General features: G+C 45.0%; 49 protein-coding genes and 2 pseudogenes (1 of these 51 cut by a window edge). 34 read left to right on the forward strand and 17 right to left on the reverse strand.

Annotated features, from left to right (window positions below; genetic code table 11):
• Positions 1-1179 precede the first annotated feature (1179 nt).
• The 5 genes and pseudogenes from NSQ91_RS09495 to NSQ91_RS09515 all read left to right on the forward strand — a co-directional run bounded on the left by NSQ91_RS09495 (position 1180) and on the right by NSQ91_RS09515 (position 4005).
• Positions 1180-1458, forward strand: a complete 279-nt coding sequence (locus NSQ91_RS09495) for a hypothetical protein (RefSeq protein WP_076305698.1) — start codon at positions 1180-1182, stop codon at positions 1456-1458.
• Positions 1459-1790: 332 nt separating this feature from the next.
• The gene (locus NSQ91_RS09500; protein WP_340917517.1) at positions 1791-2495 is read left to right on the forward strand and encodes a hypothetical protein; all 705 of its coding nucleotides are present in this window, start codon (positions 1791-1793) and stop codon (positions 2493-2495) included.
• Positions 2496-2543: 48 nt separating this feature from the next.
• A pseudogene (locus NSQ91_RS09505) lies at positions 2544-2919 on the forward strand (zincin-like metallopeptidase toxin domain-containing protein).
• Positions 2919-3272, forward strand: a complete 354-nt coding sequence (locus tag NSQ91_RS09510) for a hypothetical protein (RefSeq protein WP_081388431.1) — start codon at positions 2919-2921, stop codon at positions 3270-3272. The pseudogene NSQ91_RS09505 and the gene NSQ91_RS09510 overlap by 1 nt, the downstream one beginning before the upstream one ends.
• Positions 3273-3666: 394 nt before the next feature.
• Positions 3667-4005, forward strand: coding sequence for a hypothetical protein (locus NSQ91_RS09515; protein WP_076187103.1), 339 nt, complete (start codon positions 3667-3669; stop codon positions 4003-4005).
• Positions 4006-4021: 16 nt separating this feature from the next.
• On the opposite strand, the gene NSQ91_RS09520 is transcribed toward NSQ91_RS09515, so the two are convergent.
• Positions 4022-4711: a Crp/Fnr family transcriptional regulator gene (locus NSQ91_RS09520; RefSeq protein ID WP_076305662.1), complete on the reverse strand. Its 690-nt coding sequence runs from the start codon at positions 4709-4711 to the stop codon at positions 4022-4024.
• 80 nt (positions 4712-4791) lie between these two features.
• Here NSQ91_RS09520 and NSQ91_RS09525 point away from each other — a divergent pair, with 80 nt between their 5' ends.
• A complete protein-coding gene (locus tag NSQ91_RS09525) occupies positions 4792-5544 on the forward strand; it encodes an HAD-IIB family hydrolase (protein WP_076305663.1) in 753 nt (250 codons plus the stop codon).
• A gap of 311 nt (positions 5545-5855) precedes the next feature.
• Here the strand turns inward: NSQ91_RS09525 and NSQ91_RS09530 are convergent, their stop codons facing one another.
• The 3 genes from NSQ91_RS09530 to NSQ91_RS09540 all read right to left on the reverse strand — a co-directional run bounded on the left by NSQ91_RS09530 (position 5856) and on the right by NSQ91_RS09540 (position 8817).
• Complete coding sequence (locus tag NSQ91_RS09530) at positions 5856-7055, reverse strand: MFS transporter (RefSeq protein WP_076104606.1); 1200 nt, start codon at positions 7053-7055, stop codon at positions 5856-5858.
• A 66-nt stretch (positions 7056-7121) separates the two neighbouring features.
• A complete protein-coding gene (locus tag NSQ91_RS09535; protein WP_076187110.1) occupies positions 7122-7739 on the reverse strand; it encodes a sugar O-acetyltransferase in 618 nt (205 codons plus the stop codon).
• A 37-nt stretch (positions 7740-7776) separates the two neighbouring features.
• Positions 7777-8817, reverse strand: a complete 1041-nt coding sequence (locus NSQ91_RS09540) for an ROK family protein (protein WP_256716686.1) — start codon at positions 8815-8817, stop codon at positions 7777-7779.
• A 495-nt stretch (positions 8818-9312) separates the two neighbouring features.
• Here NSQ91_RS09540 and NSQ91_RS09545 point away from each other — a divergent pair, with 495 nt between their 5' ends.
• The 7 genes from NSQ91_RS09545 (at position 9313) to NSQ91_RS09575 (ending at position 15707) form a co-directional block, all read left to right on the forward strand.
• On the forward strand, positions 9313-9843 hold the full coding sequence (locus tag NSQ91_RS09545; RefSeq protein ID WP_076187114.1) for an RNA polymerase sigma factor: 531 nt from the start codon (positions 9313-9315) through the stop codon (positions 9841-9843).
• The gene (locus tag NSQ91_RS09550) at positions 9840-10664 is read left to right on the forward strand and encodes a hypothetical protein (protein WP_076187116.1); all 825 of its coding nucleotides are present in this window, start codon (positions 9840-9842) and stop codon (positions 10662-10664) included. Before NSQ91_RS09545 ends, NSQ91_RS09550 begins: the two co-directional genes overlap by 4 nt.
• Positions 10654-11517, forward strand: coding sequence for an ABC transporter ATP-binding protein (locus NSQ91_RS09555; RefSeq protein WP_076187118.1), 864 nt, complete (start codon positions 10654-10656; stop codon positions 11515-11517). Before NSQ91_RS09550 ends, NSQ91_RS09555 begins: the two co-directional genes overlap by 11 nt.
• 5 nt (positions 11518-11522) lie before the next feature.
• Positions 11523-12659 carry an ABC transporter permease subunit gene (locus NSQ91_RS09560; RefSeq protein WP_076305664.1) on the forward strand — a complete coding sequence of 379 codons (1137 nt, stop codon included), beginning with the start codon at positions 11523-11525 and terminating at the stop codon, positions 12657-12659.
• Between the two features lie 200 nt (positions 12660-12859).
• Complete coding sequence (locus NSQ91_RS09565) at positions 12860-14074, forward strand: S-layer homology domain-containing protein (RefSeq protein ID WP_179088267.1); 1215 nt, start codon at positions 12860-12862, stop codon at positions 14072-14074.
• A 143-nt stretch (positions 14075-14217) separates the two neighbouring features.
• Positions 14218-14709 carry an RNA polymerase sigma factor gene (locus NSQ91_RS09570; RefSeq protein ID WP_076305666.1) on the forward strand — a complete coding sequence of 164 codons (492 nt, stop codon included), beginning with the start codon at positions 14218-14220 and terminating at the stop codon, positions 14707-14709.
• Entirely contained in the window at positions 14706-15707 is a 1002-nt protein-coding gene (locus tag NSQ91_RS09575; RefSeq protein WP_340917530.1) for an anti sigma factor C-terminal domain-containing protein, read from the forward strand. The genes NSQ91_RS09570 and NSQ91_RS09575 overlap by 4 nt, the downstream gene beginning before the upstream one ends.
• A gap of 674 nt (positions 15708-16381) precedes the next feature.
• On the opposite strand, the gene NSQ91_RS09580 is transcribed toward NSQ91_RS09575, so the two are convergent.
• Positions 16382-16726 carry a winged helix-turn-helix transcriptional regulator gene (locus NSQ91_RS09580; RefSeq protein WP_036684053.1) on the reverse strand — a complete coding sequence of 115 codons (345 nt, stop codon included), beginning with the start codon at positions 16724-16726 and terminating at the stop codon, positions 16382-16384.
• 174 nt (positions 16727-16900) lie between these two features.
• Between NSQ91_RS09580 and NSQ91_RS09585 the strand changes: the two genes are divergently transcribed.
• The 5 genes from NSQ91_RS09585 (at position 16901) to NSQ91_RS09605 (ending at position 21720) form a co-directional block, all read left to right on the forward strand.
• Positions 16901-17833, forward strand: coding sequence for an aldo/keto reductase family protein (locus NSQ91_RS09585; protein WP_038569620.1), 933 nt, complete (start codon positions 16901-16903; stop codon positions 17831-17833).
• Between the two features lie 31 nt (positions 17834-17864).
• The gene (locus tag NSQ91_RS09590; protein WP_076278563.1) at positions 17865-18713 is read left to right on the forward strand and encodes an NAD-dependent epimerase/dehydratase family protein; all 849 of its coding nucleotides are present in this window, start codon (positions 17865-17867) and stop codon (positions 18711-18713) included.
• A gap of 35 nt (positions 18714-18748) precedes the next feature.
• Positions 18749-19771, forward strand: a complete 1023-nt coding sequence (locus NSQ91_RS09595) for an SDR family oxidoreductase (RefSeq protein ID WP_076191108.1) — start codon at positions 18749-18751, stop codon at positions 19769-19771.
• A 152-nt stretch (positions 19772-19923) separates the two neighbouring features.
• Complete coding sequence (locus tag NSQ91_RS09600) at positions 19924-20583, forward strand: class I SAM-dependent methyltransferase (protein WP_076187130.1); 660 nt, start codon at positions 19924-19926, stop codon at positions 20581-20583.
• Between the two features lie 132 nt (positions 20584-20715).
• Entirely contained in the window at positions 20716-21720 is a 1005-nt protein-coding gene (locus tag NSQ91_RS09605; RefSeq protein ID WP_143763962.1) for a CapA family protein, read from the forward strand.
• A 968-nt stretch (positions 21721-22688) separates the two neighbouring features.
• Here NSQ91_RS09605 and NSQ91_RS09610 read toward each other — a convergent pair.
• On the reverse strand, positions 22689-23522 hold the full coding sequence (locus tag NSQ91_RS09610; RefSeq protein ID WP_036684045.1) for a carbohydrate ABC transporter permease: 834 nt from the start codon (positions 23520-23522) through the stop codon (positions 22689-22691).
• Positions 23522-24412: a carbohydrate ABC transporter permease gene (locus tag NSQ91_RS09615; protein WP_036684044.1), complete on the reverse strand. Its 891-nt coding sequence runs from the start codon at positions 24410-24412 to the stop codon at positions 23522-23524. The genes NSQ91_RS09610 and NSQ91_RS09615 overlap by 1 nt, the downstream gene beginning before the upstream one ends.
• Positions 24413-24609: 197 nt before the next feature.
• Here NSQ91_RS09615 and NSQ91_RS09620 point away from each other — a divergent pair, with 197 nt between their 5' ends.
• The 6 genes from NSQ91_RS09620 to NSQ91_RS09645 all read left to right on the forward strand — a co-directional run bounded on the left by NSQ91_RS09620 (position 24610) and on the right by NSQ91_RS09645 (position 33349).
• On the forward strand, positions 24610-26472 hold the full coding sequence (locus NSQ91_RS09620) for a sensor histidine kinase (protein ID WP_076304430.1): 1863 nt from the start codon (positions 24610-24612) through the stop codon (positions 26470-26472).
• On the forward strand, positions 26465-28111 hold the full coding sequence (locus NSQ91_RS09625) for a response regulator (RefSeq protein ID WP_076304365.1): 1647 nt from the start codon (positions 26465-26467) through the stop codon (positions 28109-28111). Before NSQ91_RS09620 ends, NSQ91_RS09625 begins: the two co-directional genes overlap by 8 nt.
• Positions 28112-28233: 122 nt before the next feature.
• Positions 28234-29544: an ABC transporter substrate-binding protein gene (locus tag NSQ91_RS09630; RefSeq protein WP_076304366.1), complete on the forward strand. Its 1311-nt coding sequence runs from the start codon at positions 28234-28236 to the stop codon at positions 29542-29544.
• Between the two features lie 130 nt (positions 29545-29674).
• Positions 29675-31756, forward strand: a complete 2082-nt coding sequence (locus tag NSQ91_RS09635) for a glycoside hydrolase family 36 protein (protein WP_076304431.1) — start codon at positions 29675-29677, stop codon at positions 31754-31756.
• A 190-nt stretch (positions 31757-31946) separates the two neighbouring features.
• On the forward strand, positions 31947-32585 hold the full coding sequence (locus NSQ91_RS09640) for a DUF6033 family protein (protein WP_076221158.1): 639 nt from the start codon (positions 31947-31949) through the stop codon (positions 32583-32585).
• 506 nt (positions 32586-33091) lie between these two features.
• Positions 33092-33349, forward strand: a complete 258-nt coding sequence (locus tag NSQ91_RS09645) for an AbrB/MazE/SpoVT family DNA-binding domain-containing protein (protein WP_036684015.1) — start codon at positions 33092-33094, stop codon at positions 33347-33349.
• A gap of 104 nt (positions 33350-33453) precedes the next feature.
• On the opposite strand, the gene NSQ91_RS09650 is transcribed toward NSQ91_RS09645, so the two are convergent.
• A complete protein-coding gene (locus tag NSQ91_RS09650) occupies positions 33454-33963 on the reverse strand; it encodes a PadR family transcriptional regulator (RefSeq protein WP_036684013.1) in 510 nt (169 codons plus the stop codon).
• A gap of 96 nt (positions 33964-34059) precedes the next feature.
• Positions 34060-35223, reverse strand: coding sequence for a YhgE/Pip domain-containing protein (locus NSQ91_RS09655; RefSeq protein WP_076304367.1), 1164 nt, complete (start codon positions 35221-35223; stop codon positions 34060-34062).
• Positions 35224-35416: 193 nt separating this feature from the next.
• Between NSQ91_RS09655 and NSQ91_RS09660 the strand changes: the two genes are divergently transcribed.
• Together NSQ91_RS09660 and NSQ91_RS09665 are read left to right on the forward strand one after the other, a co-directional pair.
• Positions 35417-36142 carry an HAD family hydrolase gene (locus NSQ91_RS09660; protein ID WP_076184256.1) on the forward strand — a complete coding sequence of 242 codons (726 nt, stop codon included), beginning with the start codon at positions 35417-35419 and terminating at the stop codon, positions 36140-36142.
• A 198-nt stretch (positions 36143-36340) separates the two neighbouring features.
• Positions 36341-36655 carry a hypothetical protein gene (locus NSQ91_RS09665; RefSeq protein WP_076304368.1) on the forward strand — a complete coding sequence of 105 codons (315 nt, stop codon included), beginning with the start codon at positions 36341-36343 and terminating at the stop codon, positions 36653-36655.
• Positions 36656-36873: 218 nt separating this feature from the next.
• Here the strand turns inward: NSQ91_RS09665 and NSQ91_RS09670 are convergent.
• The 5 genes and pseudogenes from NSQ91_RS09670 to NSQ91_RS09690 all read right to left on the reverse strand — a co-directional run.
• A pseudogene (locus NSQ91_RS09670) lies at positions 36874-37314 on the reverse strand (glutathione peroxidase); the annotation flags it as partial.
• A 374-nt stretch (positions 37315-37688) separates the two neighbouring features.
• On the reverse strand, positions 37689-39221 hold the full coding sequence (locus NSQ91_RS09675; RefSeq protein WP_340917543.1) for a DUF3502 domain-containing protein: 1533 nt from the start codon (positions 39219-39221) through the stop codon (positions 37689-37691).
• Positions 39222-39362: 141 nt separating this feature from the next.
• The gene (locus NSQ91_RS09680; RefSeq protein WP_038569639.1) at positions 39363-40247 is read right to left on the reverse strand and encodes a carbohydrate ABC transporter permease; all 885 of its coding nucleotides are present in this window, start codon (positions 40245-40247) and stop codon (positions 39363-39365) included.
• 12 nt (positions 40248-40259) lie between these two features.
• A complete protein-coding gene (locus NSQ91_RS09685) occupies positions 40260-41240 on the reverse strand; it encodes an ABC transporter permease (protein ID WP_081383729.1) in 981 nt (326 codons plus the stop codon).
• A gap of 320 nt (positions 41241-41560) precedes the next feature.
• A complete protein-coding gene (locus NSQ91_RS09690; protein ID WP_076304370.1) occupies positions 41561-43804 on the reverse strand; it encodes an AraC family transcriptional regulator in 2244 nt (747 codons plus the stop codon).
• A gap of 202 nt (positions 43805-44006) precedes the next feature.
• Here NSQ91_RS09690 and NSQ91_RS09695 point away from each other — a divergent pair, with 202 nt between their 5' ends.
• Positions 44007-45572 (forward strand): glycoside hydrolase family 43 protein, encoded by a 1566-nt coding sequence (locus NSQ91_RS09695; RefSeq protein ID WP_076304371.1) that lies wholly within the window; start codon positions 44007-44009, stop codon positions 45570-45572.
• A 19-nt stretch (positions 45573-45591) separates the two neighbouring features.
• A complete protein-coding gene (locus NSQ91_RS09700; RefSeq protein WP_076304372.1) occupies positions 45592-47046 on the forward strand; it encodes a glycoside hydrolase family 28 protein in 1455 nt (484 codons plus the stop codon).
• A gap of 7 nt (positions 47047-47053) precedes the next feature.
• On the opposite strand, the gene NSQ91_RS09705 is transcribed toward NSQ91_RS09700, so the two are convergent.
• Positions 47054-47935 (reverse strand): helix-turn-helix transcriptional regulator, encoded by an 882-nt coding sequence (locus tag NSQ91_RS09705; protein WP_076304373.1) that lies wholly within the window; start codon positions 47933-47935, stop codon positions 47054-47056.
• Between the two features lie 73 nt (positions 47936-48008).
• On the opposite strand from NSQ91_RS09705, the gene NSQ91_RS09710 reads away from it, so the two are divergent.
• Genes NSQ91_RS09710 through NSQ91_RS09720 form a run of 3 tightly spaced genes read left to right on the forward strand, consistent with a single transcriptional unit; the run spans position 48009 to position 51113 of the window.
• Positions 48009-48899 (forward strand): pectinesterase family protein, encoded by an 891-nt coding sequence (locus NSQ91_RS09710; RefSeq protein WP_076304374.1) that lies wholly within the window; start codon positions 48009-48011, stop codon positions 48897-48899.
• On the forward strand, positions 48874-49938 hold the full coding sequence (locus NSQ91_RS09715) for an alpha/beta hydrolase family protein (protein ID WP_256716517.1): 1065 nt from the start codon (positions 48874-48876) through the stop codon (positions 49936-49938). Before NSQ91_RS09710 ends, NSQ91_RS09715 begins: the two co-directional genes overlap by 26 nt.
• Positions 49939-49985: 47 nt before the next feature.
• Positions 49986-51113: a glycoside hydrolase family 88/105 protein gene (locus NSQ91_RS09720; RefSeq protein ID WP_076304375.1), complete on the forward strand. Its 1128-nt coding sequence runs from the start codon at positions 49986-49988 to the stop codon at positions 51111-51113.
• 67 nt (positions 51114-51180) lie between these two features.
• On the opposite strand, the gene NSQ91_RS09725 is transcribed toward NSQ91_RS09720, so the two are convergent.
• Both NSQ91_RS09725 and NSQ91_RS09730 read right to left on the reverse strand, forming a co-directional pair.
• Entirely contained in the window at positions 51181-51501 is a 321-nt protein-coding gene (locus NSQ91_RS09725; protein WP_036683993.1) for a cupin domain-containing protein, read from the reverse strand.
• Positions 51502-51527: 26 nt separating this feature from the next.
• Positions 51528-54068, reverse strand: coding sequence for a heparinase II/III domain-containing protein (locus tag NSQ91_RS09730; protein ID WP_076304376.1), 2541 nt, complete (start codon positions 54066-54068; stop codon positions 51528-51530).
• Positions 54069-54304: 236 nt separating this feature from the next.
• On the opposite strand from NSQ91_RS09730, the gene NSQ91_RS09735 reads away from it, so the two are divergent.
• The 3 genes in view from NSQ91_RS09735 to NSQ91_RS09745 are tightly spaced (at most 45 nt apart) and all read left to right on the forward strand, a layout consistent with a single transcriptional unit that may run on beyond the window.
• A complete protein-coding gene (locus tag NSQ91_RS09735) occupies positions 54305-55201 on the forward strand; it encodes a carbohydrate ABC transporter permease (RefSeq protein ID WP_038569654.1) in 897 nt (298 codons plus the stop codon).
• A gap of 18 nt (positions 55202-55219) precedes the next feature.
• Positions 55220-56110 carry a carbohydrate ABC transporter permease gene (locus tag NSQ91_RS09740; protein WP_081383142.1) on the forward strand — a complete coding sequence of 297 codons (891 nt, stop codon included), beginning with the start codon at positions 55220-55222 and terminating at the stop codon, positions 56108-56110.
• A gap of 45 nt (positions 56111-56155) precedes the next feature.
• Positions 56156-57671, forward strand: the 5' portion of a protein-coding gene (locus NSQ91_RS09745; RefSeq protein ID WP_076304377.1) for a cache domain-containing sensor histidine kinase. The gene runs 254 nt beyond the window's last position; only the first 1516 of its 1770 coding nucleotides appear in the window; it begins with the start codon at positions 56156-56158; the stop codon falls past the right edge of the window.

Raw genomic sequence — 57671 nt, forward strand, 5'->3', positions numbered from 1 at the left:
AATCCATTATTTAATCAATAACACATTTAACCCATGTAATACCCGTATAAAGATTTCACCACTTTATTTGTACGCACATCAGATGCTTTAAAAGTATAACCTAAATAACGCTATTGCGTTACATTGAACAGGTCGATTATGGTCAGATACCACCATGATTGACCTGTTTTTTGTTATCTTCGTTTTCTCTCGGTTTTCCAAATCAATTACATCTGATTACTTTGCTAATGGGTGGTGAAACATAGATCGCAACGAGCACGATAGATAGAATGACTACTGATAGTGAGGGGGCAGTAAAAAGTAGGATGTTGACCGCAACTTTACTGATCGTCGTTACGATAGCTATCTTGTAAATACAATCTGGTGACGACCAGTCAACATATGCAGGTGAGGATATGTTTTAGGCTAGCCACCTTGCCCTCTAATATAGTCCGAAATTCGTTAAATAATTTCGGTTTGGGGGCTGAACATGGAAGGAGTACAAGTTTCAATTGACCGTATTGTAGTAGAGTTTACAGATGTATACTGGGATTTCTTTAATCCTTTTCTATTACGTCTTTGTGAGTATTTGAATGCTAAACTTCGATTAATGGAGAAGGGATTCAAGTATCATTTACATGTAAGAGATGATGAGCATTACCTGCATATCTCGTATCAATTGACCTTCGTTCCAAAGTCAAGAAAGAACACGTTAAGAATCGAGTGTCACCCTGATAGTCTGATTCATTTCTATTCTTGGCTTAAGCCATTAAAGGACTGCGCCACGGCCATCTTGTTTGTTCGATGTGATGTAGCCTTTGACATACCGTTACCCATATCAGAATTGTTTACTTTATCGCTTACAGGGAGGAATATACATCAATGGAAAGGAACTCGATACTCTAACAAGAAGCATCAAAGGCAAGTGGCTGGATACAGTCGAGTTTACGACAAGAAACGTCAACTGATACAACGGTATGGAAAGGTTATAGAGGGAGAGTTAACGAGGTTTGAAATTGTTTATGTACCAGACGAGAAGAGACCACTTGAAGCTATCGTACAATTTCCACCCCAATTCAACAGACTTTACCTGTGTGCTCATTTGACTTGTACTGAACAACTAAAACCCAAGCTACACTGTTCAAAGGAACCCGATATTATAACGGCAAGCATCAGCGACAGGAGGATGGCTATTGTCGGGTGTATGACAAGAAGCGTCAGTTGATGGAGACTGGGCGGCAGGGAATCAAGGGGGAGCAAATGAGGATGGAGATTGTATATGCTCCGAAGGGGAAGGAATCGCTTGCTTCATTGGTTCAATATCCACCTAAGTTTAACAGCAAGTATCTATGTGCTGTGCTGACGAACTTGTCCCAGTTCACCCCGAAGGTGGGTAACTTGTTCAGGAGATTCAGCAAGGTTAATCTCTGCCGCAGAATACGATCCCTTATTACCGTAAGCAAATTCAGGGACAAATGAAAACTCAGGATGTTATTGACCTGAATGAAGTAGCGTCAGAGAAATGGGAGGAAGCGATAACTCTCCCCTGTGCCATTTTATCCGCTAAGGTTAGTCATCTTCCAATACAAGAAGTTCGTTCAAGCTGATATTAAGTTACGGCATATCTGGTACAAGAAGGCGGAGCAGGGCGGCTATACCGGAAGGAGAGCCACCTTTGGCTACAAGGCAAAGAAACGTCAGAAGTACATCCAAGTGGATGAAAGACAAGCCTTAACCGTCCGCAGAGTATTTTAGGAACCATTAAGGCATGTGATTATGATCCGTCGATTACCAGTAGAAGCATACCACTAGTGCAGAATGAAACGTATCAGTTGCTACTACGGACGGCAATGGAAAAAGGGGAGAAGGGAGCCTGGGCAAAAGGGCAACTGGAAGGCGTTCAAACCACCATAGAACAGATGATTGCTACTGGAGTAAGTTTGGGTGTACATGTGATGACAAACCAAGGTGGAAAGGCTTGGGGAGATGTTATGAAATTGACTTCATCAGTCGCCCAACTGGATTCCTATAATCTGTTTAGAAAGAATAAAACGGAGGAACAAGCAAAACCCGAGGATTCTAAAAATGCCTTTTATAAATCGATAGACAGTTTTAAAGAGATTGGAACGGGTTTTGTAGGGACATTAAGAACTCGTGCGGATAAGGCGACAGACTCCCCCTATGACTTTTTTAACTGGTTAACATTAGGGATAACAGGAGATATTCCGGTCGGGATATATGAAGCAGCCAAAGATCGATCAGAGCATATGTTTGATTCAAAGGAGAAGTTTGCGGATTGGTTAACACTGGGAACAGTGGAGATGGCGAAAGGAGCATTTAATCCAGACGAAGCATGGTCAGCGGATCATTGGCTCAATAGTCTGGGAATGGTAACGTTGTTGTATGGTCCGGCAGAAAAATCTTTATTATCCACAGAAGGCGGATTGCTAAAGCCAAAGCTTCCAAAAGAAATAGATCTAGTGCAAGAGACTATTGATTTTAAATTATGGGAATAAATTCCTGTTAGTGGACAAAATAAATTAACCACTGATGGATTAAGAATTATGAGTATCAGAGACATAAAGAAGTTTAAAAGCGAAATGAATTTAAATAATATAAAAGTTATTATAGATAAGAAGGGAACTATTCTACCTGAAAAGGCTGTGGGAGGTTTCAATCCAAATACTGGACAGATCGTATTAAGACCTGAGGCTTCTTACTTAAGTGTAGTTCATGAATCTTATCACGCTAAGCACTTTGGAGAACTTGGAAAAGAAAATTAAATTATCGACTTTAGAAAAGGAAGAGTATGTTTATAGAGAAATTATGAAAAATAAAGGTGAATTGAGTATTGAAGAAATATATGAAGCACAAAGATATATATTCAAACTAAGGAACGGACAATGGCCTTTATCGAATTGGAAAGGATTTGATGAATAATGCAAGAAAGAATAAATACTAATCTAACAGCTAACCAAGCTTTGGAGATAGCTCGAGATTATAAGGATAAGTTTAAACTGTATGGAGTTATACATGATGATATAGAAAAGTCTGTTAGATTTTATAATGAGTTTTATAGAATTAAGGGTTGTGTGTGGCTTGTTTTGGCGGATATAACTCCTAAAGATTATGAAGGTGATGACGAAATTACTTTCGTGGTTTCTGATGAAGACAGTGCTGTTGATCATGTGCTAGATCATAATGGGATACCTCAACGTTATCATATACCAAGCGATAGAAATTATAGCAATGAAGAGTTTGAAGCTATCTTTGATGAAGATCATGATGAGTAAAAGAGTCTAAACTCGAGGGGAATCAATCATTTGCCGACTCAATCCATCATTCGAACAATGACACATATATCTCATATATTACCTATATAAAGATTTTTACTATTTCGTGTGTACGCACAATAATGCTTGAGATTTTATAACCTAATTAACACTAAAGCGTTACATAGAACAGGTCGATTATGGTCAGATACCACCATGATTGGCTTGTTTTTTTATATTCATTTTCCGGTGTCGTAGCTTGCGGGTCCATCCAATATCCCTCACAAATAAAGATTTCAAAGGAGTAAAGCACCCCTAAAAGGCTTTACTCCTTTTTAACATTTAGTCTAAGCTATGTTATTATTACCTTATATTTTCCTATAAATAACAAATTATAGAGTTTGGAGGTTTAAGAATGAAAAGTAAGCGTAACTTGATAATGCTGTTATTGTTTGCTTTGACGATTATACTTTCAGGATGTAATGATAAAAAAGCTGCGATATTATCCATGGATGAAATACGAGATCTAGCTCAGCAAGGCGAGGCGTTGTCGTGGAAGGATTTTGAAGGTCATCCCTTTGAAGACGTTGGTTCAGGTTTGTACATCCGTAAATATGAAATTAATGAAAACTACCATGTGCTGGTGGGTGGCGGAAGTGTTGATGCAGCTCCTCTGTATATAAATCTTGTCAAAAGAAACGGAGAAAAGATCGATATCCGTTATGATGACATCGATCATTTTATCCTCAATTAAATGAGGGGCTTTTAGGCTATTCAAATCTTATTCCGTTAGATAATTCATCCAGACGCTCCCAGTCGAGTACAATAATTTCTTGCTTAACTTTATATAAAATTTCCATGTCGGTGAGCCGCTGAATGACACGGTTTAAATGGCGGGGAGTAGTCCCAATTAACGAAGCTATATCTGGGATATAGGGTGTCTGAATTTCTTTTCCAAACTCACGTTGGAGTTGAATGGTCAATAAATAACTTGCAAACCTTTCCTCTACAGAGCCCAGCAAGTTCGTTCGGGATGCGGATGTGCAGGTTAGAAGCTTGTAAGAAAGATGTTTCAGCAACAAGTCTTTAAACCTGTGGTTATCCATTAGGTCAGACTCAACCTTTTGTTTGGGGATAAATAAGAGGGTGGTTTGTTGTACCGCTTCAACTTGGGATTGGATCACAACCTCCTGCACGTATTCAATATCCCCGAATAATGACAAGGGTGAGCAGAAACGTAATAACAAGGATTTTCCCGTCCCCACACTAGAAGAAACCTTGGTACGCCCCTCCACTTGAAAATAAAATCCGTCCAGCTCATCCCCCTCACGCAAAATGATTTCATTCTGCTCATAGACAAGTAACTGGATTAAAGCATGTGTTGACGTTGTGAATACTTGGTCTAGATTAAATTGTGTAATGTAATGTGATATCAGATTTGGATCGTGAATAGATTTCATCGTTTACTCCTTTTTGGACATCGGTCCTTTCCATTATATCTGAACTCGTTAATATAGAGAAAAAGGGGAGGTTATTAACTGTGAAATTTATTTTTGATTTAGATGGGACGATTTGTTTTAGCGGCAAACCTTTGAGTAAATTTATTGTACAAGCCTTGGATTCTCTAATTGAAAAAGGACATGAGGTTATTTTTGCGTCAGCCCGGCCTATTCGTGATTTATTGCCTGTGTTGCCTGCTCGTATGCATCATTTTTCTATGGTTGGCGGGAATGGCGCGTTTATTGCAAAGGGTGGGGAGGTTATTTCGACGATACATTTTGACCCACAGACTGCGGATAACATCCTGAATTTGATTGAAGAATTTGATGCAACTTATTTGATTGATAGTCATTGGGACTATGCATATTCGGGTTCTGCGAACCATCCCATCCGGAGAAATGTAGATCCAGAACAACGCGCCAAAAATGTAACTCCATCAGAGCTGGATGAGATTGTGAAGGTAGTTATTTTGAGCAGTCTGAACGGGGAACAACTTATACATAAGCTGCAAAATCTGCCGATTGTGATCTACCAGCATGGACAAGAAGATATTATGGATATAAGTCCACAAGGTGTGAACAAATGGACAGGACTAAAGAGATTAGGCATAGAACCGCAGCAATTTATTGCTTTTGGTAACGATGCTAATGATATAGAAATGTTTAGACATTCCGCACATTCGGTTTGTGTTGGCGATCATATAACCTTGGGAGAAGTTGCAACGGAAAAGGTTAGTAGCGGTGAAGAGCAGATTGTTAGAAAAATAATGGAGCTGGTGCGAGGTCTGCGATAATTGTTGGGATGGTGATCACCAGCTCAGAGGTCATTGTTGTGGACTGTATAGTCGCTATTTCAGGATTTAGCTTCATTAGGCGGAGTGTTCGGACTCAGGAGGCGTTATCTAGTCAGAAGACAGCGGTTTTTGCACAAAAACAACTCAAAAACGACTCTGGGGTCCGAATAACCTCATTTCTGTCTATTTCGAAGCCAATAAGGACATTTGAGTCCGATGGTAGGAGGTTGGTCGCTATTTGCAACAAAAAACCTGCCATAAAATCAGCAGGTTTTTTGCATGGATGAGCAGAAATAAGTGCGATAACTATTCTAGATAAGTTCTTGGCGGCGATTTAAATAACGATATAAAACACAACCGGATATCGCGCATATAGCTGCACATAAGCCGATAAAACCATACCCAGCTTGAAGTCCACGTAGCAAGCCAGTTTGTGTTTCTGCTCCGTAAAGCCGCTTTACACCTTCGATTACTGCACCTATGGCATAGTTGCCAATCACGCTACCGACTCCCATTAGTGTAACTGTAAAGGTGATGGCAGTGTCACTGCCATGCGGATACCTTTTTGCGATAAATGCCATAACGGTCGGATAAATCATAGCGATACCTATGCCTGCTGCTGCGAATAGAAACGCGAGCTGTTCCCCACCTAAAATAGCAGCAAACGTACATAAGGCAGAGAAGGCTGAAAAGATAATAAGCGATAGATTGAAACCAATCTTATCTGTAACCGGCCCCAGCAGGAGCCTTGCTAGCGAGAAGCAGAGAAAAAAGGTGGACAACATACCAGAAGCTGTAACTGTATCCCACAAGTATGCTTTTTCCAAAAAATTCACTAGCCATCCACCTACTGCAAGCTCTGACACTACACCGAAAGAAAGAATAAGCACCATCAGCCATAAAGCGGGATCGCGGACCAGTGTTTTTAATGGGATCCGGTCCTCTTGCGGAAGATCGTCACCCGGAAATGTACTGCGCAAGGCAGATAGAATAGGCAGTAAAGATAAGCTTAGCATAATCAGATACATTCCGCGCCAGTCGAGTGGATGGCCAAATATACTTACCGACATGAGTCCTGTTGCCAGCAGTGGAGCTAAGGTTGAACTAAATCCGTAGAAAAAATGGGATAAGTTCATCATCGTCCCGGTATTTTTTACGAAGATGCGTGCTCCCAAAATGGCAAGACCAATCTCCAGCATTCCGTTTCCGATGTACATCAGGAAATAAGAAGCTGAGAAGAAGGGATAGCTGTGGGAGATATAGATTAACACTCCTGAGAATATCATGGATGCAAAAGCAATGATACTGACAGCCTTGATCCCCCACTTCCGAACCAATACAGCTGTAAAGGAGCAGGCGATCAAATAACCTAATGCATTTAGGGATAAAAGGGTGCCGAGCTGTTTCTCGTCCAGATTAAAGTCGAATTGGATTCGCGGAATGGCAGGTCCTTTAATATTTTCCGATATGCCAAACACTATAAATCCTAAAAAGATGGTTGCCAATTGCATGGCGTAAATCTTGTTAAATCCCCCGAAGCGCTTTTTCAAATTGAGATCCTCCCAGAACGGGTTACTTTATTGCTCAATGTCTCTGTAATACTCTTCTTTAAGTTTTTCCCAGTGTTGCTTATCGTCGTCGGTGATTGCTCTTAATACCTTGCATGGGTTCCCCACCGCAATTACATTGTCAGGGATATCCTTAGTCACGACTGAACCTGCACCGATGATTACATTGTTGCCGATTTTTACCCCAGGATTAATTACTGCGTTTCCACCAACCCACACGTTGTTTCCGATGGTAATCGGTGTACCGAATTCAAGCATACTAATACGCACGTCCGCATCTATGGGGTGACCAGCAGTATATACGCCTACCCTAGGTCCAAAGAGAACATTGTTACCAATCGTTACTTTAGCTACATCAAGGATAATGCAGTCAAAATTAGCGTAGAAGTTATTGCCAACGGTAATATTACTGCCGTAATCACAACGGAAAGGAGGTTCAACATATAATGACTCTCCTGTAGACTCAAATAATTGCTTGAGTAGTTCTACTCTATATTCACCTTGTTCTTCCGTCGTATTGTTAAATAAACGAGTGAGCATTCTGGATCTTTTGTTATCCTTTGCTAATTCTTCACCGCCTGCCATATATAGCTTTCCTGCAATCATGTTTTCTTTGTTTGTTGCCATTCGTAGTTCCTCCTGAAGTGTATGTTAGTTTTATGTTTTACCGGCGCTTCTCAACCAGCTGCAACGAGTAGGTTAAGCTTTCCAGTGTGATCGCAATTAATCCGTTCATGTAATGATCATCAGGTTGATCCAGCACAATTAAGTGAGGCATATGCTCCTCTGGAATCACTTCCAGACAACGTTGATAAATCGGCCGCACATTCTCTTGTTTGACTTGCTCTCCTGTGAGAGCTATGGTCTCTGGATTAATAATTGCAATCAGGGACGATATAGTGTGAGCCGCCAAAGGGATGAAGGTATCCGTGTGGTCCAAGCTACTCAATTGCTGTTCACGCGAGATTCCAAACGGTAAAAAAGAGACTTCACCAGCAAATCTGGTATTACCTTTGTGGATATGCCCGTCGATCATCATCCCGGCGCCTGGAAAAGCTCCTTTGATAAAGGTCACCACGACAATGGTTTTATCCTCTTCATAGTCCTGCTGTTTATAGAACCCGTAAACGGTCAGATTCATATCATTTTCAATCGTGACTTCAAGCTCGTATTTTTCTCTGAGTAGTGATTCTAAGGGAGCATTAATTAACTCTTTAATGTCACAGATATTAATGACACCTTGGTGAGCAAGGCCGGGAATCCCAATCCCTACTGCCTTGATGTTGTTATATTGTTGGATAAGCGTATCCAGCAGATGGTCGATGGCTGCAGCATCTACGTACTCTAATTCCATCCATCCATGATCCACACGATCACCAACTGAATTGGTCACCGCATAGGTTATGGATTTCTGGCCATCCTCAATTTTGGCATAGATACATGCAATATAGGAGAAATCAGCGTTATAGATAAATCGTCTGGCCGGTCGGCCTCCATTTGAAGCCTCCAGTTCAGTCTCAATGACTTCACCAGTCTCCAGAAGTTCATTCAGGATATTTCCGCAGGTAGCAATACTTAATCCGGTGGCACTTGCAATCGTGGATTTGGTTCCTTCCTTCATCGATTTCAAGGCCTGCTTGATAAGCTCCTGATTTATCTTTTTAACACGAATAGAATTGTTTGCGATTTGGTTTATTTTATTCACCTCTAGACTTTTGAAAATGGTTATTAAAAGTATTATCAATACTATAACTTGGCTCTATATAATTGTCTAGCAATCGACAGTTTTTTATTATGGATTTTTTTGAACGGACATGTGGCTTTTAATCAACCTGCGGTGTCTAATTAAATGTAAGGTCAAGAGGAGGTCCACCATTTACGAAGATTTTCACAAAAAGACCACTTGTAATGAGTGTGCACCATGGAAATTAATAGAATCAATGTTATATAATTCACTAAGATACAAGCTAAAAATGTTCACTCACAATTTGAACCGGGGACATAATCTAGGGAAAATTTATATTCGGCCAGCCAGAACCTTCTGGTTGGTCTTTTTAATGTGATGCGTCTACTTCGTAGGCGATTTCGTTATATTTAGTAGATTGGTAGATTGGTAGATTGGTAGATTGGTAGATTGGAGGGGAATTAAATCGGGGAGGACAAATGGGTCACAGAAGCGCAGCAGGGCAATGAGGCAGCGGTGGAATTATTAATTCGGCATACCTATAGTGATATTTATCGATTCATCAGATGGAAAATACATAATGACGAATTGGCCTGGGATCTTGCACAGACGGTGTATGAAAAAGCATGGGCCAAGCTTGACAGCTATCAAAATAAACAGGGGAGTTTTCGAGCTTGGTTGATGGCGATCGCGCAAAATGTCTGCATTGACTATTTTCGCAGCAAAGGTGCTCGGCAAGCAGAGTTGAATCAAAGCTTATCTGATGAAATCACAGTCGAAGGAGATTTTCTTGAAGGAATATTAATTCGTGAAGAGGTTAAGCAGGTATACGCCGCGATTTACTCACTGCCAGAGGAACAGAGGGATGCGCTCTTGTTAAGGTATAAATATGAATTTACGTTTACAGAAATAGCTGCCGTAACTGATGAACCTGAATCTACTGTGAAGTCAAGGGTAAGCCGATCGCTGATTAAATTACGTGATTTACTAAGCTATTCCAAGCAAGAGGACATATCCCAACCCCTAAAGAAAGGAGCAGGAAAATGAGGGTTAAACGTAACCATCAAGATTACCTCAATCTGAATTTACAGGATGAGATGACAGCAGAGTCTGTAGAGGAGATCGTGAATTATATCAGGTGCATTCCTGAACCGCCACGCCTTGACGGTTTTGCAGAAGAAGCCATGAGCAGGTGGAGAAAATCCAAGCGGGCTTTACCTGCGCCAGTACCACCCGTTCCTCTATTTGCACGGCAACAGCTGAGGATTCTTTTTTCACAGGGATGGTGGAAAGAGGTTGTGCTTGGTGTGATCTTGTTTGTAGTAGGATATTTGGTGCTGAGTGTTATGGAGATTGTTAGCCCTATGTTCATTCTGTCCATCGTGGGTTGTATTCCTTTACTGGTGGTCGTCTCTCATACGGCTCGGAATACGCTCTGTGGAATGGGAGAACTCGCACGTAGTTTTAGAATTCCGTTGCATCGGTATGTGCAAGCTCGGTTCCTTATGGCAGGGGTGATCTCACTACTGATTAACGTTAGTGTAACTGCTATGGTAACCCCGGTAGGGGGAACGGAGTTTATGCTGCGTATGACCCTGCTATGGTGCATCCCGATCCTAAACAATGCGGCGGTAGCGTTAGTATTATCCACGCTGATACGTAATTTTAGACAATTAACGACCGTACTCTTCATGTTGCCTCTCTTTTGGATGATTTTATTTTCCGGAGAATTTGCAGTGAGATGGACGATGTCGGTCGAGTTATTTTGGTTAATGGGACTGGGCGTTCTGTCGGCAGTGGTATTTAGCCTAGCCATGAGGTTTCAATCCAGAATATTGAGCAGGGGAGGGTTTCTGATTGGAGCTTAAACTATGTAATATTGTACATGATTTCGGCAAAAAGCGAATTTTAAATACGATCAACCTTTCTATGTCACCTGGTGTGTATGGTCTTCTAGGACCTAACGGAACAGGAAAAACGACATTGATGCGTATTGTTGCAGATATTCTGTATCCGACTCGTGGAAATGTACTTTTAGATGGACAAAACAAGGATGATATGGGGGATCAGTACCGGGCTCAGATAGGTTATTTACCGCAGGAACTGGGGATGTACAATCATTTTTCAGCTCGCGATTTCTTGTATTATGTTGCTGCCCTAAAGGGGTTGACCAAGAAGGAGGCGAGTGATCGTATAGAGGTTCTTGCTCAAATGGTTAATCTATCCGGAGAAATGGATAAAAAATGTGGTAAGTATTCCGGCGGAATGAAACGTAGACTCGGTATCGCTCAAGCATTGCTTAATAATCCGGGCATCCTCATTCTGGATGAGCCCACAGCAGGACTTGACCCCTCGGAACGCGTAAGATTTCGAAATTTAATTTCTGAAATATCAAATGAGCGCATCGTTATTTTGTCTACTCATATCGTTTCTGATGTTGATCATATAGCTAAACAGGTGCTACTGATGGGGCGAGGAGAGTTACTTCGTCAAGGAACAATTAAGGAGTTGACCAATGAATTGCAAGGAGAGGTTTGGGAGGCACATGTCCCCGGGCGGTTGCTGGCTCAAATCGAAGAGAATGGAACTGTAGTGAATGTGCAGCAGACAGATACTGGACTAGTGGTTCGGGTAGTCAGCAAGACTTTGCCAGTTGAGAATGCACTGATGGTGAATCCTTCATTAGAAGATGTATATATGCATTATTTTCGGAGGGGATGACACACATGAAACGTCTGGTGATGTTTGAATTACGTAAAATTATGATTCCCAGAGTCTGGATTTCTATAGCTGGAAGTATTGCATTAGCCATTTTTTGTTTTGTTAGTTTCTACCCATCCGGTACGGATAGTCTATTGGTTGTAAACAAGGAAAAGCCTGAAGCTATCGCCGCTCATCTAGGACCGATTCAACCAGATTTAGCTTTGAAATACGCACCTAGACTCAAAGAAGAATATGCTGAAGACAGCGCTTGGCCCAAAGAGGAGAAGATGAAACGAATTCTGGAGCAACACTATGCTGGTACAGCTTATATGGTAGATCAATTCAACAGAAATTTAACAGAGCTGAGAGAGCAGAAGGTTTTAATGGAGAGGCAAGAACCAGGATCTTATGCGCTAAGAGATGTTACTAAAAAGCTCTCCATGCTGGAGGAGGGAAAACCACGGGGGTTTTATGTAACTGAGGACTGGGACTTATTACATATATTTTTTTCGAGCTCGCCTGGCGTCGGGGATCTTTTGATCGGTCTTATTCTAGTATTTGCACTGGCCTCCCTGTTCTCCGGCGAGGAAAACTATAGAATGGATGCACTTATTCTATCTAGTAAATACGGAAGGTTGAAGATTGTTGCGGCAAAACTATTAGCTGGATTTATAGTTACGTTTAGCTGGGTTACTCTTTTTTACGGGATTTGCACATTGCTGGCCTGTTTACCGTTCGGCTTCGTGGGCTGGAATGCCCCGCTGAATAGTTACTTTTATTTTGATGAGACTCCATATGCCTTAACCCAGCTGCAGGGATTTGCCGTGAAATATGCTGTAACCTTGCTGGCTGCATGTGGTCTTTTGTTATTGACAGCGCTGATATCCGCTTTGTGTCGGAGTAGCTTAAGCAGTCTTGGACTGGCAGCATTCTTAGTTATTCTTCCCCTTTTCTCTTTGCCTGGAATGTTGGGCAAAATAATCTCTTTTTTGCCGTCAGGTGTAATGGTTAGCAGATCCTTAATCGAAAAATATGTATCCTATAACATTTTTGGCATCCCTATATTACATCTACCCTTGTCAATCCTTTCGGTGATAATTATAGGTATAATTGCTATAATGCTTATCCCCAAAGCTTTCGAACGTCGATTAAAGGTCTAAGTAGTAGGTAGGTTAAGATCGTTCCCGCTATGAAGGGGAGCGATCTTTTTTGGCTTTTCTTGTGAAAAAGGAGAGCAGTATATTTACGAATCAGACTTTTTACCCGATAGTTAAGATAAAGGGTTAATCACGATAAACCTGACAAAGAGAGCAGGAACCCCTTACCGATAAGAACGAAAGGGATTATTAAATTGAAGATAATGAAGCTATTGGTACTAGGTCTTATCTCAGGGACAATTGTAACATGCGGCAACGTGAGTTATAGAGTTCATGCTGACACGACAACGTACGAGAATACAGGGACATATGAAGAAGTGGACGAGGACGGTGAGGAGGATCCGGCATCTTCACTGTTTACTGACATTCAAGGTCACTGGTCAGAGCCTTGGGTGCGCTGGGCGTTTGGCAACCAATTGATGGTTGGTTATGATGATGGGAGTTTTCGACCGGATCAGCCGATTACGGAAGCGGAATTTTTGAAATTATTTTATCTTTCTTTCGGCTATCCAAAGGCTACTAGCATAGGCGAAGAATGGACAGCAGCACCGTATAGAATGGCTAAGTGGTGGAATCATCCAGTTACTGGACTACAATATCCAGTGGCAAAATCGACTCCAATCACCAGAATGGCCGCCGCAAGGTTAGTTGCATCTGGTCTAGGGATGAATTACAACGAAACGGATTCCGTGGTTTATTTGCTGGGTAACTCTCTACTTCCACTTCCCGGAGAGCCAACTTTAGTAGGTTTCAGAGGAAATCTCCCGCTTACAAGAGCAGAGGCTATACAATGGATGAGAATGCTCAAGCTTAAGGGAATATATACTGTGAATTCTCGTCCAGAAGGACGATCGGATCGGAGTCTATTACCGTCATTACCGGAACAGGGTACAGGCTTGAAGGATTTTATAGCGGTTCCGGTAACTGATCGTGATTTCGGAATAGCGGATAGTGGACGTAATCTTTTTATTGATTTTGGGAGTTCAAGAATGTTAATAGAGGAACATTACGGGGATTCAACAGGTCAAGATGTATTCAATAATGAAATGTATAAAGAAGTATCTGTACATTATGATACCGAAGGTCGGCTGAACGCTTGGAAAATAGACAAAGATAATGAGCGCATTGATCCAATCCACATAGGTACATTGAACAATATTCGACCTGGGGTAAGTACATTGGAAGATGTGCTAAAGGCATACGGTACATACGTTGCAGTGGATAACGAATACGGGATTATAGTGAGTTACTGGTTTGAGAACAAGGGTGGAGTGTATGAGCCCCGATTGTCACCTTTTGAAATGGATAATATGGAGGGTGGGTTCTATATAGGCTTCATTATTGACAAACAATCTCTGAAAGTTCAAACCATACTCATATCTACAGCTCAGCAGGCAATGAATCCTACGGATATATAGGAATTGTACTGGAACCTTATTCATTCTTTAAAATGTGACGGCATGTCTTTCTGAGGCAGCCGTCTTTTGTTTTATAATTTTTTTCACCTCATAAGCTAACATTCCGAGAACTTTATCGTTATACATACGAAGGGAGGTGCAGGATGAAGCCCGGGCAGCTACATCAGATACTTCAACCTAAAATGTTAGAAATTCAAAAATACTTGATTCGTCTCGGGGCACCTGCAGCCGACGCTGAAGATATCGTACAGGATACGGTGTATAAGGCTCTTTTGTATATTAATTCCATTGATGAGAACAAATTCAGTGCATGGTTATATAAAGTAGCGATCAATCGCTACTATGATCTGTGCCGCCGCCGCAAGCGGATAGTCATTCCTATTGACTATGTAGATGTGCCGGATATGGAATTGCCAGAGGATCATGTGCTGTTAAAAGAGAAACGGGAAGACATCGAAAGAGTGTTGGATGAGCTTCTACCGCTCCATAAACAACTCATTATTATGAAGTATGAGCTGGAGCTGTCCTATCAGGAGATAGCTGAGCTTCTGGGAATTACGACAGATACAGTGAAATCGGCATTGTTTCGTGCCCGCAAGCAATTTCAAAAAAAGTATAGAGGTGAAGTGGAATGACAGCTCCATGGGAACAAAAGGATGATCAGAACCTTTCAAAAGTAATTAAGAAGGCAAAACGAAAAACAATGATTCGAAACACAATCATTTCTCTAGTGGTGACGGTTCTAGTATTATTCGGCGGGATGCTGGGTAACGCCCATCTGACAAGCTGGTTGGCGATGCGTGGTTTGGATGAAGAGAGGATCATGATGAAGATTAGCAGTCCTAACCTTCAGGAGTTGAGAACTGAGCTTGATTTAGGGTTTCTATCGGGTAAAGTTGAACTGAGCACTTACAAAGTTGTTGAGGGTGTGCCCATCGTATGGGATACTAAAAAACTGTATTTCGATATGGGCAGCCGGTTTTCTCTGCTTAATAGGGGATACTCTAGTATAAATGTTCCTGACCCGGTAATGACACAGCAAAATTATGAATACTACCGAGGATATAACAGTCAAAATGGTCAGCGGGAAATGATGTTTTATGTGCCTGGAGTGAATTATAACGAAAAAGTGCTGAATGACCTGCCTTCACTCGAACAAATGGAACCTGGCAAGCTCGTAGAAATGGCTGTTTCTTTTGATAAAAGCTACACTCAGGTAGAGGTAGAGAAGATGCTGCCGGCGGGTTTGACACAGACTTGGTATTGGGTAGATACGTATGACAATAAAAAGAACCTTGAGTTTATTAGGAATGACAGCAGCCCGAATAAATATGCCTTACCGGAATCTGCTAGACAAGTATATGGCTACGGTGGGGAATGGGAAGGGTTATTTAAGCCGAAACCAGAGGATTTTTTACAATCCTTAACCTATGGGCTTCAGATGAAGGGCAAGCATTACGGAGAGTTTGAGCGAATCTCGAATTACTTGAAAAAGGATAAAGCGGCGCCGGACGCCAGTGATGTACAGCTATTGGGAGTTGTCGTTACTGGAACTGCGAAAGAGCTCCAAAGCCTCAAAGGAAAACCCTATGTAAATACGGCAGTTCTCGGCGCGATTATGGATAAATATTAGATCAATATAGTAAAAATGCTGGAGGGGTTATTCTATATGTGGATTTTCTACGAAAAGAGACGATCTCTCCTTCATTTTCAAAAATGCAAGGGTCAAAAGAGCAGCGATTCATCCTCCTATTGGATCTTCGCTGCTCTGCGTTTTTGATTATCCGCGATCTGCTTCAGTAGTAGATTGAAGGCAAGGCAAAGCCTGCTGACCTCAAGTGGTAATTTGTCTATGACGTGATCGCAGAAATCGCTGATATCTCCGGTTGTTTTTAGTTAACCAAATCCGTATTCCGACTCTATAATTAGGGAATTTCTCCCTATAATTCTTAGATATTTGGTCATCTAACTTATAATTAGGGAAAACCTCCCTGTGATTTACCTGATTTGGTGAAAAATAAAGGAATTACCTCGATTTTTAGGGAGAAATTCCCTCATAATGCTCTTTTTTAGCGAATTTCGGCTATTTTTCGGGAGTTTTTCCCCAATTACACTAAAGCGTACATCATACATCGCACACCGCACACCGCACACCGCACATCGCACGCCGCACGCCGCACATATCCCATGGGTTAAAGTAACAATCCATCCATTGTATAGCCTATTTATAAAAAAGAAGCTGCCCTATAAGTAGAATTCTCTACTTTTTGGACAGCTTCTTTTTTCATCAGTCACAATCTGCTCAAGCTAAGTCCATTTCGCGGACCACAGCTTCATTTCCTTCAAAATTTGATGTAAATCCTCACCTTTGGGAGTAAGCGAATATTCTACCGTAACAGGAACAGTCGGAAATACGTGACGTTCAAGCACACCATGCTCCTCCAGATGGCGCAACGTAGTGGTTAGTGCGCGGGGAGAAACATTAGTGATTTTTCGTTGCAGTGCCCCAAAACGCTGCGTGCCGTCGAATAGCTCTCTGAGGACAAGAAAGGCCCATTTTCCACCTAATACTTCAAGTGTTTTTTCAACATTACATTCAATAGTAACAGGGGTTTTGGGGATATAATTATTAGTAGATTTAGCTGTCTTCAAGGTATCTCCTCCTGTTTGTGAAGCTACTATACTCTAGTATAGTAACTACACTAGAGATCATATAATAAACTAATTTTCACTTCTTTCTATTATATACAAACTATTCTAGAATGAATATGAGTGCTAAGCAACCTGCCAAAATCAAACACGGAACTATGGAGAGGAGCAGTTATTATGAAATATCGCAGATTAGGTGGAACCGGTTTAAAAGTCAGTGAGATTAGTTTGGGAAGCTGGCTGACATACGGAGGCTATGTGGAAAGAGATAATGCTGTTAATGCCATTGAAACCGCTTACGACTTAGGCGTAAATTTTTTTGATACTGCAAATGTTTATGAAAAAGGTGCTGCCGAGAAAGTACTAGGTGAGACTTTACGTAACTACTCTCGTGAGTCCTATGTATTAGCTACTAAAGTATACGGGGAAATGGGCTCGGGACCTAACGACCGTGGACTATCCCGCAAACATATCACGGAACAGTGTCATGCTAGCTTGAAACGTCTCGGAGTAGAATACGTGGATATTATGTATTGCCACCGTTTTGATCCGGAAACTCCAATTGAAGAGACCTTACGTGCGCTAGATGATCTGGTTCGGCAAGGCAAGGTATATTATGTCGGTGTTAGTGAGTGGACGGCGGCGCAAATGACCGATGCGTTAGCTGTAGCAGACCGCTATTTGCTAGATCATATTGTTGTTAATCAGCCGATTTATAATATGTTTAACCGTTATATTGAGAAAGAGATTATTCCGCTTGGCGAGCGCCGTGGGATTGGACAGGTAGTATTTTCTCCACTGGCTCAAGGGCTGTTAACTGGAAAGTATAACACGGACATCCCTGAGGATAGCCGTGCTGCTAAGCTGGATCGATTAAAAGATTCGATTACAGAAGAAAAGATTGAAAAAGTCCGCCAATTGAGTGGGATCGCCACGGAGCTGAATATTTCTGTTGGGAATTTGGCTTTGGCTTGGATTTTGCGTCAACCTAATGTAGCTAGTGCGCTGGTGGGTGCCAGCCGTCCGCAGCAGGTCGAAGAGAATGTTAAGGCTTCAGGTATTGAGCTTTCGGAAGAGATTTTGAAGCAGATTGAGGAGATTCTGGAGTAGTTGTTAGCTTCATAAAAAAGGAGACACACTCATGGCGAAAGTAGTTGTTACAGGCGGCAGTGGGATGTTGGGCAGATGGGTGGTCCGGCATTTTGTAGAGCAAGGGTATGAGGTTGTGAATGTAGATACGCAAAAATCCGCAGATTCTTTGTGCCAAACGATGATTGCTGATTTGAATAATTTGGGTGAAGTATATGGTGTGCTCGCAGGCGCTGATGCAGTTGTACATTTGGCTGCGATCCCAGCTGCAAATATAAAGACAAGTGAGGTTACCTTTCAAAATAATGTAGTATCTACCTATAACATTTTGGAGGCTGCAGCGGGTCTCGGGATTCGGAAAGCAGTGATTGCTTCCAGTGAATCCTCTTACGGAATCTGTTTTGCGGTTAATCCTTTGGGGCCGAAGTATGTGCCTATGGATGAGGAGCATCCACAGTTACCTGAAGACAGCTACGGTCTGTCTAAGGTTGTGAATGAGCAAACCGCTGAGATGTTCTATCGCAGAAAGGGTATACAGGTCGTTTCCCTACGAATCGGAAATGTTATTGATCCATCGGCGTATGAACGTTTCCCTTCCTTCATTCATGATCCAGCGCAGCGCGATCGGATTCTATGGAGTTATATAGATACACGGGATGTAGCAACAGCTTGCCAATTGGCAATCGAAACGGATGGATTGGGAGCGGTTGCTCTTAATATATGTGCAGATGAGACCAGCATGGCTGTTCCTAGCAGAGAGCTAATGGCCGCACGTTATCCAGAGGTGACGGATTTCCGCCAGCCGCTGGAGGGTCACGAGTCGCTACTCAGTAATGAGAAGGCCAAAAAGCTGCTAAATTGGCAGCCGAAGCACGTATGGCGAGATTTTGTTAACCAGTAAATAACGAGCCGGATTCACTATAAGGAGCGTGCAAAATGAAGGTCTTATTTATCGGAGGTACGGGATTAATTAGTCAGGCTGTATCCCCGTTGGCTGTAGATCAAGGAATCGAGCTGTATTTGTTCAACAGAGGACAGCGGGATGAATTCGTTCCAGAAGGTGCAAAAGTAATTAAAGGAGACATTCGTAATCCGGCAGAAGCCGCATTAGTATTACGAGATTACGAATTTGATGTAGTGGTAGACTGGATTGCTTTTACACCGGAACATGTGCAGGCAGACATTGACCTGTTCACAGGTAAAACGAAGCAGTACATTTTTATCAGCTCAGCCTCTGCTTATCAGAAACCGCAGCGTAATTATGTAATCACAGAAGAGACACCGCTGGAGAATCCTTATTGGGAGTATTCGAGGAATAAAATTGCGTGTGAGCAGCTGTTGATGGAAGCTTACAAGGCGAACGGATTCCCGGTTACGATTGTTCGTCCTTCCCATACCTATGGAAATACAGCCATCCCTGCGGCACTCACAAGTGGCCAGCATCCTTGGTCACTGATCGATCGTATCCGCCGCGGCTTACCTTTAGTCATACATGGAGATGGAACCTCTTTGTGGACACTGACACATAATTCGGATTTTGCCAAAGGTTTCGTTGGATTGCTTGGACATCCGGAAGCGATAGGCGAGGCCATTCATATAACTTCCGACGAGGTATTAAATTGGAACCAGATCTATGCGGCCATCGGACAAGCGGCAGGTGTGGAACCTAAAGTGGTGCATATCTCCACAGACTTTATCACAGCCTTTTCCCCTCCAGGGACAGCGGATGGCTTGATCGGTGATCAAGCGGTAAGCAGTGTTTTTGATAATAGCAAAATCAAACGTTTCGTACCTGACTTCCAGGCTACTGTGCCTTTCTCCGAAGGGATCAAGCAGTCGGTTGCTTGGTTCGAGGCTCATCCTGAGCAATGTACGGTCGATGCGGAATGGTCTGCGTTACTTGATAAGTTGATCGAGAGACATGGAATTGAGGCCAAACCTCTTTCATTCTACGCATAAGGTTTATACAGTTATATTTAAAGACGGTCTGTTCCTAAGGGAGCAGCCGTTTTTTTGGGTTTGTCTCGTTCAATGTAAGGTTATGGAATGAATCAGCAAATCATGAATATACTCTCACTACCTAAAATTCCGTTGAAAAAGGAGTCCTGGCCATGCCAACCCATCCCTTTGTCTCGCGTTTTTTCGTAAATTCAGATGCACGTCGTGAGAAGTTAATTTATGATCTGCCGGAATCATGGTGGAGCCGTCCCTTTGAATATGAGTGGTGTATTAACTTTATTTCTCCGCATGGTGTTGTGCTGGATGCAGCCTGTGGGATTCCTCATCCCTTGAAGTTTTATTTGGCAGGGGTTTGTGCAGAGGTCTATGCCTGCGATATGGACAGTAGGGTTATTTACCCAAAAGCTATCCAAGAATGTATTGAGAGTGAGATTGGGGAAAAAGCGGCGAAGCAGGTTATCGCTAGAAGAACAAACAACCTGCATTTCGCTCAAGCTAATCTGACGGATCTGCCTTATGAGGATGAAAGCTTTGACACTGTTTTTTGCATATCGGTATTGGAGCATTTGAGCTTTGAGGATACGGTCGGTACTTTACGGGAATTTCACCGGACGTTGAACGAAGAAGGATTATTGGTATTGACATTTGATTATCCAACGGTAAATCTGAGTCTTATGAATGACCTGCTGCTACAAACTGGATTTCAGTATTGGGGGGAGACAGATTTTGAATTGCCTGCGGATGCTGTGCATACGGATGCATGGGGTGGATTAAATTGTTTTAGAGCCGTTCTGAAAAAAGCAAAGGAATAACAGGTCTTTCTACTCTTAATTTAGTAACCTCTTTCCAGTATGCTAGGATCATAGCTAACAAAAGATGAGAGGAGGCTGTATTTTTTGAGATTAGGATCGAAGGTTTTGCGTAGAATAGCACTCATTACACTTATGTTATCACTAATAGTTCCTGTGACATCTGCTTCCAGTGCAGCTTCACTATCTTCAGATCCTATAAAGCTTGCTTTTGCGGGTGATATCCTTTTGGACGGTTTTGTTGGCGATCAGATTGCTAAATATGGGGTGAACTTTCCGTTTGTAAAGGTCGCACCTACTCTGCAAAAGGCTGACATCGCCTTCGCCAATCTGGAGACGCCTGTGTCTATCCGAGGGAAAGCGGCAGAGAAAACCTTTGCCTTCAGATCCAAACCAGCAACGTTGGGCGGCTTAACCTATGCAGGGATTGATGGAGTGTCCTTGGCGAATAATCATATTTTGGATTATGGAAAAGACGCTATGCTCGACACGCTGATCCATTTGGATCGAAACAAGATTGGCCATACAGGCGCTGGCAAAGATGAAGACGAAGCGTTCAAGCCTTATACTAAGACGGTAAAAGGGAAAAAGATCGCCATCCTTGGTGTTAGCCGTGTGCTTTCAAATCCTTCATGGTATGCCGGCAAAAACAAACCGGGAGCCGCTTCAGCTTACACCTTGCAGCCTATGCTTAGCGCCATTCAGAAGATGTCCAAGGAGAATGATTTCACGATCGTATATATTCACTGGAATGAAGAGTTTAAGGATTTCCCTGAAAAGTACGCTCGCACACTAGCTAAACAGATGATTGATAGCGGGGCGGATTTAATCCTTGGCGCACACAGTCACTGCCTTATGGGCATCGAATACTATAAGCACAAGCCCATTTATTATTCACTTGGGAATTTTGTGTTTAATCGCTCCACACGTGGTGGGGAAAAAACACTTAATTCTATGCTATTGAACGTTGAGATTAAGGACTCCAAGATGACCAGCAAGATTACCCCTGTCAAAATCATTGGCGGACAGCCCAATTTTATGGATGATTCCTACAATAGGAAAACGATTAAGCTCCTGAACACCCTATCTTTTAATGCCAACATAGATGCTAACGGCAGGGTCACGGAAAAGCAGCTTTAATAAATACAAACTCTGATTAGCTATTCACGGATCGCGCTCGATCTCGTTAGAATGCGAAATGTGTGGAGTACTTATGGAGTATGTATGATGTGGCATGAAGTACGTATGGAGTATGTATGGGGTGGGATGAAGTACGTATGATGTACGTATGATGTGGCGTATGGAGTACCAATGGAGTACGTATGATGTGGCGTATGGAATACCAATGGAGTGCCTATAAAGTATCACCGTTGTGTTTGTGAAATAACTGTATTCTATACACCTATTTTATATGTAAAACGGACCATACTGCTTTTAAGTGTATTCTATACAACTAAAAACTAGAGAATCGACCTAGAGGGCAATAAATCAACAGAATAGTTGCACGAAATACAGCTATATCCATCGGCCGAGCGAGTTGCAGAATTATAGTTGTACAAAATACAGTTAAACTACTAGTTAGTATTGGAACGTCTGCATCAAAAGCTGACCGCAGCAGTATGCAAAGTATTGGAATGTCTGCATCAAAAGCAGACTGCAGCAGTATGTAGAGTATTGGAGCGTCTGCATCAAAAGCTGACTGCAGCAGTATGTAGAGAGTACCAATGGAGTACCAATGGAGTCCGTATGGAGTGCCTATAAAGTATCACCGTTGTGTTTGTGAAATAACTGTATTCTATACACCTATATTATATGTAAAACGGACCATTCTGCTTTTAAGTGTATTCTATACAACTAAAAACTAGAGAATCGACCTAGAGGGCAATATATCAACAGAATAGTTGCACGAAATACAGTTATATCCATCAGCCGAGCGAGTTGCAGAATTATAGTTGTACAAAATACAGTTAAACTACTAGTTAGTATTGGAACGTCTGCATCAAAAGCTGACCGCAGCAGTATGCAAAGTATTGGAATGTCTGCAAAAAGGGGGAGATCCATATGGATCACCCCCTTTTTATGCAGAAGCTAAGTTTGGAATTAGATAATCAGCCCTTCACCGCCCCCGCAACAACACCCTTAACGATGTACTTTTGCAAGAAGATGAATACCACGATCGATGGCAGCACCGCCATGACCATAGCTGTCATCGCATATTGCCAATCTGAGGTATATTGGCCCACGAAGGTGTAGGCAGCCAGTGTCAACGTTTTGGTATCTGGGGAGCCGTTGACCATGAGCAGCGGGAGCAGGAAGTCATTCCAGATCCACATTACGTCGATAATGACAATGGTTGTTGTGACTGATTTCAGGAGTGGGAAGATGACACTGAAGAACAGGCGGAAGCCGGATGCTCCATCAATCGTGGCACTCTCATCAATTTCAACCGGAATACCCTTGACGAATCCATGGTAGATAAACACGGCGAGTGGAGCACCGAAACCCCAATATAACAACCCAAGTCCCCAAGTACTCTCAGAGAGATTTAAGGTTTTAGCCGTTTGCAGAACGGTCAGCATGATCGATTGGAACGGAATCAGCATCGGCATAATGCAGAGGAAATAAATAACCCCGCTCAGTCTGGATTTCGTCCGTGCCAGCTTGTAGGCTGCTATGGATGAAATGAACACAATACCCAGAAGACCTACACCGGTAATGACAAAGTTGTTCAGGAACAGCTTCGGATAGTTGATAAACTTCCACACGTAGGAATAGTTGCCGAAGACCAGATGTTTCGGCAGGGCGATGACATCCGTCATGACTTCGCTAAAGCTTTTTAACGAGTTGATAATCGTCAGAAATAGCGGATATAGAAACAGAAGAGAGAGGATGACCATAACAACCTCTAGAATAATTCGGCCTGCTTTGCGGTTTGTATTCATTATGCCTCAACCTCTCTTCGTTTGAAGAATGCTAACTGGAGAATGGTTACCACCAAGACGGCTAGGAACAGGATAAGCGCTTTCGCTGTACCGTATCCATACAGATTGTTCTGGAAGGTATCCCGGTAGATATCGTAAGCGATACTGTAGGTAGTTCCGCCAGGTCCACCCCCGGTTAATGACAAGATGACATCGAACACCTTGATCGAATTGGTCAGTGCCATGAACACAGAAATCGTAATGGATGGAGCGAGCAGTGGCAGTGTAATACTGAAGAATTTTCTCATGGGACCAGCGCCATCAACTGTGGCTGCTTCTTTGAGATCCTCAGGTACAGATTGCAGACCGGCAATATAAATGACCAGATAAAAACCAATCGACTGCCAGATGGAGACGGCCAGTATGGAGACGAAAGCAAGTCCCGGCGTCCCTAGCCAGCTTAGACCAAATATGGACCAGCCTGTACTTTCTCCGAGTGAGTTGAAACCTTGCATAAAGATAAATTTCCAGATAAAACCGACAATGACAAGACTGAGGATATAGGGAATAAAGAAAGCGGCTCTCAGCCAAGGGGTGCTCTTCAGCTTCATGTCCAGAACCAGTGCGAGCAGAATGGCCAGCACGTTAACGAGAACAATGTACAGAATCGCATACTTTATGGTGAACCAGGCTGAATTGGCGAAGTTGGTGTCGCCCATAAAGATTTGTTTGAAATTATCTAGTCCGACAAACTTAGGGTGTTTCGAAATTCCGTTCCATTTGGTCATCGAATAGCGGATAGTCATGGCAAACGGAATGTAGAATGCTACAGCGATACAGATGAGGACTGGGAGAGTGAATAATCCGAATTCTGTTTTCTCGCGCCATCTTTTGCCGAGTGATTTTAACATGGATGCACCTCTTCTTGATTTGTTGGGTGGTAATATCGACTAGGCTTGCCACACATAACCATTCCGGTTAGTCTATATTGTGTATTATAGAGCAGTACCCTATACTCAAAAATGGATTTAAGAGTACAGTTAGGGGTAAAAAGGTGAACTGAAATATTTATAATTAAGCCTGTAAATCGTGGAGGAGGTTGCCGGTCATTATTAAAAAGTGGATCATAAAGCGGTTTGAACCCGTGCTGGAGCTTGTCTCACGCAGGTTGGCGAACAAGCTTATTTTGCTGTTTACAATCATCATTATTTTGGTGGTGACCTCACTGACGTTCATTTCATACGGCATGCTGCGAAAAGAATCGGTGGATAACAGCATCGCCAGTACGAGCAACAATCTGTTGCTTGTCGGCCGGAATCTGGAGAGTTATTTGGACGGCATCGAGCAATTATCCCTGCCGCAAATATCGTATGACGAGATCGCCTATGCGATTTTGCATGAATCGGAGGATTATGCCTCGAAGATGTATGTGGAGGACTACTTGAAGAACCTGTACTTCTCCCGCAATGATCTGGAAGCTATCTACCTGTATGTGATCAAGGAGCACAAGTATTATTATGTCACCAAAGAGAACTACAATATTACCGTGCGGGTCGCCGAGCATCCGTCGATTGAGAATCTTTCCTGGTATAAAAAAGCGCTGGCCAGCCCGTTTAACCGTTCTTACCAGTCTTTTGTAAAAAACCAATCCTCGATGATCGATAGCTCTGACTACCCTATAAATAAGGATAAAAGCTTCATGGGCTACCATCGATTGCTGCGCTCCATAGTCTCCAGGGAGCCGCAGGCGGTGCTCTCCCTTTATTTCAACTCCTCGGTTACGGACGAGATTATGAAGGATATTCCCTTCAGTAAAGGGCAGCACCTAATGTACGTCAGTCCCGATAATGAACCTTTTGTGGTGGATGACCCCGGGTTTTATCAACAGAGCGAACAAGAGGGACTGCTTAAGGAGCTGACACTAGCCTCAGGAGGACGCGTGACGTGGTCGGATAAAGAAGAGAAGTATCTAGTGATTTATGACATCAGCAAAAAAGAAGGCTGGAAGCTGATTAAGCCGATTCCCTACAAAGAAATTTATGAAGCAGCCACGACAACACGCAAATTGAACTATTTCATAGGACTGTTATTTTTAATCGTTTCGGTCATCTTGGTCAGCTTTATTTCGAACAAAATAACGAGCCCGCTAAAGAATCTGTCGCTGCAGATGAAGCGGTTCAGTACAGGCAGCTTTGACGCTGAAGCACAGGTTGAAGGAAAGGATGAAATTGCCTATCTGTCTCGCCACTTCAATAAGATGGTGGAAAAGACGAATGAGCTGATCAATGAACGGTACAAAATGAAAATTGTCGAGAAAAATGCTGTACTCAAAGCACTGGAAGCTGAGATCAATCCACATTTCTTATATAATGCCCTGCAAGCCATTTCCACCAAGGCGCTGAAAAACAACAATGATGATATTGTCGATATGGTCGATAATCTTGCTATGACGCTGAGATACTGCATTAGTGGCAAAGATGTGGTCCATGCCAGAGAGGAATTAAAGCATATTGAACGTTATTTAGCGCTGCAGAAGGCCCGTTTCGGAAACAGAATGCAGGTGGCCTACCAGTGGGAAGACCCTTTGCTGGAGCTGGAGATTCCGAAGCTGTCCATTCAGACCTTGGTAGAAAACTGCATCAAGCATGCGCTGGAAAAAGTATCCACAACGATCACAATTACCATTGAAGCGCATGTGACGCCTAGCCATACTGTTATTTCAGTGACGGATGATGGACCGGGGTTTAGCGGGGAGCGGCTGGAGCAAGTGAGAAATTCTCTTCAAATCCAGTGGGAGGATCAGGGCGGAGAAGACGCTGCAGAAAGTGACACGGAAAGCATTGGACTGAAAAATTTGAACACGCGGCTGAAGCTTTTGTATGGTGAGGCTGCGGGTTTGGCCATTACCAGTGATGCTGGCGGAACAAAGATGGACATGCGGTTACCGCGGGGAGGGATTAACCATGTATAAAGTACTGATTATAGATGATGAGGAACCGTTGCGTGAGGCGATCAACATCCTGGGAGACTGGAAAGGACTAGGTGTCGATCAGGTACTGGAGGCTACGGATGGAAGTATGGGCCTAGCCATGCTGCGTGAGCAAAAGATCGATCTCGTATTGGTCGACATGAAGATGCCGGAGCTGAACGGAAGTGAGCTGCTGCAGATCGTGGAGAAGGAGTTCCCGGAACTGCTGACGATTGTAATCAGCGGCTACAATGATTTTGAATATACCCGCCAGGCTATCCGTTCTAAGGTAGTTGATTATTTATTAAAGCCGGTCAACCGGGGGGATTTGAATGCGGCCTTACGTAAAGCTATCGATGTGCTGGAGGCTAAACGCAAGAAAGAAAGCGAGTTCATCAACAGGAACATTACGCTCAACATGTCTCTGCCGAAGCTAAAGGAGAAAATCTATCTGTCGATCATTGAGCGCAGCTTCAAAAATCAGTCCAACGAGGCTTTTCTGCCGTTGATCGGCGCCGATACGACCGGAAACTATTTTGCTGCGGGTGTACTGCGGGTGCTCAATTTGGAACAAGTGCGTCGTAATCGCTTCCATGAGGACCGGGATTTGCTGCATTTTGCCGTCACAAATGTGATTAATGAGAATAGCGATGAGCATTTTCAGGCTTTCAGCTTCGCCAGCCATAAGGGAGAACGCGAGTTTATCGCCATCTTCACGATGAAAGGCGGCTATGAGGAGGACGCAACTTTCCGCTCTTTACATCATATGAAGAAGTTAGTCTCGACGCTGAAAGAGCTATTCGGAATTGTTGTTGCCGGAGGAATCGGACAGCCCTATGGTGACATCATGGCGCTTGCTCAATCCTATGAGACTGCCAAAGCCTCTCTCGACGGGATTGACCTCCTGACGCTGAAGGGAGCGATTGTCACAAATAGCAGCAACGATACTTCCCAGGCGAAAGATAATCCTTCCTTGACGGGACGTATGCCCTTGATTCGCAACGCACTGGAGAGCGGGAACATCAATCATGCCAAAAGTATTTTAAGCGAATTCACGAAGAAATGGGAGGCTTCCGGACGTTTTAATCTGGGCGAGGCTGACCGACAGATAGAGGAGTTTATTATTTTGCTGAACGATATTGCCACGGAGCTGGATGCGATCCCCGAACGTATTCGCGGCGGTAAAGATAAAGGATTGCGCGGGCTAGGCATCGGAAGCGATTTTGCTTCCTTTGGCGAATTTGAGCGGGTGCTGAGCGGAATTCTAGATTGCTATGGCAATGAAATCAGCAAAAGCCTTGCTGGCAATCGCCCCAGCGTACTGGAAAATATTAAAGCATACATTGATAATCACTATTTTGAGAATATTAAAATATCGATGTTCACGGATAAATATTTCCTGAGCAGAGAATACTTGATGAAACTTTTTAAAGGGCAATATGGTTATGGCATACATGAGTATGTACAAAAGGTAAGAATGGACAAGGCAAAGGAGCTGCTATCCACCCCCGACTTGAAAATCCAAGACATTTCCGAGATGTTGGGGTACAAGGACAAAAATTATTTCAGCAAGGCGTTCCGGAATTATTATGACTGTTCACCTTCTGAATATCGGGTTCTGCTATTGAACGGGGAGGAGTGAAGCGGTTACATGAACACACTTTTTTACCCTAATAAGTTCACTTATGTACATTCTTATCCTTTTTCTTTTTCTTTAGAATTGTCTCAAGACCACTAGATGCATGAGGAAAAGGGGGCAACATCATGTTAAAAAGATTTATGGCTTTATCTGCGAGTCTGCTGCTCGTCGGCGGATTACTGGCGGGCTGCGGCGGAAACAACAATGCCGCTAACAATAGCGGAACAGGGAATACTCCTGCCACAGATTCTGGCAAGCCGGTCACGATTAATATGTTCACCGCATCACCCGAGTACACTGATGCTTTTAACGCTTATATTGCCGAGTACAAGAAAGTTAAACCGAATGTGACGATTAATCTGGAGATTATGCAGGCTGACTACAATACGGTGCTCAAATCGAAGATTGCTGCGGGAAGTACACCTGACGTATTCCAGACCACAGCGGGCGGAGATATTGATACCTTTGCGGAGTATAGTGCTGACCTAACTAATGAGCCACTGGCTGCGGCGATGACCGATGCAGTGCGTTCTAACATGAGTTCTTCGGACGGTAAAGTGCTCGGTCTTCCGGTAAAAGGAAATCTATTCGTCCTGATGTACAACAAGAAACTGTTGGCTGATGCTGGGATTACAGAAGTTCCTAAGACAACAGCCCAAATGGACGATGCGATTACTAAGCTTGAAGCTAAAGGCATTACTCCTTTTGCCAACGCTTATAAAGAGTGGTGGGTATGGAAACACATCTTCCAACACTTCGTAGATGTGGCAGCCCAAGATGCGGGTACGGATGCTAAGACACTAGTAAACGATTTTATTGCCGGAAAAACCACGATCAAGGATCACCCGGTGCTGTACAATAACTTCTTCAGCTTCGTTGATACCACTGTTAAACATGGCACAGACAAACCGCTTGAACGGGACAGCAATGCTGAAGTCAGCGACTTTGCATCCGGCAAAACAGCGTTCATGACGGGTAAAGGCGCATGGGATGAAGAAGCCATTAAGAAAATTACACCGGACTTCGACCTGGGTATTATGGGTTACCCAGTCAGCGACAAGGCTGAACAGTCCCAGATCATTACTGGTGCGGATCAAGCCCTGCGTATCAATAAGGATTCTGCTGTAGCTGCTGAGACTATTGAATTCTTCAACTGGCTGTATACTTCTGAATACGGTAAGAACTGGTTCTCTACAGTAGCTAAGGTTATTCCTCCAATTAAGGATGCTCCTATGCCTGACCTGCAAATGCCAAAAGAAATGGAAGAAATCCTCAAAACAGAGAAATCCGGCGACCTGTCCGTGAACTACTCTCTGGATACCTTCCACCAAAAATTTGGTGAACTCATGCAGGCTTACATCGGCGGCAGCAAAACTAAGGATCAAGCCATCGATGAAATTCAAAAAGCTTGGATTCAATTCGGATCGGCAGAATAATTAGGTTCAGATCAGGGGCGGGCTCCAAGGTAAGATTCACTTACTGGAGAACCGTCCTTTTTTTACATGTTATATAATCATAAGAAGATACTGAGACAAAGTCAGGAGGTACATTATTGTGAATAGCCAAATGATTGAAATCATTGAAAATGGACTATATCTTACGATTGAAGTTACGGAAGATCAGGATGTACGGCTGTTGCATTTTGGAGCGGCACCTTTGGAAGCAGCCATAGCAGATAAGAACAAGCAAGGCTTCCGGCTGCTGGAGCTGCAATTATCGGGCGAAGACCGCGCCGAATATCACGGGCGCACACACCGAGCATCCTATCCGGGTCTTCGGATGGTATATGCGGGGCACAGCGATACAGTGAATGCGCTCGGACGTAAACTGGAGTTTAGCTTGGCTGATCCGATTTCGGAAATCCAGGCAGTGCAGCATTTCCAGTTCTACAAGGGTGTGCAAATCGTTCGAAGCTGGACAGTGCTAAAGAATGCTGGAGAAGCTGAGGTGGCAGTGGAATACATCTCCTCCTTTGCTCTTACAGGTGTAGACAAAGAGGGGGGCGGGGAGCGCAATGATAAGATTGAAGTATCCCTTGCTCACAGCGGATGGCAGAGTGAACTTCAGTGGCGGACCTACCGCCTGCCTGAGCTCGGAATGTATCATTTGGCAGACCGTGGCTCCAAACGAATTGCCTCAAGCAATACAGGCTCTTGGTCAGCAGCGGAACTTCTGCCGATGGCGGTTTTGCATAATAAGGAGAGCGGGACAAGCCTGTTCTGGCAGATTGAGCATAACGGCTCCTGGCATTGGGAGCTGACGGATCAATACGATCAGCTTACCCTGCTGGTCAGCGGACCTACAGAACATGACAACCATTGGTGGCTGAAGCTAGCTCCCGGTGAAGAGTTTACCTCGGTGCCGGTAGCCGTGGGTGCTGTGCAGGGGGGATTCCAGGGCGCGGCTGAACAGCTTACGTCATATCGCCGGATGATCCGCAGACCTAATGAGGATAATGAGCTGTTGCGGATTATTTTTAATGACTATATGAATTGCCTATGGGGAAGCCCAACGACTGAGAAGCTACTGCCTTTAATTGATGCTGCCGCAGAAGTAGGTTGTGAATATTTCTGTATTGATGCTGGCTGGTATGCACCCGGAGAGTGGTGGGATGGTGTAGGCCAGTGGGAGCCTTCCAGCGAACGGTTTCCGGAAGGAATTAAATATGTGCTCGACTATATCCGCAGCAAAGGGATGATTCCCGGACTATGGCTTGAGCTGGAGGTTATGGGCATCAACAGCCCGAAGCTTGCGGAGACTGATGACAGCTGGTTTTTCATGCGGCATGGTAAAAGGGTTAAGGACCGTAGCCGCTATCAGCTAGATTACCGCAACCCGAAAGTCATTGATCATGCAAACGGTGTTATTGCGCGTCTGGTTGAGCAGTACGGTGTAGGATACATTAAAATGGATTACAACATCAATGCAGGCATTGGGACAGAAACGAATGCGGACAGCTTCGGAGATGGGCTGCTACAGCATAACCGCGCTTATCTGGCTTGGTTGGACAGTATCTTTGTTCGTTATCCGAAGCTTGTTATCGAGAACTGTTCCAGCGGGGGAATGCGCATGGATTATGCGATGCTCAGCCGACACAGCATCCAGTCTACTAGCGACCAGGAGGATTATGTACAGTATGCGGCCATTGCCGCAGGTTCTCCGGCAGCACTGACACCGGAGCAGTCCGCAGTTTGGTCTTATCCGCTGCGCGAGGGGGACGATGAGGAAGTCATCTTCAATATGGTTAATGCGTTGTTGCTTCGTGTACACCAGAGCGGTCATTTGGCGGAGCTTGAACCCCACCGCAGAAGTCTAGTTAAAGAAGCGCTGGATTATTACAAAACCATTCGCAGTGATATCCCACACGCCACACCTTTCTGGCCACTCGGCCTGCCGGACAGTGAGGGCGAATGGGTCAGCCTTGGCCTGCGGCGCGGCGAACGACGGTATGTCGCGGTATGGCGGATTGCCGGAGAAGCTGCGAATGTCCAATTGCCGATGGTAGAGCTGAAGGGACTTGATCCGGCGATCACCTGTGCCTATCCTCAGCAGCATAGCTCAACCTGGAATTGGGATAAATCGGCAGGGGTTTTGACGGTGGCGCTCCCACCAGGAAAAACAGCGAGATTGTTTGAGATTACTTCGTAAAGCTTGCAGCAGGCCTGCTCCCCTAGTATCTAATACTTGGGAGCAGGCTTCTTTGTATTTCAATTGGAGAAAACACTGTAAATACAAATTCAGGAATCCGATATATTAAATGGATGCTTTAACCGCCTAGATCGAACTAATACAATTTGCCGCATTCTACAGGAAAAAAGAATAAGGGAGTTGGTTTAAGTTGTTGAATGTAGCTTCACTCAGTAGCCTGAATCGTGTGGAAACAACAAAAGTAAGCCCAAAAAATCAGAATTCAGAGATTTCTTTTCAAGATGTCTTATCGACAACCCATGCAGAAGCGGTTTTGACACATTTGGAAGAAAAATTCGACATTAAGATCAACGTGCAAGCTATACCCAAGAGCAAAGAAGCGGTAAAGGGTGTTTACTCCAATTGTGCAGGCAAAGGAAATGTAACCATTGCTCCAAATATACTGAATCAGTCGGCAACAGATCCACAACTGCAAAACAAAGTAGAAGCGATCATACAGGATCATTTTACTTCCAGTGCGAATGATAAACCCGGTGATGTCAGTGGTGTCGTTATACATCCGGATGGAACAGCTACATTTTGGGTGATTGGTGATTACTTGACACCTGCCGAGCGGGAAAAGATTCAAAAAGAAGTAGAGGCAGACAAAAAGAAACGTGCAGACCAATTGGACTCGTTAAATAAAGTAAGCAGTAATGATCCCATATCACAATTTGGGTTACCCACAGAAATATCCAGTGGCAGCGAAGAAGATAGCATGAATTTAAATAATATCCGTCAAGCTAGTCTAGATTCAATGCTGCGAAAAAAGAACCTGTTAATTAAATGATTAAGAACTTTTTATCATAATTACCGCCTGGGTCAATGCGTTTGTGACCTCTTAGGCGGTTTTGTTTTTTTTCACCAAAAGTCCACATTTAAGTTTGACTTACTAAACATCTGGGTAAATGACGGAGTAGCGTTCTTGCTAGTTTTCGACAATTTCCTACTTACTGTGATTGCGGATAAGCGGAGTGACAAGATTTACAAATAGATTAACGAAGGTATTTTAGGGTAGAATTGTCATCAAGTAGGGTTACATTCTGGGTGAATTTCGACATTCCAGAGAATCCCCTATTTTTTTGTGTTCTGACACGGCTTCAAATCTTGGGGCTCAACAGATATCATACATTGTCGAAATTTTGTCGAATAATATCATATAATGTAGAAAAATAATTGACAGGAAATGAATAGAACTTTAGAATTAGGTAGTAGCGTAATCATTACTATCATATAGAAGCGTACATAGCTTTTAGCAAGAATGATTATAAATGTGACTTCAAGGGAGGATGTACGATGATGAAAGCAACAGGCATAGTAAGAAAAGTGGATGAATTGGGACGTATCGTAATTCCTATTGAACTGCGTAGAACAATGGGAATCGACATAAAAGACCCGCTCGAGATTTTTGTAGACGCTGAAAAGATTATCCTTAGAAAATATGAGCCAACTTGTATCTTCTCCGGAAGCTCAGAAAACCTGATCAATTTCAAAGGTAAAATGGTAAGCAAAGATGTTCTTGATGAACTTATTGCAAGCTTTGATAGAGCATAATCCATATACCACATATGATTTCAAAAAAAAGAACCGGTATTACAAGCACAAGATGTGCATGTAATACTGGTTCTTTTTTTATGGTGTACTTTCGAAAGCGGGTTTTATTTAGACTCTAGCACACTTTGGATTTTTTTGATAAAAGCATCATATTGTACGAGGCCTAGCTCCATGCACAACTTCTGGTAGGAAGATAACTTGTAATCTAGCTGGTTCAACTTCTGTTCCAGATCGTCGTACATTGCCTGCTTTTCTATCAATGCTTGCCGAAGCAGATTATCTATGTTCTCTTTGTCCGTCTTTTCCCCAAAATACAGGTGCATAAAAAAGTCAGAACGCAGAACATCTTTTTCGGCTGGTGATTGTAGATAAGCGTGGAACTGATCCAAGCCGGCAGAGGTAATGGTGAATACATTTTTGTCGGGTTTGCCTTCCTGTCGCACAGATTCTTTAGTGATCAGATTCAGCTTTTCCATCTTGCTTAGGGTAGGATAGATCGTGCCATAGCTGGCATCGAAGAAAAATGAGAAGTATTCCTCGAAATGTCGTTTTATCTCGTAACCAGAATGAGGTTTTTCGCTTAAAATCCCCAGAATAACATCTTGTATGTTCATAAATCATTGCCGCTCCTTTCTTTCACTTCCTACCATATCACAACTGCATATCGCTCTCAATTTGAAATGGCATAGCCGGAGTGGCAAACTGTATAATTACGCATTTACTGGCACGGGCTCTTGTTCTCGTGAGATCCGAGTTTCTTTACGGAGGAAAGTGACAAGTACGCTTAATACAGCAATTGTTGCCCCAATACAGAGTAAATAGAACATATCCTTCCATACCCCGTTACCCCCAATAACCAGGTCGAGCATACCACTAACTGCATAGTAAGCGGGCGAAAAGGGACCGATCCAGTTATAAAAAGGTGAAAGCACATCGCGTGGAATAGTTGCTCCGGACGCTAACATTTGCATGGAGAGAAGCGCAATATTTAGCCAGCCGCCAGCATCCCCGAGGAGCAGCAGACTAAACTGAGCAAGGATCATACAGGAGAGAATTACCGTGAACTCGAACAGCCACATAAGCAGAAAGCCACGATTAGAGTGGATACCGAGTGAGTTAACCATGATAGTTCCCACTAGTGAGATAAGCACAGCCGTTCCACCCATTATGACAAATCGGGCTGCAAAGCGATTCCATTTACTAAATTGTCCAGACAAGTTGGAGGAAGCTTTATGGAGATTCATCGCGAGTAACATAGCACCGGTAAATGAGGCGGTAACGATCATTAAGGGTACCATAGTTTGTGCAAAATTAGTTGTAGGGTTAATGATTTCGACGTTGGCGGAAATGCGGCTGCTTGCAGCACTTTTGATGATCTCCGCTTGTGCCTGCGGCAGATTCATAGCATCCAAGGTGTGGCTTAGTGCTGAATTACTGCTTTGAGTGTTCATTGCAGCTGTGACTTTAAGTGCTACCGACTGCATCACATTGCTGACCATCTGCGGATTAGATTCATTTAAGAAGTAGTGGAGTTCAGTCTTTGCAGATGGATTACTGATCTGTCCAGTGAACCCTTGGGGAATATTGATAATCATGCGGATTTCTCTATGCTCAAGTGCTTCTTTTGCATTTTCTAGTTGGAGATCCTGTCTGGTTACGAACTGAAGTGATCCTGCAATCCCATCGACTATAGGCTGGGCATTTGTACCATCCTCATTAACAATAGCAATGGGCAGCTGATCTACCCGATCCGTTACATGATCGTACCCTGTAATCCAAATTAAGCTGAAAAAAACTTGGAACAACAGTGCAGTTATAATTCCAATGATGGTAGCAGGCTGCTTGAGGAAGCGCATGATTAATTGATTTGACATGGTTATTTCTCCTTTATATTTCAAGTTGTAATATTACAGATTGAAATATAGCATAACGAAATATAAACTGCAACAGAAAAAGCTAAGAGCATGGACATTACAAAGCGATTTCATATATCATAGGGCTTGTACTGGAAATATCGCACAGATGAATGTCTTACCTGAAGCAGAACAGAATGGGGAGGAACAACAGATGAGTAACGAAGTACATGGAACGGAACAAAACGTGGTTCATGCGAAACTGAACAAGCCAGAAGCGATTGTATTTGATATGGATGGAACATTGTTCCAGACTGAAAGTCTTTTATTGCCTGCATATCATAAAATGTTCGATATTTTGCGGGAAGAGGGACTATACGTAGGACCTACACCACCAGAAGAACGTATTCTAGGCTGCTTAGGGATGTTGCTGGCAGACATTTGGAAGAATGTTATGCCTGAAGCAGATGAAGCCGTGCACCGCCGGGCGGATGAATTGCTCCTGCAGCTGGAGATTGAAGGGCTTGAAGCCGGAGGCACGCTACTGTATCCACAGGTGGTTGAGACACTGACAGCGCTTAAAGAGCGCGGAGTGAAGCTGTTTGTGGCTAGCAACGGGCTGGAGGATTACATTCATAGCATCGTTGTGGTGCATGAGCTTAAGGCGTTGTTCGAAGGCTTGTATAGTGCGGGAGGTCAAGGCACTGCGACTAAGACCGAGCTGCTACGTATTCTTTTGGATAATCATGGTATCAGCAGTGCCTGGATGGTTGGGGATCGTTCTTCTGATGTTCAGGCAGGTAAAGGAAATGGCCAGACCGTAATCGGCTGCGCCTATGCAGGCTTCGGACGTCAGGATGAGCTGAAGGGCTCTGATGTCATTATTACCTCCTTCGATGAATTGGTTGACTTATACGACAACGCAGCGATTAGTGAATAAGAACTTACGATGGGGAGTTTGCTTAGCTTACAAGCAAGCGCTTGATCACATAAGAGACAACCTTCTTGAAGAAGGTTGTCTTTTTATTGAAGTCAAAAAGATGGTGCTTCAGTTGAAAGAAATCGGTATCGTCGTCAGGCAGCAAAGATATATACATAAATAAAGGGAGTAATCCGATAAAAAATGGAGAGGGAAAATATGGAAACCGAGAAGCGAGAAGCGAGCCAAGGGAGCATAAATATGATAATGAGTTTCTTTTTTATTGCTTTAAGTGCTGCGATTGGAGTGGGAATGTGGTTTTTAGTTATAGGTATAGTCTTTTCTATTGGTGGAGGGAGCCTATTTGTAACTCATTATGATTCCTTGTTTTTTTATAGTGCTGTTCTTTTGTTGTGCATTGTAAGTTATCTATGGTTTATAAAACATCTATTTGAAAAAAATTTGGAGCTATTGCTCCTTATCTGTGTGGGTACCACAATGCTCTTTTTTTTCCTTACAGGTTGGCTTAACTAATCATAGGGGGGGAGGACAGGCAATTCTTAATGTACTACTGGTTATTGGCTTATATCTTATCTTATTAATACAATTTATTCTGACTTTATATTATTTAATCAAAGTAAGAAATGAAATTTAAATAACATAAAGGGTTCTAAATGTTTTGCATGCCTAATATGTAAACCCTTTAAGTTAAACTATCGTTCTCTGTTGGTTAAATTACCAATCGGATTCATTTAATTTAAAAGAAGTGACTCAATAAATGGCTCTATGTCAAAAGGTTCAGTCGTTGTTTCGTATCTACCGTATACATGACCGTTTCTATCGATTAAAAACTTCGAGAAATTCCACTTCATCCCATCGCCGGCATATATGTCCGGATACTTTTCCTGCAGAAAATCCTGCATCCATTTACCGCCTGATGTCTCAGTATCGAATCCTTGAAATGGTGCTTGCTGTGTTAGATATTGAAATAAAGGATGGGCAGACGGTCCCCTAACCTCAACTTTCTCAAATAATGGAAACTTAACTCCAAAGTTGCTCTCACAATATTCATGTACTTCTGAGTTGCTTTCTGGCTCCTTCTCGTTGAATTGGTTACAAGGAAAACCAAGTATTTCAAACCCTTGCTCATGGTGGATTTCGTAAAGTTTTTGAAGATCAGGTAATTGGCGAGAGTTATTATTATAAATAACATAATAGCGCTATAGGCGTTTATTGGTCTAATATATAATAGGAATAATATTTATAGTATTAACCTATAACGAGTGTATCTCCACTATAAAATGCCGCTTAAATTTTTATTTTTGCGCTTTTAACCAATGAGCAGTTTCCCTCTTATCCTTCAGGTTACTTTGAAAATAATTCTAAGAGTATCAGCAACGAAAATTCCCCAAACGTAATCATTTTGATTGAATTATCCTGCTCGCCGTCGTATTGATTCAAGGTTGGCCATTATACCGCTTTCATCACGGTGTTCGAAGGCCAAAAGAAGCGTGCTCCTTAATGGAGACACGCTTCTTGACCGGTATGATAATTGCCGCGGCGGTGCTTACTGCTGCTTAGCGTACCATTCGGAAAATTGTTTCTGGTATTCAGCGATATATTTGTCTATTCCCGCTGCTTTTAGTCTGTCTAGCGCTTTGGGAAAGGCGGTGTCATAATCACTGAAGCCGCTGCCGATCGGAGCGAGGTATTCAGTGAATACGCCGTTCAGCTTCGTTTCTTCATTCTTGACGGGTGTATTGTCAAAGTTGAAGCCGGCACCTTTGGAAATGATGGCTCCATCGTCCCAAGCTTTATATTCTGCAATAAACTCGTCCGGTACCGTGTTGTCGAAACGCATGAAGTTTTTGTTCATCAGCAGCCAGTCAGGGATCAGCGAATCAGTGGTTATTTTGGTCAAACGCCCGTTTTCATCCAGCGTATAGTCTGTTCCTTCTATCCCGTAGGCGAACAAGTCGTACAGCTCCTGTTTTTTTTGCAGCAGATTGAAGAACATAATATAACGTTCAGGGTCTTTAGCTGCGGTGGAGACAAAAAAGGCGGTGCTGTAAGTGCCGCGGCTGATTTTTGGACGGCCGCTGCCGAGGAAATAGTTGACCAGTTTGGCATCAGGCACTGCTTGTGAGATGGTTGCCGCACCTTCGAATGGGCGTGCTGCTGTGCCGGCCCAGAACATCGCTTTTCCGGAGTTCCAGTCAGACTGCAGCTGTGGGACATTGGTGGCGGCATATTTTGGAATGATTCCTTTTTCATACCAGCCGTGCATAAGGTTCGCATAACTCTTGAACTCTTCGGTTTCAAACCAGCTAATAATTTGATCATCCTTCACAGACTCATCCAGGGCAATAAAATCATTTTGCCAATAGAGGTTTTTGTCCGTGTAATCATATTGTAGGAGTCTGCGCGCATCGGTGTTGGCGTACCCGATCAGTTCGGGATGAATGGCATGGACCTTATCATAGAACTGCTCTAGTTCTCCCAGTGAAGTGACCTGTGTCATGCCGGCTTCTTCAAGCAAATCCTGTCTAACTAGCGCACTGTAGAATTCCGCAGAATTCGGTTTGTTGCCGACGGGGATCGCATACTGCTTGCCTTCCAGCTGAAAGGCTTTGAAGGAGGCCTCGTCCACATTTTTACTCAAATCAGCGGCTGCATCGGCATACGGAGTGAGGTCGGCATAAAGCCCCTTTGCCACAGATTTTACCATGTAATTGGCATCTGTATAAGTTGCGAAGTCTTCTCCCGTAGACAGCATTAAATCAGTTTTACCGCCGCCATATTCGGTCCAAGGAAGAAACTGAAATTCAACCTCAGCATTGATTTCTTTCTTAATAGTGTCGTAGAACGATGTCTTCGCTAGTTCCTTCATCCGGTTGGACTCATCCCCGTACAGCACAATTTTCAATTTGGCAGGAGCCAAGGCGCTGCCGTCTTTACTACCGCTATCCGTAGAGGAAGAGGTACCTTCATTTCCAGTTCCAGAACTAGGGGGAGCGCTTTCATTGTTGCCCTGAGCACAGCCACTTACCAAGAACACCGCAACGAGGAGCAAACTTAACCAACCTTTTTTCTTTTTCATGATGAACCCTCCTGAAATAGAATCATAATGTTTGAGGCATCTATTGCAAAGGCCGTGCTCCCTTAAGTCCCATTGTACATCAAGAAGTAGGGGAGCATAAACCCGGTGCAACCGAACATAATATGGCATCCTTGCTGGAAATTAGCCTTTGACTGAACCTACGATAATGCCTTTGACAAAAAAGCGCTGGAGAAAAGGATATAATATGGCGATTGGCAAAACGGTCAGACAGGTCATTGCCATTTTGGCTGTCTCCAGTGGCGGTGCGATGATAGCTCCACCAACTTGAGCAGCATTGCCGGAAGCCAGGAACTGAATGTTCGCCATCATGTTGTACATCAAATATTGGATCGTATAGAGATCCTGATCGGATACCAGCATTAGTGGCAAATAGAAGTCATTCCAGAATTGCAGTGCGTAAAAGAGCGAGATGGTGACCAGTCCGACGCGGCCCAGCGGAATCATAATGCTGAAGAAGATCCGCAGATGTCCGGCACCATCGATTTGCGCAGATTCCACGATTTCATGCGGGATGCTGCGGAAATAGTTAGCCATGAGAAACATCAGAAAGACGCTTAGCACATAAGGGATGAACAGGCCGATGAGCGTATCGCCCAAATGATAATATTTGGTGCTAAGCAGATACCATGGCAGCGTTCCTCCGCTGAACAGCATTGTAAAATAGGCGAAGAAGGCGAAGAAATTTTTGAGCCGGAAGCTTTTAACGGAAATGACATAAGCGTAAGCGGTGGTCACCAATACGGCCGATACGGTACCCAGCACCGTAACGATCACCGACATGGAATACGCCCGCAGAATCTGCTGTGCCTTCGAGCCAAACAGGAATTCATAGGTTTCAAAGGTAAAGCCTCTGGGCCAGAACGAATAGCCTTCCGCGGCGATTCTGGATTCGGTAGATAAGGAGCCGGATACTGCCAGAATGAACGGCGCTAGACAGATTACGGAAAATACGGCAATACAGATGTAAAAGAAAATGAGCAGGCCTTTGTTTTCGGTAGTTTGCATCTTATCAGTCTCCTAAAATAGTTTGCTGTCTTTGTCATACCAGCCGGCTAATTTGTTGGCCACCAGCACCAGAATGAAACCAAAGACGGATTGATAGAGCGTGATGGCTGAAGCAAAGCCGAATTCTCCGGAACGGATGGCTGTGCGGTATACATACACATCGATAATGTCGGTAGTCGGCAGAAGCAACGGATTCAGGAACGTTACCCCCATAATCATACTGAGGTCGCCTTTCAGCATGCCCCCGATGCCCAGCAGCGTCATCAGAATGATCGACGGAATCAGCATTGGCACCGTAATTTTGGTGATAATCTGCCATCTGGAGGCACCATCGATTCTTGCAGCTTCATAATAGGAAGTGTCGATGCCTTGCAGCACCGCATAATAGATGATGGCGCCGTAACCAGCGCTTTTCCAGATATTCGCTAGCACGAGAATGATTACGAACAGCCAAGGGCTGGAATACCAGTCAACCTGGGAGAAGCCGAATGTCTGGAGCAACTGGTTCATAATGCCTTTGTCGTAATCCAGCAGGGAGAACAGAATGGCTCCGATAATAATCCAGGAAATAAAATACGGGAAAAACATGACGCTCTGCGTGATTTTGATAAACCATTTGCTGCGCAGCTCATTTAGAATAATGGCGATGGCCACTGAAAAAAACGTGCCGGTTAGCATATACAGCGCATTTAACATCACCGTGTTGCGTGTAGCCCTAAGAGAATCTTCCATACTAGAGAAGAAAAACTCGAAATTAGAGAAGCCGGCCCACGGGCTGCCGAAGATTCCGTCGTTGAAGTTGTAATTTTTAAAGACGAGAATCAGACCACTCATCGGCAGATAAGCAAAAAGAATTAGAATGATGATTCCCGGAAGAGCGAGCAAATAAAGCGAGCTGTCCTTCCTTAGGGATTTACGGAAGCTCTTGGCTTTGGCCGTCCTGATTCCCGGACTTGGCATTCCTTGTGTCTCCGATGTAGCTTCTTGCATCATTAACAGTCCACTCCTTTATACTAGCGTTGTCATTTCCGTCCCTTGTTTTAGGAGAACGCTTTACATGAAAATCATAAATCCACCCGGAATGTAAACGCTATCATAATAAACGGGAAAAAGTTAAAAAAAGCGGAAAAGGGCAGCTTAAAAAAACGAAAAAGACAGAACTTTTTTGTTTTTAGGGTGCTCAAAAGCCTGATTTAAAGGGGGATTTCATAGTAAGGCCGGCGCGAGGGTTATTCATTGAAAGTCAAAAAGGGGATGTCTCCGGCTATGAAAATGCTGCCGGGACATCCCCTTTGTTCCTTACTTTTAGCGGGTCAATCAGGAAGATTCTGTTTCTGCAAAATATGATTCATTCTCCATTTAGAAGGTGTAACCCCATAACGCTTTTTGAACTGGGTTGTAAAATAGGTGCTGCTGTTGTAGCCCACTTTCTCGGCAATTTCCCGGATATCCAAGCCAAGCTCAGTGACTAATAACATCTGCGCCTGCTCCAGACGCAGCAGGTTAACGAAATCGGGAAAGCTGCAGTTTACTTCGTCGGCAATAAGTCTACTGAGATAAGCGGGACTTAGCGATAGCTTGTCAGCAAGGGCATTAAGGGAGAGCCTGGAGTCATCATAATGATCTCTGATATAACAAATGGCTTCACCAGCAATGCTCTTGGTCTGTACAGCGCTCATGCTGGCAATACGCTCGTGGGCGGTATAACAGCTGTCTACAATCCAATTCCATAGCTTGTCATAGCTTTGGATCTGCCAGATATGCTGGTAATTATCTAGAAAGCCGGAATGCTGGACGTCTGCATTAAGCTCAGCCGTGCGACTGAGCTCAAAGACCAGTCTCGATAAAGCGATGGTGGCAGGCTCGACGCGGTAAATGCAGGCTACTGCCAGCAATCTCTCCACTGCCTGCGGAATATGGTTCGAGAGTTCCGTCTGCTTAACGGCTTGCAGTACCGGTTCAAGGGCACTGTCGGGCATTGGGCTGCTGTTCAGGTGGATCGTATCATCGGCAAAGATGATGTTCTGCTGCACATGAAATTTAATATATTGCAGACTGTCCGCAGCCTCATTGTATTTAGCCCTCAGTAGGTTTAAATCATCCGTCAGCCCGCTGATTCCGAAGGCGCAGCAGGCTCCGGAAAGCTGTAGCTGCGCGGCGGTTTCTTCCCATTTGCCGCGGTACAAAGCGTAATCGCCGAAGCTGCCGCTGTGAAGCTCGCTCAGAATAAGTACAGCAGTGCCCTGATGTGGGCGGAAGGATTGAATGGCTGCAAGTTCACAGAAGGCATGTTCAATCTGTTGTATGTTTTCCTCAAAGGTATGCCGGAAGTCGGAGTCTTCAGGTTGTTCGGGCTCCAGAGTGGTCAGTACGCATACACAATATGCTCCCCCAGAAGCGGCTATGCTCATCAGGGGTGTCCCGCTGTTCTCCGGTGTTCTCTGCGGGGAAAGCAGCCACCGCATCAAGGTGCTATCATCGCTTTCTTTTTTTAGCTGCTCCAGCTTAACGCCAATCTGTTCGAGCTCCTGGCTTACGGTATCGAAATCGCCACCGGTTTTCAGCGCTTCTTCATTGCCAGATAGATGAGCGATATTGCCGAAGAGCCGGCCGATTGGCCTATACATCCGCCGCGAGATCAGGTTGGCGGTTATAGATGCGGCGGCAATCAAGGCCAAGCACAGGCCAGTCATCAGATTACGGGCATTGGAGATATCACGGATGCTATCCTTGTAGGAAGTCTCCGACACAAACCACAGCTTGTCCGCTGCAGAATATACATAGGTAATCAGCTGTGGCTCTTCACCTCCCTTATAGACAAAAGAGCCTCTTTCTGAGGTGGAGGACACCACCTGCTTTAACATGCCCTCTTCCAGAGGGATGTCAGATAATGCACTGTGCATGAGCACAGATGCTTTTCCGTCAAGCACAGCGTAACGGGTGGCTTCGCCTTCTTTTTGTGTAAACAGATTATTCTGCAGCTTTCCCAAATTGACGGTCAGTGCTACCGCACCATTATATTCGCTATCCGCAAACGCCCGGTCATTATAAAACACGGTGAGCAGGGTAATGGGGGTACCGTTATTCAAGGTTGCCTCCCACAGAAACGGTGATTCAACAATGATGTTATCCCGCATTCTCGAGAATAGCTCCAGCTTGGATTCAGGGCTTAGCGGAAGGTTTTCGAACATGGCAACAGGCTCATCCACTCCCATGATGTAGGCGTTCTCCATATATTGGTTCACAACCAATGCTCCGCGGATTTGGCTTAAGGCACTGTACAACTGGTCGCTCCAGCTGGTATCGCCATTCATCATGAGCGCGTTGATGTTTGGATTCCTATAGAAGTCCATAGCGTAGTTCTGGACGATCTCTTCATAGTTTGTAAAAACGGTTTCAGTATTCACCAGTACATTTTGGTTCGCCTTGTTGACATTATCTATCGTAATATTCCGGTACCAATAAAAGATCACTACAGCCAGTACTAGAATACAGCAAACTGAAATCGCGGTTAGGCTCATAAAAAAGCGGGAGTACAATTTCTTTCTTTTTCCCAAGCTGCTCACCCCTTCAGGTAAATCCTATTACACCCATTCTAGAGGGAAAAGCCATTCGCTGACAAGGAGTGAAATATGGGCAATATAGCATGAAAGTATAAAAATGAAGAAATAGAACATAGAAAATACAAGAAAGTTAAACTTATACGAACTATAATTGGTGGTGCTTACATTTGAATTGTTTTGAGGAGGATTACTTTTAATGAGAACATTCCACAATCCAGTGCTGCCGGGATTTTATCCTGACCCTTCCGCTATCCGTGTTGGTGAAGATTATTATCTTGTGACTTCAAGCTTTGAATTTTTCCCAGGCGTTCCTATCTTCCACAGCAAGGATCTGGTCAATTGGCGCCAGCTTGGCCATGTACTGGACCGCCCGTCCCAGCTCAATCTGGATCACTCGATTCCCTCCATGGGTATTTGGGCACCGACGCTCCGCTATCATGAGGGAGTTTTTTATATGATTACCACTTTTATTGACAATGACAAGAACCAGCATAATTTTTATGTAACAACAACCGATCCGGCCGGAGACTGGTCTGACCCTGTATGGTTGGAGGATGCACCCGGTATTGACTCCTCTTTGTTCTTCGATGAAGACGGCAAGGTGTATTATACCGGCAACCGTGTTCCGCCGGAAGGGCAGGCTTATCCGAAGCATATGGATATCTGGCTGCAGGAGATTGATCTCAGCCAAGGGAAGCTAATCGGTCCGAAGCAGAGTATTTGGCAAGGCGCACTCAAGGTAGCTCATGCGCAAGAGGGACCGCATATTTATAAGATCGGCGCTTGGTATTACGTGCTGATTGCCGAGGGCGGAACCGGGCATACTCATGCGATTACGATTGCCAGAAGCAAGAGTGTGACCGGTCCTTATGAGGGCCATAAAGCCAATCCGATTCTGACGCATCGCCATCTTGGCAGAGCGTATCCTATTGTTAATGTGGGTCATGGAGAGCTAGTGGAGACTCAGCATGGTGACTGGTGGATGTTCTGCTTGGCTTCACGAACCAGCGGTGGTTATTACCGCAATCTGGGACGTGAAACCTTCCTGACACCGGTAATCTGGGAGAATGAATGGCCTGTGGTCAATCCTGGCAAAGGAGTGCTGGAATTTGAGACGGAGGCTCCGGATTTGCCAGAGACAAAATGGCCGGAATTGCCTGCGCGCGATGAGTTTATAGGTAATGAGCTGGCACCGATCTGGAATTTCCTGCGGACACCGCGGGGTGAATTCTGGAGTCTTACCGACAAGCCTGGAGTTCTGCGGCTTCGCCTGAAGCCAGAACGGCTCTCGGAGATTGCCAATCCATCTTATATCGGTAGACGCCAGCAGCATTTGAGCTTCAGAGCGGCGACTGACATGACGTTTAGTCCCGCTGCAGAAGGGGAAGTAGCTGGTCTTGTTCTCCTCCAAAATGCGGATCACCACTTCCGTTATGAACTGGGGCTAGAGGCAGGCGAACGTGTATTACAGCTGATTCATCGGATGGGTGGCAGCGAGCAGCTGCTGGCGTCAGTGCCATATCTACAGGATCAGGTACAGCTTAAGGTGGAAGCCAGAGGACAAGAGTATAGCTTCTATTACAGAGCTTCTGAAGCCGCCAAGTGGACAGCCTTCTGTGAACGGACGGATGGCAGAGTGCTCAGCACCGATCTGGCCGGAGGATTCACAGGAGCATACCTCGGGATGTACACAAGCTCTCAAGGTGCAAAGAGCGAAAGCTATGCCGATTTCGACTGGTTTAGCTATGAAGGACTTGAGTAATAGGAGGAGGTGAAATTCAATGAGCAGCAATCTTGTAACTAACACGTATCCGATTCCCGAGCTTCCCCAGATTCCCGAACGGACTTTTGCAATCACGGATTATGGGGCAGAAGAGGGGGGATTAACGCTATGTACCTCTGCTATTCAGGCTGCACTGGATGCCTGCGCTTCGGCGGGAGGCGGAAAGGTTGTTATTCCCGCTGGCATCTGGCGCACAGGACCCCTTACTTTACGTAGTCGAATTAATCTGTATGTAGACAAGGGGGCGTTGGTGCAGTTTGACCCTGATCATACCTTGTATCCGTTACTTTCTTCCCATTATGAGGGGAATGCCGGCTGGCGCTGTCAGGCTCCGCTCGATGGAGAAGCTTTAAGCGATGTGGCAATAACCGGTGAGGGGATATTCGACGGCAGTGGCGAAGGCTGGCGCCCAGTGAAGCGGTTTAAGATGACCGAGAAGCAATGGGAGCGTTTGATCGAATCTGGAGGAGTGCTTGATCCGCAGGGCGAAGTATGGTGGCCTTCCCGGGAAGCCATGGAAGGTGAGGACTTCTGCCGGAAGCTGTGGGACAAGGGAGAAACTAGTATGGAGGCTTATCTGCCTGCTCGTACGTATCTTCGTCCGACGTTGCTTAGCCTGCGCAATTGCCGGCGGGTGCTGCTGGAAGGGCCGAGCTTCCAGAATTCACCTGCTTGGTGTCTTCATCCCATTGGCTGCGAGCAGATTACCGTACGAAATGTTCAGGTACGTAATCCTTGGTATTCGCAGAACGGGGATGGCCTTGATTTGGAATCCTGCACGCATGCTCTAGTTGAGCACAGCAGCTTTGATGTGGGTGATGACGCCATCTGTCTCAAGTCAGGCAAGGATGAGGAAGGCCGTAAGTGGGGAATGCCCTGTCAGTATATTACCATCCGGAATTGCACGGTATATCACGGACATGGAGGCGTTGTGATCGGCAGCGAGATGTCCGGAGGTGTCCATGCAGTTCGAGTTAGCGACTGCCTGTTCATCGGCACGGACATTGGCCTGCGGTTCAAAAGCACCCGGGGAAGAGGCGGTGTGGTGGAGGATATTGTAATGGAGAATATCAACATGACTGGCATCATCCACGAGGCTGTATCCTTTCATATGTTCTATGCAGGGGTTGAAGGATCGGAAGGGTATGACGAGCAGTTATTTTCGGTTACAGAGGAAACTCCGCAATTTCGGAAGATTACCCTGAAGAACATCGTGTGCCATGGTGCAGCAACCGCACTATTAGTGAACGGACTGCCGGAGATGCCGCTTGCTGATCTAACCATTGAAAAATTCCACGCAGTGAGTGACCGGGGAATTGTGCTGCGGCATGCTACGGGGCTCACGCTGGATCGTATCCGGTTGCAGACTTCGCAAATGCCGAAGATAACAGCGCATAGATGCAGCCACGTCACGCTCACTCATTCCGAAGATTTGACGATCACAGAGAGATAAAAAAATTCTATGGATGATGGAAATCCGTCTTGAACTTCCGTGGGTGTGACCTTGCTTCTTTTCGGTATTGGAGCGGGGTCAGACCGGTTGATTTTTTGAATGTTTTATTGAAATGGGAAAGATGTTCAAATCCGACAGTGGAGGCGATCTCCTGGATTTTGCCTGTAGATCCGACAAGCAGCCGTTCGGCTTCCCTTACGCGGACATGAACGATGTATTCCCGAAAGTGAAAACCCGTCAATCGGTGAAATACACGGCTCAAGTATGAAGGACTAATGTAAAAATTACTCGCAGTCTCTTCCAGAGTAAGGGCCTCACGGTAGTGATCACGGATATAGGTGGCTACATCCGTTACTAGATGATGGAGCGGATGTTTCGTCCCTCCAGCTTGTGAGATACTCTCTGAACGCTGGAGGAGAATCATCAGCTCGGAGAATAAAGCGATTACGCTGGTTTCGTAATACGGGCGCTGCAACCGGCATTCTTCCAGCATCCGGTTCATTAGAATTTCCGCTTCGTCCTGCTCGCGCAGGGTCAGCTTGAACAAGCGGTACCCGCGGTCATGAAACCAGATGGCTTCATTCTGCAGGGATGGCGGTAGAAGAGCAGGATCATAGTTGATCAGAATCCGCTCGAATTCGGCTACTTCCGAGCTTGCTGTGGAATGAAGCTCCCTTCCGGAGATAAGAATAAGCTCACCCTTATGAACCGTAATGACTCGGTCGTCCACAAAGTATACCCGCTCCCCTTGTATCAGATAGTACAGCTCGGCTAAGTCATGGCTGTGGGGACGTGGCATAGCAGTGATGCCTTTACGTTTCATATGCTGGATGCTGTAGCGGTCTTCTTCAATATGATATTTGTGATTGGGGCTAGTCAGGGTAGTCATAATTCTCCTCTTCTCTTACGAAGCGTTACGGTTATTATAGAATAAACTCAGGTTGATAGGAAAGGAGCCGCAGATGTTAATTACAGTCTCTAAGAGTGTCGACGAAGGATTCAGTAGTCTACAGGCAGCATTGGATTCAATTCCACAGGAACACAAGGAAGAAGTGACGATTCGGATCAAACCCGGCATTTACGAGGAAAAAATTACAGTGAAACAGGGAACGCCTCCGGTTCTGCTACTGGGGGAAGACACGAATTCCACCATCATTACGTGGTCAGACAACGCGCACACTTTAGGTCCGGACGGAGAGCCGATTGGCACATTCAAATCCGGTACCCTGAATGTATTCGCTGAGCATTTCACCGCTGAAAATCTGACCATTCGAAATGCATCAGGTCCCGGCACTGGCCAGGCGGTGGCTGCTTTTGTTGATGCTGGTCATGCTGTATTCCGGCGTGTACGCCTGCTGGGTGATCAGGATACTTTGTATACAGGGCAAGGAAAGCAATATTATAACGAATGTTACATTGAAGGCGATGTGGATTATATTTTTGGCGCGGCTACGGCTTTGTTTGAACGTTGCCGGCTGCATAACAAGCGTTCCAGAGGATATATAACAGCCGCATCAACGCCTGAAGACGCACCGTTTGGTTATGTATTCCTCGATTGTGAAATTACTGGCGGTCAAGGTGTAAGTGAAGTGTATCTTGGCCGACCTTGGCGCCCTTATGCACATGTGGCTTTTATCCGCACGGTCATAGACAGTTCGATTATCGGCGAAGGCTGGCATAATTGGGGGCAGCCGGACAGGGAGGAAACTAGCCGCTATGAAGAATATGGCAGCAGTGGACCGGGAGCCAATCCCGAAGCCAGAGCTGCATGGTCGCGGCAGCTGATTCCACAGGAAGCTGCGGAGTATAGGGTGCTGACCGTGCTTGATGGCTGGCATCCTGAAGGATATTAAGGAAGGAGCACTTCGGATGGAGCCTCTGGAACAATACATGAAAGAACTAGCTGGTTCAGCTCAACGCAACTCGGCTTTCAGCAAAGACATACCCTTTCAGCAATGGCGTGATGAGCTTAGCACAGCATTTACGAAGCGGTTAGGTGGCTTTCCAGAAATAGCTGAGGAGCTGCAACCGGTTCTGCTGGAACGAACCGTCTGCTCCGGGTATACCCGTGAACGTATAGAGATAACTACCTATGAAGGGTTGCGCATGCCGCTGTATCTTTTGATCCCGGATCAGCCGTTCTCTACCCCTGTTCCTGCCGTTCTTGCCATTCATGGACATGGCTATGGAAGCCGGGAGATCGTAGGCTTGAACCCGGACGGATCGGATCGGCAGGGAGATCCCGGGCTGCACAAAGACTTCGCTGTTTCACTGGTAAAACAGGGCTTTGTAGTGGCAGCCCCAGAGCTGCTCGGCTTTGGGGACAGACGATTGGAAGAAGACCTAACAAGCGGGGAGCCTGGACGTAATTCCTGCTTCCGCCTGTCATCCGCATTGTTGATGGTTGGGAAGACGATGGCCGGCTACCGTATCTACGAAACCATGCGGGCACTGGATTATTTGCAGACAAGAAAAGAAGTTAAGGATGAACGAATTGGAATTATGGGTATTTCCGGCGGGGGACTGGTGGCTGGCTTCACAGCTGCACTTGACGAACGAATCGCTTGTGCGGTCGTAAGCGGGTATGCCAATACTTTCGCAGACAGTATTCTGACACGCAATCATTGCCTTGATAATTATATTCCAGGGATTTTGCTGGAAGCGGAGATGCCTGACCTACTGGGCCTCATTGCCCCTCGTGGCCTGTTCCTCGAATCGGGAGATACCGATCATCTGTTTGGCCCACGCGGAACAAAATTAGCTTTAACCCAGTTGCAGACGATTTACAGGTCGGCGAATCATATCGGACAGGTAGAAGCGGACTTCTTCACCGGAGGTCATGAGATTCATGGTGAACCAGCCTTTGCCTGGCTGCGCAAGCAGCTCACCTGAGCATAAGATTAGACTTCATATGGATGACAAACGAAGGAGGAATAAGGATGTCTATAACTGAAGCAACAACCGTTCGCTTGTCCAGTAAAATCGCGAGTACGATTCTTGGAGGGTGCAACAAGCAGGGAGAGCATGAATATGTGCTGGAAAGATGGGCTTATGTTCCGGGCATGCTGCTGATGGCAATGGCCCGGGCGGGTGTTCAGCTCGACCAGCCTGAGTATGTCTCCTTTATGGAGCGGCATATGGACACATTTATTGGAGAGGATGGTTCCATCCGTACCTACAGGCTGGAAGAATACAATCTGGACCAGATTAACGAGGGGAAAAACCTGTTCTTGCTATACCAGAAAACCGGAGAAAAACGTTATGCTGAAGCAGCCCATTTGCTGGCCGCACAGCTTATTGGACATCCCCGCACCTCCGAAGGGGGATTCTGGCATAAGAAGGTATACCCTTTCCAGATGTGGCTGGACGGGCTGTACATGGCATCGCCATTCCTAGCGGAATACGGCAAGGTTTTTCAACGATCTGAACTGATTGACGAAGCGGCGCATCAGCTGCTGCTGGTTGAGCGGCGGACCCGTGATCCACGGACCGGTCTGCTCTATCATGGCTGGGATGAATCCAAAGAGCAGGAATGGGCTGACTCGTCTACCGGATTGTCCTCTCATTTTTGGAGCCGGGCGATGGGTTGGTATGCGATGGCTGTGGTTGATTGCCTGGAGCATTTTCCGCTCACTCATCCGCAGCGGGGGACGATCATTGGCATTTTCCAGCGGATGTGCGGCGCGCTTCTGGAGGTTCAAGACAAGGAGACTGGCCTCTGGTACCAGGTGTTAGATCAAGCGGGGAGAAAAGGCAATTATCTTGAAGCTTCCGGCTCGTGCATGTTTGTTTATGCGATGGCTAAGGGACTAAGATTAGGTTATCTGGAATCCTCTTTTATAGAGGCGATGTTGCAAGGGTATGAAGGCATTTTGACGCATTTGACTGAAGAGGATGAACAAGGTGTGCACTTGCACCAGATCTGTCATGGAGCGGGTCTGAGCAAAGACCGTAATGGCTCATACGATTACTATATCTCTGAGGACGTATTGTCGGATGTGCCTATGGGCGTCGCTCCATTGTTATTAGCATCACTTGAGGTGGAACGGTACCAAGCTGAAAAATAACAGAAGCCCAATCATTCCCTCTGAAATGGAATGATTGGGCCTTTTTTTGCTGCCAGATATATATTTATTAGCGTTTCAGCAGATCCTCGCGGATAGGTGTGAAGACATCGAGCAGCGCAGAGTCTGCTTCCAATGCGGTTACACCGTGCTTTGCATCTGGCGGTATGGCAATACTTTGCCCCGCGGTTACCTTATGCTTCTCGCCGTCAATACGAAATTCAAAGCTTCCACGCAGACAGTAGCTCATCTGCTCGTGAGGATGGCTATGCTCATAGCCCTCGGCTCCCTTTTCGAAATGAACCTCCATCATCATCAGACTGGCTGCAGCGTTCAAGATACAGCGTTTAACTCCCGGTTCTGCTGGTTCCCATACTCCAAGATTGCTCATGTTCTAATCTTCCTCCTTGTATATAGTTATCGGGGCATGGCGATGTGAATTCTGCCTGCCTCAATTCTTAATTGGGTTGCTTCAGGTTGCCCGGATGTTGACTCAGATTCTCCGAGCAGCCTAAGCGGTCCGAGACCCGGAACAGTAACAAGGTGTTCCTCCTTGGTGCCGTTGATGGCGGCGATAAACCATTTTCCATCCGTACGGGATATCCTGTACAAGCGTACTCCTTCGACAGCCTCTTCATAATCAAGCTGTTCAAGCTGTAGTGAAGAAGCATCTTCTGTCCGGGGATGAAGCAGAATGACGTAATCGCTTGTACCACCATAAACACGGAAATGTTGCTGCTCTGCCAGCGGATAATTCCCGGCGACAGCGCCTTCTCCCACTGTAATCACTGGAAGTTCTGGTTCGGCGATATAAGCGCTTAGGTGCTTGCCGTTCAGGCAAGCTGCATCAATGGATTGCTCCATTATACTTGCATCAGTACTGAGTGTATGCAGATTCCAGACGCTGTTCGATGCTCCCTCAATTCGATCCCATATCAAGTAGACGTTAAAGCCTGCTTTAATGAACAAGAAATTCCGCTCATATTCTCTGGCGTTAGCCTCTGGAATAAGACTGCTGGCATGATCTAACTCTTCTGAAAAGCGTACTTCCTTGCATGTGCTTTGCAGTGGGCCATTGGCAAAATTTCCGAATGAATCGGTAAATTGAACAACATTATGAGCTGCGCTGGACACATACCAATGCCGATCTCCGTTATAGTAACCTCCCGTTCCAGAATCAAGGGTTACTGGAACACCATCTGCCCAGATGGAGAAGTGCCCTTCATCATGATGAGCGTGATAAGTCAGCGGAGACGCCTCGTAGATTGCATAATGCTGAAGGTTCTGTTCTCCGTTGCGGAAGATGACATAACCGATATCGGGATAATGTACGGAGTCGAGTGCAGGCCTTTGTTCTGTTAAGTCGGGCTGTGGATATAACAGCGCGACCAGAGGCAGAGGAAATGCGCCACTATCCTCAATCGGTTCTCCGCCGTGCTTCCACGTCCAGAGCATTTCCCCGGCAAGCTGGGGGTCTTCGTCCATATAGAATGGGGCCGCATATCCAAGCAGGCGAAACCATTTTTCCTGCACATTGGCATCGCCGACCGCTGGTGTAAGCAGGATGGGGGAGCCAGAAGAGCCGCCTTGAATAATATCTGGTGCAGTCACTGTTCCGATTAGGAAACGGTACATGCCCTTTACCTTCTCATGCTTGAAATAATCAATGCCCTTCAAACGCTTTAATAGGACGAAGAAGAGAAAATAGCGATGCAATACTGCGCCATGGTAGCGAATATTTTCTGGCCATGCGCCGTCTGAATCCACCACTTCTGCCAGCTGCCAGTTGATGACTGAGAGGGCATGATCAAGATATGCCTCACTTTGTTTTTCATTGGGAAAGAGGAGGGCATATACACCCAGTCCGGTTGCCCGGTCGGCATTCCAATTACTGCGTTTTCCCCCCTTTTCATCTGGGAAGGTCTCCAGATCAAACCGGTAGTAGTGGGTATCCATCATCATGTCTGCGATATAGCGGAAATGAGCGAGAAGTTCGGTTTCTTCTCCAGTGAGGAATACACTGCTGCCAGCAATCTGATCGTAGATTACCGAAGCAGCAGCGAGCCCCCTCCCGATATGCACCGCGCCGTAAGTATCATCGTCATGCCAGCCGTCTCTACGGAAAATATCCATGCCTACCCGCATATCGGCAAGCATGTACTGGAGCTTTTGCTTGGCTCGAACCGCAAATTTACTTTCACCCGTGGTCATATACATATTGGCGTCCGCTCCCGTAGCCTCCAGCAGGAAGGCCCAATTGGTAAGTGTCGGCCGATTAAAAAGCGGGGAGAGCAGCTCAGTTCCCAATGGCTGCCCCGCAGCATTTAGAAAATGGACCCCGATGCAGATTCCTTCGCCCAGAGGAGCTTCCAGACTGAGTGCCGTCTGCACGCTGTAATGATCACCTTCGTATACAGGTATGGTCTCTCCATAATGAAGGATTGTCAATCCTTTCACTTCCTCATTACTGATGCAGATACATTGCAAATCGTCTGCCAGACTAGCGCCAGATGGGGTTACACCAGATGGCTGGAGACCCTGCTGCCAGCTGGCCAATTTCTCTAGATATACTGTGCTTCCGTTTTCTCGGTCTTGACTCCACCCCAGCATCCTAGATTCTAGACCGCCATTCGCTAGTTCAACCGGCAAGCCAAGCTGCGAATGAGTCAGACGCAAGCCCCCGATGCGCGCCGTGCCCTTTCCCCGAATCTGTACAGAAAGCTTGAGGAAGGCCGTTCTGGGAGGGGTTTTAAAAACAAAGGGTTCTACCCGGAACACCCCGAGTTTATGGAGGGGGGCAGCAGCTTCTCGGCTGGCAAATTGTTCAGACAGCTGTTGTTGTCTTTCGTACTCTTGCCGGACCTTGGGAAGCTGTTCGATTCTAAGGCGTATGCCCTCCAGCTCTCCTTCGGTATAACATCCGAAGGGGCGTGTACCGCCACCATATGCTGAAATCATCGGTAGTTCTAACCTCCTTGTAAAGTAGTCATGGTTCGTGGGTGAGCTTTCTCTTAATTAGTATAAACGTGGCTTTACGAAGGACGGGATAGATAAACAAATGAAGGAAAGGGGACAAAGCAACTGAAAAAGTGAAATTCTCCCCCAAGCGCAGTCGCTTTCTCCCTAACCGTTACGAACGGATAGAATTATCATTAAGGACATAAGCTTAGTCCAATGGACAGGAGGAACAATAAATGAATTTATCAAAACGTCAAATTAACGCCTGGACCTTCGTTGCTCCCAGTTTGATTCTGACGCTGGTTTTTGGAGTATATCCGATCTTTTGGGCTCTGAAGTACATGTTCTATGATTACCAGGGTTTCGGCGAACCCCTGTTTATCGGACTGGAGAATTTCGAGCGCTTATTAAGGGATCAGGAATTCTGGAAGTCAGTGGTCAACACCTTTATCTACGCTGGAGGCAAGCTGCTCATCACCTTGCCATTATCATTTTTACTGGCGGTTGTCCTCAATCGTGCTTTGAAAGGGCGGCAGCTGCTAAGAGCGATTTACTTTATGCCGACCGTAATCAGTGCTTCGGTTATGGCCATCGTATTCTACGTTATCTTTAATTCATACAATGGGATGGTTAACCAGCTATTGGTCGGCTCTGGAATTATTTCCGCTCCGATAGATTGGTTAGGGCCGAAATATGCCTTACTAACCGCTATTATGATTGCGATATGGGGGGCTATCGGTAACTATATGCTGCTCTTTATCGCTGGTTTACAGAACATTCCTGAGGATCTCTATGAGGCGGCATCTATAGATGGAGCTGGACCTTTCAGAAAAATGTGGAACATCACCGTTCCCATGCTCGGACCTGTATTGCAAATGATCATTATGCTCGCTATTACCGCCTCCCTAAAAGGCTACGAGAGTATTATGGTGCTTACCGAAGGCGGTCCTTATGGCAAGACGGAAGTTATGTACCTGTACCTGTATAAGCTGTTCTTCCCTGTATCCAGTGGAGGTACAAGCATTCAGCAGTTTGGCTACGGTAGTGCGGTTGGTTTTGCCACAGCAGTTATTGTAGGTCTGATTACCTTAGTCTACTTTTATGTATCTAAAAAGCTAAATGATATCTATTAAAAGAGAGGAGAATGAACAATGAGTACATTACATGCGGAGACGAAGAACACTTCGGTCCAGCCTGTCCGGTCCTTCAAGACCCGAGCGGTGCTGTCCCGGACCTTGCTGTGGATTTTTCTACTTATAGTGGCGGCTTTTGCGTTGTTTCCGATTATTCTGGCTTTTTTCGGATCCCTTAAGACCAATCTGGAGTTGACGACAGGAACCACCTTGCTGCCTAAGTCATGGCAGATTGGAAACTACGCGCAGGCTTGGAATTCGGCTAACTTTGCCCGCTTTACATGGAACAGTGTGTTTATCAGTATCTTTACCACCTTAGGCACTCTATTCATTGGAACGATGGCCGCATATGCGGTAGCGAGAGTCGATTTTTACGGGAAACGTATATATGTTGTAATTCAGTCCTGCACGCTGTTCATCTCGATCGGTGCTGTGGTGCTTCGGCCGCAATTTGACCTTATGGTAGCGCTTAATCTACAGAAATCGTTATGGGGTGTCATTATTATTCTGATTAGTGCGCATGCCACGGCATTTTTTATGTTGATTGGTTTTGTACGAGCGATTCCGAAGGATCTGGATGAGGCTGCTTTTATTGACGGCTGTAATTTCTATAGCGTATACTTTCGAGTTATCTTACCGCTTCTGACACCCGCCCTTGGAGTCACGGCGCTCTGGACCTTCCGCGGAGCATGGAACGAATATATTCTGCCGCTGGTTTTTACCATGACACAGCCAAAATTACAGACACTCACCGTAGGATTGGCGGGGCTAAAATATGGTATCGGCGATGCGGCGCAACCTCAATTGATGCTCGCGGGTGCATGTCTGTCCATGTTGCCAATGATTGTTGTCTATATTTTCGCTAATAAATCGTTCATGCAGATGACAGCTGGCTCTGTAAAGGGCTAAATTCGGGGCGGGCTTCGGACAGTTATTCAAGAAGGATGTGAATACATGCTGAAGGCCTGGGTTTATCGTACCTCTTTGAAGAAAAGAATATGGCTATCTTTTACCGCACTGACGGTATTCTGTATTTCTGTCACCGGTTTATTGGCTTACTCCATCGCTTCTCGGGCGATGGAGCGTAACTCTGTCGAGTTAAATCAAAATGTGCTGAATCAGTCAATCAATGTCCTGGACCAGAAGTTAAAGCAAATCATTGTGGCTTCCTCCACGATGATGTTGAGCGAAGCTTATCAGCAGACCATCCGGGATATTAAAGCTCATAATATGGAACGTTTTTTTGCCAATTTTTCTATGCTGCAAGCGCCCTTCACGCAGGTAGAGTTGACGGAAAACTCCATTGAATCTATCTTGATCAGTACGCCGGACGGGGATTTCTACTCTACCAGCAATCAGCGCAGAACCTTGACCCCATTTCTAGAATCTTCGCTGTATCAACGGATTAAGGAGAAACCTGAAACCAATTGGGTGGAGAGTCATCGGGACGAGCTATTTGCCGGGAAACACCATGTTATTTCCCTAGTCTTGCAGCCGCTTACAGACAATTATGTCCCTGATCTATTTTTGATCGTTAATGTAAAAGAGGACATTCTTGAAGATACTGTAAGTGGAGGCGGGAGTCTTGGCTCCGCACGTTTTTTACTGATCAATAAAGAGGGAACAAGCGTCTTCGGAGACGGGAGACGTCCGGAATGGTCTCGGGACTCTGTGTTTTTGGACAAACTGAGGGAAGCGGACCGGGGTAATTTTGAATATTCTGCTGGGGATGGGCCAATGCTGCTCAGCTATGCCAGTTCAGGGTACGCAAAAGACTGGGTGTTGGTCAGCTACCTGTCCAAAAAGGAACTGCTGCAACCTGTTCGGAGTATTCAATGGCTGGTGTTGATGATCATGGCGGCATGTATCGTCATCGCGCTTTTCCTTGCAAGGTATCTGTCCGCTTTGCTACTGGGACCGCTGCTGAAACTGCAACGGACGATGTCTCGTGTTGAGCAAGAGGATCTCAGTGCACGCTTCCAGAGTCCTTTCCAGGATGAGATTGGGGAGGCGGGACGCAAATTTAACCAGATGTTAGACCGGATTGGTGAGTTGATTGTTGAAGTCAAGGATACAGAAAAAGAAAAGAGAAAAGCGGAGATCAAGGCGCTTCAGGCGCAGATCGAGCCTCATTTTTTATATAACACATTAAACACGATTTTCTGGAAATGTGAGATGGATGAATATGAAGATGTGAAACAGATGGTCATTTCGCTGTCTGCACTGTTTCAGCTGGGACTGAACAACGGGCAGGAAATTACGACCTTAGGCAAGGAACTGGAACATGTCCGCCAGTATCTAAACCTTCAGCAGCAATGTTATGAAGGGTTGTTTGACTATACAATTGATGCCGGAGTGGAACTGCTGGAGCTTCCTGTGTTGAAAATTATTATTCAGCCCTTGGTGGAGAACTCAATCCTGCACGGCCTTAAGGAATTAAGGGGAGGGGGAGTGATCCGGATCTCTGTAG

Source organism: Paenibacillus sp. FSL R7-0048 (assembly GCF_038004505.1).
Taxonomy (GTDB): domain Bacteria; phylum Bacillota; class Bacilli; order Paenibacillales; family Paenibacillaceae; genus Paenibacillus_AQ; species Paenibacillus_AQ odorifer.

Excerpts from the sequence above, each read along its gene's own strand:
- NSQ91_RS09510 (WP_081388431.1), top strand. The coding sequence starts at position 2,919 with ATGCAAGAAAGAATAAATACTAATCTAACAGCTAACCAAGCTTTGGAG.
- NSQ91_RS09515 (WP_076187103.1), top strand. The coding sequence starts at position 3,667 with ATGAAAAGTAAGCGTAACTTGATAATGCTGTTATTGTTTGCTTTGACG.
- NSQ91_RS09520 (WP_076305662.1), bottom strand. The coding sequence starts at position 4,711 with ATGAAATCTATTCACGATCCAAATCTGATATCACATTACATTACACAA.
- NSQ91_RS09530 (WP_076104606.1), bottom strand. The coding sequence starts at position 7,055 with ATGCAATTGGCAACCATCTTTTTAGGATTTATAGTGTTTGGCATATCG.
- NSQ91_RS09535 (WP_076187110.1), bottom strand. The coding sequence starts at position 7,739 with ATGGCAACAAACAAAGAAAACATGATTGCAGGAAAGCTATATATGGCA.
- NSQ91_RS09550 (WP_076187116.1), top strand. The coding sequence starts at position 9,840 with ATGAGGGTTAAACGTAACCATCAAGATTACCTCAATCTGAATTTACAG.
- NSQ91_RS09560 (WP_076305664.1), top strand. The coding sequence starts at position 11,523 with ATGAAACGTCTGGTGATGTTTGAATTACGTAAAATTATGATTCCCAGA.
- NSQ91_RS09565 (WP_179088267.1), top strand. The coding sequence starts at position 12,860 with ATGAAGCTATTGGTACTAGGTCTTATCTCAGGGACAATTGTAACATGC.
- NSQ91_RS09570 (WP_076305666.1), top strand. The coding sequence starts at position 14,218 with ATGAAGCCCGGGCAGCTACATCAGATACTTCAACCTAAAATGTTAGAA.
- NSQ91_RS09575 (WP_340917530.1), top strand. The coding sequence starts at position 14,706 with ATGACAGCTCCATGGGAACAAAAGGATGATCAGAACCTTTCAAAAGTA.
- NSQ91_RS09585 (WP_038569620.1), top strand. The coding sequence starts at position 16,901 with ATGAAATATCGCAGATTAGGTGGAACCGGTTTAAAAGTCAGTGAGATT.
- NSQ91_RS09590 (WP_076278563.1), top strand. The coding sequence starts at position 17,865 with ATGGCGAAAGTAGTTGTTACAGGCGGCAGTGGGATGTTGGGCAGATGG.
- NSQ91_RS09595 (WP_076191108.1), top strand. The coding sequence starts at position 18,749 with ATGAAGGTCTTATTTATCGGAGGTACGGGATTAATTAGTCAGGCTGTA.
- NSQ91_RS09600 (WP_076187130.1), top strand. The coding sequence starts at position 19,924 with ATGCCAACCCATCCCTTTGTCTCGCGTTTTTTCGTAAATTCAGATGCA.
- NSQ91_RS09605 (WP_143763962.1), top strand. The coding sequence starts at position 20,716 with ATGTTATCACTAATAGTTCCTGTGACATCTGCTTCCAGTGCAGCTTCA.
- NSQ91_RS09610 (WP_036684045.1), bottom strand. The coding sequence starts at position 23,522 with ATGAATACAAACCGCAAAGCAGGCCGAATTATTCTAGAGGTTGTTATG.
- NSQ91_RS09615 (WP_036684044.1), bottom strand. The coding sequence starts at position 24,412 with ATGTTAAAATCACTCGGCAAAAGATGGCGCGAGAAAACAGAATTCGGA.
- NSQ91_RS09625 (WP_076304365.1), top strand. The coding sequence starts at position 26,465 with ATGTATAAAGTACTGATTATAGATGATGAGGAACCGTTGCGTGAGGCG.
- NSQ91_RS09630 (WP_076304366.1), top strand. The coding sequence starts at position 28,234 with ATGTTAAAAAGATTTATGGCTTTATCTGCGAGTCTGCTGCTCGTCGGC.
- NSQ91_RS09635 (WP_076304431.1), top strand. The coding sequence starts at position 29,675 with ATGATTGAAATCATTGAAAATGGACTATATCTTACGATTGAAGTTACG.
- NSQ91_RS09645 (WP_036684015.1), top strand. The coding sequence starts at position 33,092 with ATGATGAAAGCAACAGGCATAGTAAGAAAAGTGGATGAATTGGGACGT.
- NSQ91_RS09650 (WP_036684013.1), bottom strand. The coding sequence starts at position 33,963 with ATGAACATACAAGATGTTATTCTGGGGATTTTAAGCGAAAAACCTCAT.
- NSQ91_RS09655 (WP_076304367.1), bottom strand. The coding sequence starts at position 35,223 with ATGTCAAATCAATTAATCATGCGCTTCCTCAAGCAGCCTGCTACCATC.
- NSQ91_RS09660 (WP_076184256.1), top strand. The coding sequence starts at position 35,417 with ATGAGTAACGAAGTACATGGAACGGAACAAAACGTGGTTCATGCGAAA.
- NSQ91_RS09665 (WP_076304368.1), top strand. The coding sequence starts at position 36,341 with ATGGAAACCGAGAAGCGAGAAGCGAGCCAAGGGAGCATAAATATGATA.
- NSQ91_RS09675 (WP_340917543.1), bottom strand. The coding sequence starts at position 39,221 with ATGAAAAAGAAAAAAGGTTGGTTAAGTTTGCTCCTCGTTGCGGTGTTC.
- NSQ91_RS09680 (WP_038569639.1), bottom strand. The coding sequence starts at position 40,247 with ATGCAAACTACCGAAAACAAAGGCCTGCTCATTTTCTTTTACATCTGT.
- NSQ91_RS09685 (WP_081383729.1), bottom strand. The coding sequence starts at position 41,240 with ATGATGCAAGAAGCTACATCGGAGACACAAGGAATGCCAAGTCCGGGA.
- NSQ91_RS09695 (WP_076304371.1), top strand. The coding sequence starts at position 44,007 with ATGAGAACATTCCACAATCCAGTGCTGCCGGGATTTTATCCTGACCCT.
- NSQ91_RS09700 (WP_076304372.1), top strand. The coding sequence starts at position 45,592 with ATGAGCAGCAATCTTGTAACTAACACGTATCCGATTCCCGAGCTTCCC.
- NSQ91_RS09705 (WP_076304373.1), bottom strand. The coding sequence starts at position 47,935 with ATGACTACCCTGACTAGCCCCAATCACAAATATCATATTGAAGAAGAC.
- NSQ91_RS09710 (WP_076304374.1), top strand. The coding sequence starts at position 48,009 with ATGTTAATTACAGTCTCTAAGAGTGTCGACGAAGGATTCAGTAGTCTA.
- NSQ91_RS09715 (WP_256716517.1), top strand. The coding sequence starts at position 48,874 with ATGGCTGGCATCCTGAAGGATATTAAGGAAGGAGCACTTCGGATGGAG.
- NSQ91_RS09720 (WP_076304375.1), top strand. The coding sequence starts at position 49,986 with ATGTCTATAACTGAAGCAACAACCGTTCGCTTGTCCAGTAAAATCGCG.
- NSQ91_RS09725 (WP_036683993.1), bottom strand. The coding sequence starts at position 51,501 with ATGAGCAATCTTGGAGTATGGGAACCAGCAGAACCGGGAGTTAAACGC.
- NSQ91_RS09730 (WP_076304376.1), bottom strand. The coding sequence starts at position 54,068 with ATGATTTCAGCATATGGTGGCGGTACACGCCCCTTCGGATGTTATACC.
- NSQ91_RS09735 (WP_038569654.1), top strand. The coding sequence starts at position 54,305 with ATGAATTTATCAAAACGTCAAATTAACGCCTGGACCTTCGTTGCTCCC.
- NSQ91_RS09740 (WP_081383142.1), top strand. The coding sequence starts at position 55,220 with ATGAGTACATTACATGCGGAGACGAAGAACACTTCGGTCCAGCCTGTC.